We start from the raw sequence: 57525 nt of genomic DNA, 5'->3' as shown, positions 1-57525 counted from the left end.
GAGCCGCCGCTCCACACCGCGGTGTTCAGCGCCGAGAACTTGTTGTCCCCGGCCGGGATCACGGTGCCGAAGTACTCCTGGAAGATCTCGGGGTGTTCGCGCAGACCGGTGTCGGTGTCGAGGAAGATGACGCCCTGCGCTTCGAGGTCCTCGCGGATCTGGTGGTAGACCACCTCGGACTCATACTGGGCCGCGACGCCGGCCACCAGGCGCTGCTTCTCGGCCTCCGGGATGCCCAGCCGGTCATAGGTGTTGCGGATGTCCTCCGGCAGGTCTTCCCAACTGGCGGCCTGCTTTTCGGTGGAGCGCACGAAGTACTTGATGTTGTCGAAGTCGATGCCGCCCAGGTTCGAGCCCCAGTTCGGCATCGGCTTGCGGTCGAAGATGCGCAGCGCCTTCAGCCGCGTCTGCAGCATCCACTCGGGCTCGTTCTTCTTCGCCGAGATGTCGCGGACGACCGCCTCGGACAGGCCGCGCTGGGCGCTGGCACCGGCGACGTCGGAGTCCGACCAGCCGTAGCCGTACCGCCCCAGGGAGGCGATCGCCTCCTCCTGGGTCAGCGGCGCGGTAGCCGTCTTGCTGGCCTCGGGTGTGAGTGTCATCGAGACGCTCCTTTGATGCTCGTGGTGTCGGTCATATGGCGCCGCTCCTCCTCATCGCTACGCTCTGCATCGTCGCCGGCGCGGCGCGGGCTGGGCGCCTGAGTCAGGGGTACGTGCGTGGTGCAGGCGCAGTCGCCGTTGACGATGGTCGCCAACCGCTGGACGTGGGTCCCAAGAACCTCGGCCATGGCCTGCTGCTCGGCCTCGCACAGCTCGGGGAATTCCTCGGCCACGTGCGACACCGGGCAGTGATGCTGGCAGATCTGCACGCCGTGGATCGGCCCGCCGACTTGCGTGGTGGTGGTGACGTAGCCGGCCTTGGTCAGGGCCGTGGCGATTCGGTCGGCCGCCGCCTCGACGTCGGTGTCCGCCGCGCTGTCGGCTGCGGCAACGTCGGCCAGGATGGTGTCGATGCGCTGCCGGGCGAACGCCTGCACCGCCTCTTCACCGCCGATCTCGCGGAGCTGCCGCATGGCCGCCGCCGCCAGGTCGTCGTAGGCGTGGTCGAGCTTGGCCCGCCCGGCCGGGGTCAACCGGTAGCGCTTGGCGGGACGCCCCCGTCCCACCTGCTGCCACGCCGCGGCCGCCGTGGACTCGGCATCGCCGGCCTCGATCAGGGCGTCGAGGTGGCGTCGCACGCCGGCGGCCGCCAGACCCAGCCGGTCACCGATCTCGCCCGCGGTGATCGATCCGGACTCAAGCAGCAGGCGCACGATCGCGCGGCGGGTGTGACCATCCGGCACCGGCGCGCCGACGTCCGCCAGGCCGGGAGCGACGTCGCCCCGCCCGGTGGCCCCATCGAGGCTCGTTCGGATTTTCACAACACCAGTGTGACGCAATTCCGGGGATCGGTCTAGCAAGGGTCCCCTGTCCTGGCGTTGCGATGGTCACACTAACGGCGACGCAATGACCCGTTGCATCCGGCGGTTACGCTGCTCTGATGGCAGCCCGCCACCACACGCTGAGCTCATCGATCGCGAGTCTGCACGGCGACGAGCAAGCAGTGGGCTCGCCGCTGAACAATACCGAGCTCACCGCGCTGCGCCGCACCCGGCTCTTCGGCGCGACCGGCACGGTGGTGATGGCGATCGGCGCGCTCGGCGCCGGCGCCCGGCCCGTCGTCCAGGACCCCACGTTCGGCGTCCGGCTGCTCAACCTGCCGTCGCGGATCCAGACCGTGTCGTTGACCATGACGACCACCGGCGCGGTGATGATGGCCCTGGCCTGGTTGATGCTCGGCCGGTTCGCGCTGGGGAACCGGCGGATGTCGCGCGGCGACCTGGACCGCACCCTGCTGCTGTGGGTGCTGCCGCTGTTGATCGCCCCACCGATGTACAGCAAGGACGTCTACTCCTATCTGGCGCAGAGCCAGATCTCCTTGGAAGGCCTGGACCCGTACCGGGTGGGCCCGGCCTCGGGGCTCGGCCTGTCCCACATCTTCACGCTCTCGGTGCCGACGCTGTGGCGCGAGACGCCAGCACCGTACGGCCCGCTGTTCTTGTGGATCGGGCGCGGCATCTCGGCGATCACCGGGGAGAACATCGTCGCCGCCGTGCTGTGTCACCGGCTGGTCGAGCTGCTGGGGGTGGGGCTGATCGTCTGGGCGACGCCACGGCTGGCCCGGCGCTGCGGCGTCGCGGAGGTCAGCGCGCTGTGGCTGGGGGCGGCCAATCCGCTGCTGATCATGCATCTGGTGGCCGGCGTGCACAACGAGGCGCTGATGCTGGGCCTGATGCTGGCCGGGGCCGAATTCGCGTTGCGCGGCGTCGATGCCCCGCGGTTGCTGCCCGTGTCGTGGTCGCGGCCGGGCCCGGACTGGGAGCCGCTGGGGATGCTGGTCGCCGGCGCCGTGCTGATCGTGTTGTCGTCGCAGGTGAAGCTGCCGTCGCTGCTGGCGCTGGGCTTCGTCACGATGGCGCTGGCCTACCGCTGCGGCGGAACCGTGCGCGCGCTGCTGCTGACAGGCGGCGGCATGGCGGCGCTGTCGCTGGCGGTGATGGCACTGGTGGGCTGGGCCAGCGGCCTCGGATTCGGCTGGATCTACACGCTGGGCACGGCCAACGTGGTGCGCAGCTGGATGTCACCGCCGACGCTGCTGGCGCTCGGCACCGGCCAGGTGGGCATCCTGCTGGGCCTGGGTGATCACACGACGGCGGTGCTGGGCCTGACCCGTGCGATCGGCGTGCTGATCATCACCGTGATGGTGGCCTGGTTGCTGCTGGCCGTCTTCCGCGGCCGGCTGCACCCGATCGGCGGGCTGGGCGTCGCACTGGGCATCACGGTGCTGTTGTTCCCCGTCGTGCAGCCCTGGTACCTGCTGTGGGCGATCATCCCGCTGGCCGCCTGGGCGACGCGCACCGGCTTCCGGGTGGCGGCCATCGTCATCAGCCTCGTCGTCGGGATCTTCGGCCCGACCGCCAACGGCGACCGGTTCGCGCTGTTTCAGATCATCGACGCCACCCTGGCCAGCACGGTGATCGTCGTCGCGCTCATCGGGTTGACCTACACCCGCCTGCCGTGGCGCCGCCCACCGGCCCAGGGCGCCGGGGCCGGCGGCCAACCCGGCATCGACACGGCGGCGACGCCGCCCACACCGTCGCCCCCTCAGCCGGCGCCGGCGCACGACGCCTACGCTGATTCCACGTGAGCCGCGCCGACGACGATGCAGAGCGAAGCGATGAGGAGGAGCGGCGCTCGTGAGCTCGGCCCTTCCAGAATCGCGCGAATCCCCTGACGTCGTGGTGCGGCTGCGCGGGGTCACCAAGACATACGGATCCGGCGCGACGGCTGTCGAGGCCGTCTGCAACCTCGATCTCGAGGTGCACGCCGCCGAGGTGCTGGCCCTGCTCGGCCCCAACGGCGCCGGGAAGACCACGACGGTCGAGATGTGCGAGGGATTCGTGCGCCCGGACGCCGGCACCATCGAGGTGCTCGGCCTGGACCCGATCGCCGACAACGCGCGGCTGCGGGCCCGCATCGGGGTCATGCTGCAGGGCGGCGGCGGCTACCCCGCGGCCCGCGCGGGCGAGATGCTGAACCTGGTGGCGGCCTACGCCGCCGACCCGCTGGACCCGGCGTGGCTCCTGGACACGCTGGGGCTCACCGACGCCGCCCGCACCACCTACCGGCGGCTCTCCGGCGGCCAGCAGCAGCGGCTGGCGCTGGCGTGCGCCCTGGTCGGCCGCCCCGAACTGGTGTTTCTCGACGAGCCCACCGCGGGCATGGACGCGCACGCTCGGTTGCTGGTCTGGGAGCTGATCGACGCCCTGCGCCGCGACGGCGTGACGGTGGTGCTGACCACACACCAGCTCAAGGAGGCCGAGGAGCTCGCCGACCGGCTGGTGATCATCGATCACGGCGCCACGGTGGCCTCCGGTACGCCCGCGGAGCTGATGCGCAGCGGGGCCAAGGACCAGTTGCGATTCAGCGCGCCGCCGCGCCTCGATCTGTCGTTGCTGTCGTCCGCGCTGCCGGAGGACTACAAGGCAACCGAGGTGACGCCGGGCGAGTACCTGGTCGAGGGGCACGTCGACCCCCAAGTGCTGGCGACCGTCACCGCGTGGTGCGCGCGGATCGACGTTCTGGCCACCGACATGCGCGTCGAGCAACGCAGCCTCGAGGATGTCTTCCTCGACCTCACCGGCAGGAAGTTACGGCCTTGACGGACAACGAGACTGGATCGAGCGTGTTCGCCGTGGGCACCTTCGCCCCCGACCCGCGGCCCAACGCGGTGCCGAAAATGCTTGCGGCGCAATTCAATCTGGAACTCAAGCTGCTGCTGCGCAACGGCGAGCAGCTGCTGCTGACCATGTTCATCCCGATCACGCTGCTGGTCGGGCTCACGCTGCTGCCGCTGGGCTCGTTCGGCCAGCACCGCGCGGCGACCTTCACCCCGGTCATCATGGCGCTGGCGGTGATCTCGACGGCGTTCACCGGTCAGGCGATCGCGGTCGCGTTCGATCGTCGCTACGGCGCTTTGAAACGGCTTGGCGCCACGCCACTTCCGGTGTGGGGCATCATCGCGGGCAAGTCTCTCGCAGTGGTCACCGTGGTGTTCCTGCAGGCAATCCTGTTGGGCGCCATCGGTTTTGCGCTGGGCTGGCGACCCGCGCCGGCGGCCCTGGCGTTGGGCGCGGCGGTCATCGCGCTGGGCACCGCGGTCTTCGCGGCGCTGGGTTTGCTGCTCGGGGGGACGCTGCGCGCCGAGATCGTGCTCGCGGTCGCCAACCTGATGTGGTTCGTCTTCGCGGGCCTCGGCGCGCTGACCCTGGAAACCGGGATAACGCCCACGGCAGTCAAGCTGGCCGCCCGGCTGACTCCGTCCGGCGCGCTGACCGAGGCGCTCTCCCAGGCGATGACCATGTCGGTGGACTGGTTCGGAGTGATCGTCCTGGTGGCGTGGGGAGCGGTGGGCGCGCTGAGCGCGCTGCGCTGGTTCCGCTTCACCTGACGTCCGGGGTTGCCGTGGAGGGCCGCCGCGGTGACACGACACTTAAACCACGCACACGACACGCCGAGACCCGGATGCGTGGTTTAAGTCTCGCGAGCGGCCGGGCTTACTACGGACTGTAGTTCTTGTTCGCATACCATCGGGCAATGCTTGGACGGATGCTGTTGCGCTTGGTGGACCTGCTCCCCAACCCCAGCCCGGGCGTGCAGCGCCTGATCGCCGCGCTGGTCATCCTCACCCAGGGCGGCATCGCGATCACCGGCGCGATCGTCCGCGTCACCGCCTCCGGCCTGGGCTGCCCCACGTGGCCGCAGTGCTTTCCGGGCAGCTTCGTGCCGGTGGCACACGCCGAGGTGCCGCGCATCCATCAGGCCGTCGAATTCGGCAATCGGATGGTCACCTTCGCCGTGGTGATCACGGCGGCGCTGGCCGTGCTGGCCGTGACCCGCGCGCGGCGGCGGCGCGAGGTGCTGGTCTATGCCTGGCTGATGCCGGTGTCCACGGTCGTGCAGGCGGTCATCGGCGGTATCACCGTGCGCACCGGGCTGCTGTGGTGGACGGTAGCGATCCACCTGCTGACGTCGATGACGATGGTGTGGCTGGCCGTGCTGCTGTACGTGAAAGTCGGCGAACCGGACGACGGAGAGCTGCGCGAGCGAGTGGTCAGGCCGCTGCGCGGGCTGACCGCGCTGTCCGGCCTGAACCTGGCCGCCGTGCTGGTCACCGGCACGCTGGTGACGGCCGCGGGCCCGCACGCGGGCGATCGCAGCCCCACCCGCACGGTCCCACGGCTGAAAGTCGAGGTCGACACCCTGGTGCACCTGCACTCGTCGCTGCTGATCGCCTACCTGTCGCTACTGGTCGGACTCGGCTTCGGGCTGCTGGCGGTGCGTGCCGCCCGTCCCGTGCTGCTGCGCCTCGGGGTGCTGGTGGCATTGGTGTTCGCCCAAGCCGCGGTCGGCACCGCGCAGTACTACACCGGAGTTCCGGCCGTGCTCGTCGCCCTGCACGTGGCCGGCGCTGCGGCCTGCACGGCGGCCACCGCGGCGCTATGGGCTTCGATGCGAGAGCGGGCCCAGCCCGAGCCGCTCGCAAGCTGACTCCAACGCCAGCGCGAATCGGCGCTGGGCGAGTTCGCGGGCCGCGGTGTCCAGCCGGCGCCAGCCCAACGAAGGCGCGACGAGGTCGAGCCCGACGAGCCGTTCACCGGCCACGTCGGCACGCGCGTAGAGCAGCTCGCGCGCCGTGATGCCGGCGCGCCCGACGGCCGCGGCCAGCGCGGCGTAGCCGACGTCCCACGACTCGAAGTCCGGCTCGACCGGCCAGGCGTGCGACTGCTCGCCCCCCAGAAAGATCAGCGCCGCCTCGGGGGCCGCGTCCGGCCCGGTCGTCGGCACCCCGTCGTCCTCGAGGTCGCGCAAATACCGCTCATCGAGGTTCCAAGCCACCGCGCGGGCCGGGTTGAGCAGGTGGCGCACGCGCCGCGCCCAGGACAGGAATTCGTCGCGGCGATCCGGGCTGCCCGGGGCCGCTCGCAGTACCACCAGATCTGCGCTGGCGGTTTCCGGATCGTCCCAGGGCAGCCGGCGCGCGTGCAGCCCACGCCGCCGTAGCGCGGTTACCAGACCGGCGTCGTCGGCCGTCCTGTCCGCGTCGTCGCCCGGCCCCGCCAGCACGATGCGGGGATGGAAGACGTCCGGGCGAGCGAGTTTCATGCCCGGGCATGATAAGCAGATGCACGCAATCGAAGTCAGCGAGACCGGCGGCCCCGAGGTGCTGAGCTACGTCGATGCGCCCACGCCCACGCCGGCACCGGGTGAGGTGCTGATCAAGGCGGAGGCCATCGGCGTCAACTACATCGACACCTATTTCCGCTCCGGGCAGTACCCGCGGGAGCTGCCGTTCATCCTCGGCTCGGAATTGGCGGGCACCGTCGAAGCCCTGGGCGACGGCGTCGACGGGTTCGACGTCGGCGACCGCGTGGTCAGTGCGGCGGCGTCCGGAGGGTACGCCGAATACGCAACGGCCCCAGCACATTTGACCGCCGGGCTGCCGGACGGCGTGACCGCCGAGGTGGCGGCCTCGGCCCTGCTGAAGGGGCTGACCGCGCATTATCTACTGAGGTCGGTGTATCCGGTGCAGGCGGGCGACACGGTGCTGGTGCACGCCGGAGCGGGCGGCGTCGGCCTGATCCTGACGCAGTGGGCTCACCTGCTCGGTGTGCGGGTGATCACCACGGTCTCGACCCCGGAGAAGGAGCGGCTGTCCCGCCGGGCCGGTGCCGACGAGGTGCTCCCCTACCCCGACGATCCCGCGGCGTTCGGCGACCGGATCCGCTCGCTGACCGACGGCGCCGGAGTGGCCGCGGTGTACGACGGCGTGGGGGCCAGCACCTTCGACGCCAGCCTGGCCAGCCTCGCCATCCGGGGCACCCTGGCGCTGTTCGGAGCGGCCAGCGGACCCGTTCCCCCGTTCGACCCGCAACGCCTCAACGCGGCGGGCTCGGTGTTCTTGACCCGGCCGTCGCTGGCGCATTTCGTGCGCACCGGCCAGGAGTTCAGTTGGCGGGCAGAGGAACTGTTCGCCGCGATCGCCGGCGGCGACATCACCGTCGAGGTCGGGGGGCGCTACCCGCTGGCCGAGGCGGCGCGCGCCCACCAGGATCTGCAGGGCCGCAAGACCGCGGGCTCGATCGTGCTGCTGCCCTAGGTAATTCGAGCTTGCTATGCGTGCGGGCAGAATATTCCGAGAATCTGCTGGCAATTGTCCCTGTTGATGAGGCCCGGCGGCGGTGGTGGCGGCGGCGCCGGCGGGTTGTCGCCGTCCCAGATGTTCTGCGCGACATTGCCCTGCCCGAACCAGACGTAGTAGTAGGTGTGGCAGATGTTGTTGTCCCAGACGACGGGGTTGGTGACGTGGTTGCCGGTCGGCGGCAACGGTTGACCGGGGCACCAACGGCACGGCCCCTGCGGGTGATCGTTGGGACAGCCGGGCCAGGCGTCCAGCGGCATCGGCCCGGGGTGAGCCTCGGCGATACCCGTGGTGATGCCCACGTCGCAGCAGGACAGTCCGGCCGAGAGCAGCGCCCCGGCGATCAACGTCCTGACGATGCGGTGATTTGCCATGCCTGAAGTGTGATCCCGTGGGCCGGCTACCGATCCCATATCCGAAACACTTCTCGAAGTCGCAGGGCGACACTTTCGGCGCCGCCGCGGTTGAGGCGAGTCGGCGACCGGCTCAGAACAGGTGCGGCAGCCCGATGGCCGAGTCGACGGCCAGCGCGCAGAACACCACGGCCAGGTAGTTGTTCGATTGCAGGAACAACCGCAACGGCTTGACCGGCTCGCCGGCGCGGACCCCGGCGTACAGCTGGTGGGCCATCGCCAGGAACCACACCCCGGCCACCACGGCGACCGCCGCATACAGCCAGCCCGTCGCCAGCGCCAGCGCCAGCGTGGCCAGCACCGTGAGCCAGGTATAGATGAGGATCTGCTTGGTCACCTGGCGCTCGGTCGCCACGGCCGGCAGCATCGGCACACCCGCCGCTTTGTAATCGTCTTTGTAGCGCATCGCCAGCGCCCAGGTGTGTGGCGGCGTCCAGAAGAAGATGATCGCGAACATCACCAGCGCGGGCCATCCAATGGTGCCGGTGACGGCCGACCAGCCGATCATCACCGGCATGCAGCCGGCCGCGCCGCCCCACACCACGTTCTGCGATGTGCGGCGCTTGAGCAGCAGCGTGTAGACGAACACATAGAACGCGATCGTCGCCAGGGCCAGCAGCCCGGACAGCAGGTTCGTCGTCCACCACAGCCAAAAGAACGAGGCCACCGTTAGTACCAGGCCGAGCACCAGGGCGTTGCGGGTGGGCACCGCGGCACGGGCCAGCGGCCGGCGGGCCGTACGCTTCATCACCTTGTCGATGTCCGCGTCGGCCACGCAGTTAAGGGTGTTCGCGCCCCCGGCGGCCAGCATGCCACCGATCAGGGTGTTGACGATCAGCAGCGGGTTCACGGTGCCGCGCTGGGCCAACAGCATCGCCGGGATCGCGGTGACGAGCAGCAATTCGATGACCCGCGGCTTGGTCAGCGCCAGATAGGCCAGCACCGTGCCTTGGATCCGGCTTGGCAATCGGCTCGGCGCGACGCGCCCGCGAACGCTCACGCAATAACTCCTCGGGGTCGCAGCGGCGCGCAGCATCTACTACACACGATGGTAGACCGCGTTGTGGCGATGGCCCGCCCGCGGGTCCATTCCGCAGATTTTTCCCAGATTTCCGAACTGAATGTTAAACGCTTTCCACGGCCGCGTAATTTTCACATCTGCCGGCCGTGGGTACCCGATTCCTGCGCTGCAAGAGCCGGCCCTCCCGCACTAGGGTGGAATTTGATCAGCTCGATGACCCAAGGACAGAGTCTGTGACGACACTCGAAGAGATCTCCACGCTGACCCAACCGCACCTGCCCGACGACTGGACCGAGCTCGACTCGGCCGCCGTCGACACCATTCGGGTGCTGGCCGCCGATGCGGTCCAAAAGGTCGGCAACGGCCATCCCGGGACCGCGATGAGCCTGGCGCCCCTGGCCTACACCTTGTTCCAGCGGGCGATGCGCCACGACCCCAGCGACACCTACTGGCTGGGCCGCGACCGGTTCGTCCTGTCCTGCGGGCATAGCAGCCTGACGCTGTATCTGCAGCTGTACCTGGGTGGTTTCGGGCTGGAGCTGTCCGACATCGAGTCGCTGCGCACCTGGGGATCCAAGACGCCCGGGCACCCGGAGTTCCGGCACACCAAGGGAGTTGAGATCACCACCGGCCCGCTCGGGCAGGGTCTCGCCTCGGCGGTCGGCATGGCGATGGCCGCCCGCTACGAGCGCGGCCTGTTCGATCCCGACGCCGCCCCGGGCACCAGCCCGTTCGACCATTTCATCTACGTGATCGCCTCCGACGGCGACATCGAGGAGGGCGTCACCTCGGAAGCCTCGTCGCTGGCGGCCGTGCAGCAACTGGGCAACCTCATCGTCTTCTACGACCACAACGAGATTTCGATCGAGGACGACACCAACATCGCGCTGTGTGAGGACACCGCCGCCCGGTACCGGGCCTACGGCTGGCACGTGCAGGAGATCGAGGGCGGCGAGAACGTCGTCGCGATCGAGGAGGCCATCGCCAACGCCAAGGCGGCCACCGACCGGCCATCGTTCATCTCGCTGCGAACCATCATCGGCTATCCCGCGCCCAAGTTGATGAACACCGGCAAGGCGCACGGCGCCGCCCTGGGCGACGAGGAAGTGGCCGCCGTCAAAAAGATCCTCGGCTTCGACCCGGACAAGAAGTTCGAGGTGCGCGACGAGGTGATCGCCCACACCCGCAAGCTGGTGGATCGGGGCAAGGAAGCGCACGAGAAGTGGCAGGCGGATTTCGACGCCTGGGCGGAGGGCCAACCCGAACGTAAGGCACTGCTGGACCGGCTGACGGCCGAGGAACTGCCGGACGGCTGGGACGCCGACCTGCCGAACTGGGAGCCCGGCTCCGACCCGATCGCCACCCGCAAGGCCTCCAACGAGGTGCTCAACGCGGTGGGACCGAAACTGCCGGAGCTGTGGGGCGGTTCGGCCGACCTGGCGGGCAGCAACAACACCACCATCAAGGGCGCCGATTCCTTTGGCCCGCCGTCCATTTCGACCAAGGACTACACGGCGCACTGGTACGGTCGCACGCTGCACTTCGGGGTTCGCGAACACGCGATGGGTGCCATCCTGTCCGGCATCGTGCTGCACGGCCCGACCCGGGCGTACGGTGGCACTTTCCTGCAGTTCTCCGACTACATGCGGCCCGCGGTGCGGCTGGCCTCGCTGATGGACATCGACACCATCTACGTGTGGACCCACGACTCCATCGGGCTCGGTGAGGACGGCCCGACCCATCAGCCGATCGAGCACCTCGCGGCGCTGCGGGCCATCCCGAACCTGTCGGTGGTGCGCCCGGCGGACGCGAACGAGACGGCCTACGCCTGGCGGACTGTCCTGGCCCGCGGCAACGGCAGCGGCCCCGTCGGACTGATGCTGACCCGCCAAAATGTGCCGATCCTGCAGGGCACCAGCGCCGACGGCGTCGCCCGGGGCGGCTACATCCTGGGTTCGGACGGCGAGGACGCCGGCCAAGACCCCGACGTGGTGCTGATCGCGACCGGCTCGGAGGTCCAGCTCGCGGTCGAGGCGCAGAAGTTGTTGGCGGACAAGGACATCGTGGCGCGGGTGGTCTCCATGCCGTGCGTCGAATGGTTCGAGTCTCAGCCCGCCGACTACCGCGACAGCGTGCTGCCGCCGACCGTGTCGGCCAGGGTGGCCGTCGAGGCCGGCGTCGCGCAGAGCTGGCACAAGCTGGTCGGCGACACCGGCAAGATCGTCTCGATCGAGCACTACGGCGAATCCGCCGACTACGAAACCTTATTCCGTGAGTTCGGCTTCACGGCCGAAGCCGTCGCGGCTGCCGCGGAAGAAGTAGTGGACAACTGAGGAAAGGGTAATTCACATGACCGCTCAGAACCCGAATCTGGCGGCGCTGTCCGCCGCGGGCGTATCCGTCTGGCTTGACGACCTGTCGCGGCAGCGGCTGCAGTCGGGCAACCTGCAAGAGCTGATCGACACCAAAAGCGTTGTCGGCGTGACCACCAACCCGTCGATCTTCCAGAAAGCGTTGGCGGAGGGCGATTCCTACGACGGCCAGATCGCCGAGCTCGCCGAGCGCGGCGCCGACGTCGACGCCACCATCCGCACGGTCACCACCGACGACGTCCGCAACGCCTGCGATGTCTTGAAGCGTGAGTGGGAGGCGTCCGACGGCGTGGACGGCCGGGTGTCCATCGAGGTCGACCCGCGCCTGGCGGCCGAGACGGAGAAGACCGTGGCTCAGGCCGTCGAGCTGTGGAAGATCGTCGACCGCCCGAACCTGTTCATCAAGATCCCGGCCACCAAGGCCGGCATCCCGGCCATCACCGCCGTTCTGGCCGAGGGGATTTCGGTTAACGTGACGCTCATCTTCTCCGTCGAGCGGCACCGCCAGGTGATGGACGCCTACCTGGCCGGCCTGGAGAAGGCCCGCGAGGCCGGCCACGACCTGTCCAAGATCCACTCCGTCGCTTCGTTCTTCGTGTCGAGGGTGGACACCGAGGTCGACAAGCGACTGGAGAAGATCGGCTCGGAGGACGCGAAGGCGCTGGCGGGCCAGGCCGGTGTGGCCAACGCCCGACTGGCGTACGCGGCCTACCAGGAGGTGTTCGAGGGCGGTGATCGCTTCGAGGCGCTCAAGGGCGACGGGGCCCGGGTTCAGCGTCCGCTGTGGGCGTCGACGGGCGTCAAGAACCCCGACTACTCCGACACCCTCTACGTCACCGAGCTGGTGGCGCCGAACACGGTGAACACCATGCCGGAGAAGACGATTGACGCGGTCGCCGAGCACGGCGAAATCAAGGGTGACACGGTCACCGGCACCGCCGACGCCGCCCAGGAGGTGTTCGACAAGCTTTCGGAGGTCGGCATCGACCTCACCGACGTGTTCAAGGTGCTGGAGAACGAGGGCGTGGAGAAGTTCGTGGATTCCTGGACCGAGCTGCTGGACGAGACGCAGAAGCAGCTGGATTCCACCTCCAAATGAGCCCAGCCCGCACCGCGCGACAATGGCATAACCCGTTACGGGACAGGCGAGATAAGCGGCTACCGCGCATCGCGGGGCCGTGCGGGATGGTGATCTTCGGGGTCACCGGCGACCTGGCCCGCAAGAAGGTCATGCCGGCGATTTACGACTTGGCCAACCGTGGCCTGCTGCCGCCCAGCTTCTCCCTGGTGGGCTTCGCCCGCCGGGATTGGAGCACCCAGGATTTCGGCAAGGTGGTGCACGAGGCCGTCAAGGAACACTGCCGCACGCCCTTCCGGCAGGAGAACTGGGATCGGCTGGCCGAGGGATTCCGTTTCGTGCCAGGCGCTTTCGACGACGACGAGGCGTTCGGCCGGCTGGCCGAGACCTTGGACAAGCTGGACGCCGAGCGCGGCACCGGCGGCAACCATGCCTTCTATCTGGCCATTCCGCCCAAGTCCTTCCCGGTGGTGTGCGAGCAGTTGCACAAGTCGGGTTTGGCGCGCCCGCAGGGTGAGCGGTGGAGCCGGGTGGTCATCGAGAAACCGTTCGGTCACGACCTGGAAAGCGCGCAGGCGCTGAACAAGTCCGTCAACGCGGTCTTTCCCGAGGAGTCGGTTTTCCGGATCGACCACTACCTGGGTAAGGAGACCGTCCGCAACATCTTGGCGCTGCGGTTCGCCAATCAGTTGTTCGACCCGATCTGGAACGCGCACTACGTCGACCACGTGCAGATCACCATGGCCGAGGACATCGGTCTGGGCGGCCGGGCCGGCTACTACGACGGCATCGGCGCCGCGCGCGACGTGATCCAGAACCATTTGATGCAGCTGCTGGCGCTCACCGCGATGGAGGAGCCGGTCAGCTTCAGCCCGTCGGCGCTGCAAGCCGAGAAGATCAAGGTGCTCTCGGCCACCCACCTCGCCGAGCCCCTCGACGAGACCACCAGCCGCGGCCAGTACGCCGCGGGCTGGCAGGGCGGCGAGAAGGTCGTCGGGCTGCTCGACGAGGAGGGATTCGCCAAAGACTCGACCACCGAGACGTTCGCCGCCATCACGCTCGAGGTGGACACCCGCCGCTGGGCCGGTGTCCCCTTCTACCTGCGCACCGGAAAACGCCTGGGCCGCAGGGTCACTGAAATCGCGCTGATCTTCAAGCGTGCGCCGCATCTGCCGTTCGACGCGACCATGACCGACGAGCTGGGCACCAACGCCATGGTGATCCGGGTGCAGCCCGACGAGGGTGTCACGCTGCGGTTCGGGTCCAAGGTCCCGGGCACCGCGATGGAAGTCCGCGACGTCAACATGGACTTCTCCTACGGCTCGGCGTTCGCCGAGGAATCGCCGGAAGCCTACGAACAGCTGATCCTTGACGTGCTGCTGGGCGAGCCGTCCCTGTTTCCGGTCAACGAAGAGGTCGAATTGGCTTGGGAGATACTCGATCCCGTCCTCAACAACTGGGCGGCCAGCGGTAAACCCGAACCGTACGAGTCGGGCACCTGGGGCCCGGACTCCGCCTTCGAGATGCTGCGCCGCACCGGCCGCGAATGGCGGCGGCCCTGATGATCCGCGTCACGACGATGCAGTGGGGGCACCCCCAGCCGCGCAGCGGCGAGGGGGACGCAGCGATGAGGTGGGGGCACCTCCCGCGTGCGGGGGAGAGTGGCGCAATTTGATCATCGATATGGAAGACACCACCACCACGGCGGTCAACAAGAAGCTCGACGAATTGCGTGAAAAGGTCGGCGCCGTCGCGATGGGCCGGGTGCTGACCTTGATCATCGCGCCGGACAGCGACGAGATCTTGGAGGCGTCGCTGGCAGCCGCCAACGACGCCAGCCATGAGCACCCCAGCCGGATCATCGTGACGATGAGGGGCAATCCGTATGCGGACAAACCGCGCCTGGACGCGCAGCTGCGCGCCGGTGGCGACACCGGCGCCAGCGAAGTCGTGGTGCTTTCGCTGTCCGGGCCACTGTCCGGCCACGCCGCCAGCGTGGTCACCCCCTTCCTGCTGCCTGACATCCCGGTGGTGGTCTGGTGGCCCGACGTCGCGCCGGCGGTCCCCGCGCAAGATCCGTTGGGGCGGTTGGCCATTCGACGCATCACCGACGCGACCAACGGCGTCGACCCGCTGGCGGCCATCAAGAGCCGGCTGCCCGGATACACCGCGGGCGACACCGACCTCGCCTGGGCCCGCATCACCTACTGGCGCGCGCTGCTCACCTCGGCCGTGGACCTGACGCCGCACGAACCGATCGAGTCGGCGCTGGTGTCGGGCCTGGCAACCGAGCCCGCCCTGGACGTCCTGGCGGGGTGGCTGGCCAGCCGGATCGACGGCCCGGTGCGCCGGGCAGTCGGCGAGCTCAAGATCGAGCTGGTGCGCAAGAGCGAGACCATCGTCTTGAGCCGGCCGCAGGAAGGAAGGACGGCCACGTTGAGCCGGACGGCCCGACCCGACGCCCTACTCCCCCTGGCGCGCAGGGAAACCGGTGAGTGCCTCGCCGAAGACCTGCGTCGTCTGGATCCCGACGAGATATACCAATCAGCACTCGAAGGCATTGAGAAAGTGCAGTACGCGTGAGCACCAGCATCGAAATTTTCCCGGACAGCCAGACCATGGTCGACGCCGCCGCCGCGCGCCTGACCGATACCATCGCGAACGCCGTGGCGGCGCGGGGGCGAGCGCTCATCGTGCTCACCGGCGGCGGCAACGGCATCGGACTGCTGCAGTCGTTGGTGGGACGAGAGATCGACTGGGCGTCCGTGCACCTGTTCTGGGGCGACGAACGCTACGTCCCCGAGGACGACGACGAGCGCAACGACAAGCAGGCCCGGGCCGCGCTGCTCTCCCACGTCGACATCCCGTCCAGCCAGGTGCATCCGATGCCGGCCAGCGATGGGGAATTCGGCAATGACCTCGCCGCGGCGGCGCTGGCCTACGAGCAGCTGCTGGCGGCCAACGCCGCGCCCGGCGAGCCGGTTCCGAACTTCGACGTGCACCTGCTGGGGATGGGCCCCGAGGGGCACATCAACTCGCTGTTTCCGGACACCCCGGCCGTGCTCGAAACCACCCGCATGGTGGTCTCGGTCGACGACTCCCCCAAACCGCCGCCGCAGCGAATCACCTTGACGCTGCCCGCCGTTGCCCATTCCCGCGAAGTCTGGCTGATGGTCTCCGGCGGCGGCAAGGCCGACGCGGTGGCCGCCGCGATCGGCGGGGCCGCACCAGTGTCGGTGCCGGCGGCCGGCGCGGTCGGTCAGGACACCACGCTGTGGCTGCTCGACGAGGCCGCCGCGGCCAAGCTGCCCCGCTAGACGCCGGCGCCGCGCGTCACGCTGGCGTGACGTTCGGCGTTGGAGGTCACGCTGGCGTGACGCTCGTGGCGCATAATGACCCACATGGCAGACAGAACCGTGCGCGGGGGGCAAGAGCGAAGCCGGATCAAAACGCTCACCCAGGCCGCGCTGAACGCCGACAAGACCGTGGAGCAGGTCGAGGACGTCCTCGACGGTTTGAGCACCACGATGAAGGAGCTCAGCAGTTCCCTGTCCAGCCTGAACGCCACCGTGGAACGGCTGGAAACCGGCCTGGATCACTTGGACGGCACGATGGCCAGCCTCGACGACCTGGCCAAGCGGTTGATCGCGCTGGTCGAACCGGTGGAGGCCATCGTCGCGCGGGTCGACGACATGGTGCGGGTGGGCGAGACCATGATTTCTCCGCTGGCGATCACCGAGCACGCGGTACGCGGCTTCGTGGACAGGCTGCGCAACCGGAGCGTGCAGTAGCCGAACAAATAAGGATTTTCGATGGCCACGTTGCTGCTGCACCACTCCGCCTTCGCCGCCCATCGGACCGCCCCCGGCCACCCGGAACGGCCGGACCGCTACCGTGCGGTGGAGGCTGCGCTGAGCCGGCCGCAGTTCGACGCCCTGGTGCGCGAGGAGGCCGAGCCCGCCGACCTCGCGACGACGCGCTACGTGCACTCCAATCGCTACGTCGACGCTCTGGAAGCCGCGCGACCCGACGACGGGTACGTCTACCTCGACGGCGGCGACACCATGATGGAGCCCTCGTCGTGGGAGACGGCGCTGCGCGGCGTGGGCGCCACGCTGCAGGCCGTGGACAGGGTGCTGGCCGGCGACGCGCAGAACGCGTTCGTCGCCAGCCGCCCGCCGGGCCACCATGCCGAGACCGAGCGCGCCATGGGCTTCTGCCTGTTCAACAACATCAGCATCGGCGCGCGTCATGCACAGCTCAAGCATGGGCTGGCGCGGGTCGCGATCGTCGATTTCGACGTTCATCACGGCAACGGCACGCAGCAGATCTTCTACTCCGACCCGAGTGTGCTCTATGCGTCCACGCATCAGATGCCGCTGTTCCCCGGGACGGGTGCGGTGCGGGAAACCGGCGTCGGCAACATCTTCAATTCGCCGCTGGCGCCGGGTGATGGCGGAGCCGAACTGCGCGCGGCGTTTCAGGATCGAATCCTGCCTGCGCTGCAGGCGTTTTCGCCCGAGCTGATCATCGTGTCGGCCGGCTTTGACGCCCACGCACGTGACCCGCTCGGCTCACTGACCATGACGGCCGCCGACTTCGCCTGGGTCACAAGGGAATTGATGGCATCAGCCGAAACTCTGTGCGACGGCCGGTTGGTGGCGGTGCTCGAAGGCGGCTATGACCTGCAAGGCCTCACCGATTCGGTCACCGCGCACGTCGGCGAGCTGCTGAAGGGCTGAGGTAGCTCGCGAAGGCCCGCAACGTCGACGCTCAGCGCGGGAAGTAGCGGCTGTCGTTGTCGACCGAATCGAAGATGTCCAAGGCGTGCTGAAACGGCCCGGACGTAATCCGTTGATCGGTCGCATACGAGTGGTCGAGCTGGAACACGACGCACAGCAGCAGACCCAGCAGAACCGCAACGGTCCCCGACACGATCACGTGACCGACCGTGCTGCCGATCCGCAGCAGACCCGTAAACGCAACCAGCACAACCGCTCCGAAGATGAGGCCCGCCCACATCAGGGCGGGTATCCGGGGCTTGGTGCCCACGATCCGCTCGTTACGGTCGGACGCCAGCTCGCTGAGCTGGTTGAGAAATTGCTGATTGATCGGCTTGGCCGCGACGTTGGGCTGCTGGCGGCCGACGGTGCGATACATCCGGGTGATCGCGGCGCGCGCGCCGTCGTTGCGCTGTTTGTTCCACTCCGGGCCGGCCACCGCGCCGGCGTACTTGCGCAACAGCTGCTGAACTTCGGTGCGCTCGGGTTCGGGCATCGCGACGGTTTGCCGATACATCGTCGTCAGCGCCGACGCCTCGCCGGAAACGACGACCTGCGTCGACGAGAAGTGTTCCCAGGTGGCCACCACGGTGAAGCCCAGCAGGGCACCGTAGATGAATCCGACGACGGTGAGGAACGAGGCGATCGGCGGATTCGGCTGCTGCCCGTACCGCCGCGTCGGCAGGATGCGATTTCCCAGCCAGACGGTGCCAACCGCGATGGCAATCGCGACCGCGACAACCGAAACCAGAAGTAGCCACAGGGGTAGTCCGGATCCGCTCACTGGTCTCCTTGGTCGGCGTCGCGTCGATCCAGGGTATTCGTGAGCGGCCCGGCCCGATGACCGAATCGCGGGTAATCAGCCGCTGTTTCGCAGCGCGCTGGCCAGCCCGTTCATCGTCAGCAAGATGCCGCGCTGCACCAACTCGTCGTCATCGCCGGACCGGTAGCGGCGAAGCAGCTCCACCTGCAGGTGATTGAGCGGCTCGAGGTACGGGAAGCGGTTGAACACCGAACGTGCCAGCGCCGGGTTGTCGGCGAGCAGGTTGTCCTGGCGGGTGATGAGCTTGTGCATGGCGATGGTTCGCCGGTGCTCGTCGGCGATCTTGTCAAAGACGCGGTGCCGCAATTCCTCGTCGTCCACCAGTTCGGCGTAGCGCGCCGCCAGCCCGAGGTCGCTCTTGGCCAGCACCTGGGCCAGGTTCGACAGCACACTGCGGAAAAACGGCCAGCGCTGGTACAAGTCGTGCAGGATGTCCACCCGCTCGCTCTCGCCTTCCGGGCCCGCCGCGATCCACTGCTCGAACGCCGACCCGGTGCCGTACCAGCCGGGCAACATGACGCGTGACTGGCTCCAGGCGAGCACCCACGGGATCGCGCGCAGGTCCGAGATGGACTCGGTGGGTTTGCGCGAGGTGGGCCGGCTGCCGATGTTCAGCGACCCGATCTCGCTGACCGGCGTGGACGCCATGAAGTAGTCGACGAAACCCGGTGTCTCGTGCACCAATTCGGCATAGGCGCGCTGCGCGAGCCCGGCCACCTCGTCGAGCACCGCATACGCCGGTTCGGCGGCATCTCCCAATCCCTCCACGTCCAGCAGCGTGGACTCCAGAGTGGCGGCCAGCAAAGTCTCCAGATTGCGTTGCGCCGCTTGCGGTTCGGCGTATTTCGCGGCGATCACCTCGCCCTGTTCGGTGAGCCGCAGCGAACCGTTCACCGCCCCGGGGGGCTGGGCCAGGATGGCTTCGTAGCTCGGCCCGCCACCGCGGCCGACGGTGCCGCCGCGACCGTGAAAGAGGCGCAACCGGATTCCGGTCTTGCGCGCCACCTCGACCAGGGCCAGCTCGGCTCGGTACACCGCCCAGCTGGAGGCCAGATACCCGCCGTCCTTGTTGGAGTCGGAATAGCCCAGCATCACTTCCTGGCTGTCGTCGCGCGCGGCAACCAGCGCGCGATAGATCGGGAGCTCGAGCATCTCGTGCAGGATCGTGGCGCCGTTGCGCAGATCGTCGATCGTCTCGAAGAGCGGCGAGATGCCCACCGGGCAGTACGGCGCGTCCCCGGAGGTGTCGATCAGGCCGGCCTCCTTGAGCAGGATCGCGGCTTCCAGGACGTCGGAGACCGACCGGCACATGGAGATCACGTAGTTCGGCACGGCGGGCGGCCCGTAGCGCGCGATCGCGTGGGCGGCCGCGCGGACCACGCCCAGCTCTTTGTCGGCCAGCTCGGACAGTCCCCCGCAAGCGGGCGGTACCCCCACCCCGCGGTCGCCGACCAGCGGACGGCGGGTGGCCAGCTCCGCGGCCAACAGCTCGACCCGGTCGCCTTCGGACAACGAACGGTAGTCGGCATGCACGCCAGCCCAGGCCAGCAGCTCCGCGACCACCTCCTCGTGCACGTCGGAGTTTTGCCGCATGTCCAGGCCGCACAGATGAAAACCGAAGACCCGCACGCCTTCTCGCAACAGCGTCAGGCGATCGTCGGCCAGCAGGGCGCTCCCGTGCGCGCGCAGCGACGCATCGATGGTGTCCAGATCGGCCTGCAACTCCCCCGGGGCGGCGTAAGGCGGCAACCCCAGGTCCAGCCCGTGCTGCGGTCGCCGGTCCAGGATCTCGGCGCCCGTCGCGGTGAGCCGGGCGCGGATCACCCGCACCGCGCGCCGGTAGGGCTCATCGGCGCGGGCTTTCTCCTCGCAGCCCTGCGCCAGCTCGCTCAATGCGGGGGTGACCGCCACCAGGCGCGCCGACATCGACAGCTCCTGTTCCAGGGCGGTCAGCTCGGCCAGGTAGTGCGCCAGCGCGGTGAACGCGGCGTTGCCGGTGGCCTGGCGCACCACGTCGGCCGTCACGTTCGGATTGCCGTCGCGGTCACCGCCGATCCAGGACCCGGGCTGCACGATCGGCTGGTTCAGTAGGTCGGCGCCGGGCCAGCGGGCCCGCAGCGCGTCGCGCACCTGCGCGTTGACCTGCGGGACCACGCGGAAGAACGCGGCGGCGTAATAGCGCAGCCCCACCTCGATCTCGTCGGTGATCTGCAGCCGCGACAACCGGATCAGCGCGGTCTGCCACAGCGTGAGGACTTGGCGGCGCAGCTCGAGTTCGATGTTGCGGCCCTCGTCGGTCTCCGTGTGGCCCTCGGCCCGCAACCGCATCAGTTCGGTGATCCGGTGCTGGGTGACGAAGACGGTGCGCCGGCGGGTCTCGGTGGGGTGCGCGGTGATGACCGGGGCCACCACCGCGCCCTTCAATGCACCGGCGACCGTGGCCGAATCCAGTTGCGCCCGGTCGAGTTTGGCGTAGGTGGCGGCCAGGCTGCTGTCCTGCGGCGCTTCGCCGGCGGCGACGTGGATCGCCCGGCGGCGCTCGCGGTGGATGTCCTCGGCGACATTGGCGAGCAACGCAAAGTGGCTGAACGCCCGGACGACCGGGATCGCCTGGTGGATGTCGATGCGAAAGAACATCCGCGCCAGCTCGGCGCGGTCGATCTCGGAGCGGCGCACCCGGAACGATTCCACCCGGGCCCGCTCGACGAGCTCGAACACCTCGTCCCCGTTCTGCTCGCGGACCGTGTCGCCCAGGATGGCGCCCAGCAACCTGATGTCGGCCCGCATGGGCTCCGTCGCCTCACGGCCCACCGGGGTGCGCTGCACTGCGCCGATCGGTTCCAGCGTGCCCTCGGATGCGTCAACCATGTGACCAAGTATCGATGCGGACGTCGGCGTCCGCCCGTCGGGGATCACCCGCAGCCGCGAATCACCATGGCGCCCAGCAGCTCAGATCACGGTGATTCGGCAGGAATGACCGGCCGATCGACCGTGTTGGTTGCGGACATGTCCACCGGAATCATTCTCATGGCCCGTCCCGATGCCCCCAACCTGGTCGACGACGTCATCGCCCAAGCCCAACGAGCCCACGAGCTCGGGGTCGGGCAAGTGTGGCTGCCGCAGCAGCAGAATTACGACGCCATCGCGCTCGCCGCGCTCGTCGGGGCCGCCGTGCCGGGGCTGGGCGTGGGCACCTCGGTGGTGCCGATCAACCCTCGTCACCCGCTGATCGTCGCGTCGTTGGCGCAAACGGCGCAGGCCGCCGCGCACGGCACCTTCAGCCTGGGGCTGGGACTGGGCGCCCGCCAGGTGGAGCGCTCGGCCTTCGGCACCGACTTCCCCAACACCATCACCCGACTGCGCGAGCACCTGACGATCCTGGCCTCGGTGTTCCACACCGGCGGCGTGGACTTTCACGGCAGCGAACTGCACGCCAGCCCCACCTGGCCGGTGCAGGTGCCCGGAGGCAGCCCGATCCCGGTGTATGTGGCGGCGATGGGCCCCAAGGCGTTGCGGGTCACCGGCGAGTTGGCCGACGGGACGCTGCCCTACCTGGCCGGGCCCCGCACACTGGGAGAATTCATTGTCCCGGAAATCACCAAGGCGGCGGCCGAGGCGGGCCGGCCGGCGCCGCGCGTCATCGCCGCGGTGCCCGTGCTGTTGTCCGATGACGTCGAGGGCGCCCGCGCCACCGCCGCCCAACAGCTCAGCTTTTACGAGGCCATCCCGTCATACCGCAACGTGATCGCCCGAGAAGGTCTCACCAGCGTCGTCGACCTCGCCGCGGTCGGGCCCGAGGAGTCTGTGGCGCGCCAGTTGCGCGGCTACCGTGACGCCGGAGCCACCGATATCGTGCTCAGCCCGCTGGACCGGTCCGCCTCGGCAGACCGCGAAGCCCTGTGGAGGCTCGCCGCCGCGCTGTGACCGCGCGGGATCGCCGCAGTCAGCGGTACTTGATCATCAGCTCCATGCCGACGATGCACACCAGCCAGATGGCGGTGATGAAATACGTCAGCCGGTCCAGGTTCTTTTCCACCACCGTGGAGCCGGACAGGCTGGACTGCACGCCGCCACCGAACAGCGTGGACAGGCCGCCACCCTTGGCGCGGTGCAGCAGCACCAACAGCACCACCAGGATGCTGGTGACGACCAGGGTGATCTGCAAAGCCAACTGCATGACGGCCAGCCTACCGGGGCGGAGTCGTTCTCAGGGCAGCGGCCCACCGGCGGCGATCGCCGCCAGCGTCGCGAACTGCTCGCCGTCCAGGGACGCGCCCCCGACCAGACCGCCGTCGATGTCGTCGCGGCCGATCAGTTCGCCGATGTTCTTGGCGTTCACGGATCCGCCGTAAAGCACCCGCACGCCGTCGGCGATCTCTGGCGACGCGAGGGACGCCAACTGCTTGCGGATCGCCGCGCACACCTCCTGGGCGTCGGCGGCGCTGGCCACCCGCCCGGTGCCGATGGCCCACACCGGTTCGTAGGCGATGACGACCTTGCCGATCTGCTCAGCGGACAGCCCGGCCAGCGAGCCGCGCAGCTGCTCCTCGCAGTGGCCGACGTGATCTCCCGCCTCGCGGACCTCGAGGTGTTCGCCGATGCACACGATCGGGGTCAATTCGTGCTTGAGCGCCGCGGCGGCCTTGGCGGCCACCACCGCGTCGTCCTCGTGGTGGTAGGTCCGCCGCTCCGAGTGCCCGACGACGACGAACGTGCAACCCAGCTTGGCCAGGAAGGCGCCGCTGACGTCGCCGGTGTAGGCGCCCGAGTCGTGCTGGGACAGGTCCTGCCCGCCGTAGGTCAACCGCAGCTTGTCGCCGTCGACCAGGGTCTGCACGCTGCGCAGATCCGTGAACGGCGGCAGGACCGTGACGTCGACCTTGTCGTAATACTTGTCCGGCAGCGCGAAGGCGATCTTCTGCACCAGCGCGATCGCCTCGAAGTGGTTGAGGTTCATCTTCCAGTTGCCGGCGATCAGTGGCTTGCGGCTCACGCGTCTCCTTCGCTTGGCTGGGGCCGGCTCAGCACCTCGATGCCCGGCAGCGTCTTGCCCTCAAGGTATTCCAGCGACGCGCCGCCCCCGGTGGAGATGTGGGAGAAATCGCCCTCCGGGATGCGCAGGGCGCGCACCGCGGCCGCGGAGTCGCCACCGCCGACCACGCTGAACGCGCCCTTGCCGGTCGCCTCCGCGATGGCCTCGGCGACACCCTTCGTGCCGGCGGCGAAGGCGGGAAACTCGAACACGCCCATCGGGCCGTTCCAGAACAGGGTTCTGGCGTTGCACAACAGCGCCGTAAACCGTTTGACCGAATCCGGCCCGATGTCCAGGCCGATCATGTCGTCCGGGATGGCGTCGGCCGACACGGTTTGCGGCGGTGAGTCGGCCGCGAACTTCTCCGCCACCACGATGTCCCTGGGCAGGCGCAGCACGTCGACGTAGGTGTCGAGGAGGTTCCGGCAGGTCTCCACCATGTCTTCTTCCAGCAGCGACTTGCCCACCGAAAACCCTTGCGCGGCAAGGAAAGTGAAGCACATACCGCCGCCGATGACGATGCTGTCGGCCTTGGTCGCCAGCGACTCGATGACGCCGAGCTTGTCGGAGACCTTGGACCCGCCGAGCACCACGGCGTAGGGCCGCTCCGTCGAGCTCGTCAACTGCTCCAGCACCTGGATCTCCTGGGTCACCAGCGTGCCGGCGTAGTGCGGCAGCAGGGTGGCTATGTCGTACACGGAGGCCTGCTTGCGGTGCACCACGCCGAAGCCGTCGGAGACGAAAGCGCCTGTCGGCCCGACCAATTCGGCCAGCTGTCGGGCCAGTGCCAGCCGTTCGCCGTCGTCCTTGCTGGTTTCCCGGGCGTCGAAGCGGATGTTCTCCAGCAGCAGGATGTCGCCGCCGGTCAGCCCCTCGGCGCGCGCGAGCGCGTCGGTGCCCACGACATCGCCGGCCAGCTGCACGTGCCGGCCGAGCTGCTCACCGAGCGCCGCGGCGACAGGCGCCAGTGACAGCTTCAGGTCGGCCGCACCCTTGGGCCGCCCCAGATGCGCGGTGACCACCACCTTGGCGCCGGCGTCGACCAACGCCCTCAGTGTCGGCACCGAGGCGGTGATGCGGCCGGCATCGGTGATCTTGCCGTCATCGAGCGGCACGTTCAGATCGGAGCGCACCAGCACGCCGCGCCCCGAAACCCCTTCGGCGAGCAGGTCTTTCAGATCGTGGACGGCCACGGTTTACAGCGACTTGCCGACCAGGGCGACCAGGTCGACGAGGCGGTTGGAGTAGCCCCATTCGTTGTCGTACCAGGACACCACCTTGGCCTGGTCGTCGATCACCTTGGTCAGGCCGGAGTCGAAGATCGAGCTGTGCGGGTCGGTGACGATGTCGCTGGACACGATCGGCGCGTCGTAGTACTTCAGGATGCCCTTCATGGGCCCCTCGGCGGCGGCCTTCATCGCGGCGTTGATCTCGTCGGCGGTGGCCGACTTGCGCAGCTCGGCGGTGAGGTCGGTGACCGAGCCGGTGGGGATCGGCACCCGCAGCGCGTACCCGTCCAGCTTGCCCTTCAGCTCCGGCAGCACCAGGCCGATGGCCTTGGCGGCGCCGGTGGAGGTCGGCACGATGTTCAGCGCGGCGGCACGCGCCCGGCGCAGGTCCTTGTGCGGGCCGTCCTGCAGGTTCTGGTCCTGGGTGTAGGCGTGGATGGTGGTCATCAGGCCCTTGACGATGCCGAACTCGTCGTTGAGGACCTTGGCGATCGGGCCGAGGCAGTTCGTGGTGCACGAAGCGTTGGAGATAATGTTCTGGCTGCCGTCGTACTTGTCGTCGTTGACGCCCAGCACGATGGTGATGTCCTCATCGGTGGCCGGCGCGGAGATGATCACCTTCTTGGCGCCCGCGTCCAGGTGGCCCTTGGCCTTGGCGGCGTTGGTGAAGATGCCGGTGGACTCGACGACGACGTCGACGCCCAGGTCGCCCCAGGGCAGCGCCGCCGGGCCTTCCTTGACCTCGAGCGCCTTGATCTTCTTGCTGCCGACGACGATGGTGTCGTCACCCTCGAGGCCGACGTCGTGGGGCAGGCGGCCCAGGATGGAGTCGAATTTCAGCAGGTGCGCCAGGCTGGCGTTGTCGGTGAGGTCGTTGACCGCGACCACCTCGATGTCAGCGGTGCCTTGCTCCTGTTGAGCCAATAAGGCCCGGTAGAAGTTCCGCCCGATTCGACCGAAGCCGTTGATACCTACTCGGACCGTCACTTGATTTCTCCCTGTCTTTCCTGAGTCGTCTTCGCTGTGCCTTCAGCATGTCCGCTGCGCAATGCCTCTGGTCAGCCTAGATCAGTAGCAACAACGCTCCTTGGGCCGGTAACAGTCCTGGGTCGTCGCCCTGCGCCGCCCGACCCGCGACGCGCTGTCGACGAGCGGCAAAACCCCAGTTGCCGGCCCCGGCCATCGGCGACTTCCCCGCAGCAATGCCACACTTGCGGCTGAGGTTTTGATAATTTGCCGCAATGGCATCGGCTTTTGTACCGATGAGAACGTTCGGTCAGGACCTGATGAGGGCGCCGGCGTGGGGTGCTGCCCGCTGGCAGCGAGTCCTTTCGGCGGCCATCGCCTCGTTCATTCTCTGGCCCCAATCGTCGGTAGACGCCGGCATCGGGCTAGATCAGTCGTGGGAAGCCGGCCTGGCCTTGGCCCGGATGCACCATCTCGCTTGGGGCCCCCAAATCGTGTACACGTACGGACCCCTTGGGTTTCTGCAGAGCACGGCCTACTACTCGTTCGATCAGTCGCTGCTCGCCTCCATCTACCAGCCACTCGTGCTCGCCGCCCTGTTCCTCGGCATCACAGCAGCGCTCCGCCAGCGCCACGCGCCGATGACGTCGCTCTTGGGCGCGTTCTTCACGACCGGCGTGACCGCCGTCCTCTACATCGAGTTCTGGCTGAATCCGGGACTGAAGTATCCAGAATTGCTCGTTCTCGCGGCATTCGTATGGGCGGCCGTGCCAATGCTGCAGCATGGCCCTACGCGTTCGACGGTGTTCACCACCTGCTGCGCGCTCGGCGCTGTGGCAGGGCTTCAGCTGCTCGTGAAGGTCAACACCGGCATCGCCATCGTGGCCATCGCGCTGGCCGCTTCGCTGTTACTCGGGTGGAAGGAGATCGGCCGCCACTGCGCAACGCTGGCCGCGTTCGCGATGTCCACCCTCGTCTGGTGGGTGCTCGCCGGCCAACGGCCGCAGGACCTGCCGACCTGGCTGAGGTATGGGGCGGCCATAGTGTCGGGCTACAGCGACGGGATGGCGCTGCCTCTCAGCGCATTCACCATCATCGCCGTGGTGATGAGCCTCGCGTGGATAGCGGCGCTGTGGGTGATGTACGCCCGCGCGCAAGCCGGGATTTCCCGCAGTTTCGTGGTGCTCGTGACGCTGGTGACGTTGATCACCGACCGCAGCGCCGTCGGGCGCCCAGCGCATCTTTTCCTCCTGCTTGGCCTCATCGTCGTCGGGATAGCGATCACCCCACTCTCCAAAATTGCTCGCCGCGTCTTCGTAGTCCTCGCGGTAGCGGTAGTCGTCGTAGCGCTCGGCGCAGAACGCGCCGTCCTGTCCGCGACAGGGGATCACGCTCATGACCGGATCGTCGCCGCAGTCCAAGCGCCCGGGCAAGCGGTCGACCGGCTGCTCACGCTCGCCACTCCTGGCAAGTTCGGCAAGCGCATCGATCAGGCCAAAGCACGCCAGCGGGCCCTCTATGCCGTGCCGGAACGGTTCGTCAAAACCATCGGGTCGGAAACGGTCCACATTGACCCTGACGAGGCCTCGGCCGCGTGGGCTTATGGCATGGCATGGCGCCCAGCACCCATATTCCAGGCCCACCAGGCCTACATGCCCAGCCTCGACGACCTGAACAGCCAAACAATGGCCGCCGGACCCCGGTTCATCTTGTCCTGGCGATCGCCGACGTCCCCCGCGACCGGCACCATTGACGGCCGTCTCGGGGTGCAGCAGTCTCCCCGATATTCACGCGCGTTGCTGTGCGACTACACGGTGAAAGACAACGAGAACCGCTGGGCACTCTTCGCCCACACGGGCTCGCGCTGTGCGCCACCCGCTCCCGTGTCCCAGGTGTCCATCCGCGGGAACGAGGCGGTCACTATTCCTGCGCCGAGCGGACCGGACATGGCTGTGCTGGTGGGGATCGATCTGGCGCCGACAGTCATCGACCGGCTCTTCCAAGGAACCGTTGCTCCCCTGACCGTTCCCACCGTCGTGCTCGATGGGGTCGCCTACCGCCTCATCGCCGCCAACGCCGCCGAACCTTTTCTCGTCAATGTCCCTGCGTCGGTGGACAACACGAATTTGCAGATCCACGCGCACACCCTCGGTATCGGCCGTGCTCCAGCGCTGGGTCAGGCCGACGTTGTTGCGCGACTGCGTTTTTACGAGATGCGCGTCCAACCCTAAGCGGCGATTGCGCCCAAGCAGTTCGGTGCGGAAAATGGCCGCGAAAGCTTAGTCCTGCGCATTGTCTGAGCGGCCTTCCGCTTTGCGGCAAAAGCCGCCGACAGCTGCTCGGGCCATTTACAATTCCCACGCATGAAGCGCCTCGCATTCACCGCTTCCGCGATACTGCTTGCGGGGTGCGGAAATGCCACGCACACCACGGCCTCGACCGCGATCACCAGCAGCCCGGCGAAGCCCGCCATCACTCAATCGGTGGTTCGCACACCGCCGACATCGCCGGCCACCAAGACCGTTATCGGCGCTAATGGCACAAATTGGGCAGTCATCGACAATGACGGCACATACCTTGTCTGGGTCGATATCCCGGTGGGCAAGTATCACAACGCTGGTGGGACCGAGTGTTATTGGGCGCGGCTGCGCAGCCCTGATACGAGCGACGTTATCGATAGCAACAAGACCAGAAATCCGCAGGAAGTCACAATTCGGGCGAGTGACACCGCCTTCTTGACGCGGAATTGCGGGACCTGGCAAATGATTTCGCCCTTCTGAAGCCGAACGGCGACTTGAAGCCCATCACCGGGTGAGACGCGGCCGCCTCAGGGCCTTCAGCGCCGCCTCGGCGGCGTAGTACCCGCACAAGCCGTGAATGCCCGCCCCCGGCGGCGTGGATTGCGAACACAGGTAGACGCCCGGCACACCGGTCGCATACGGGTTCACGGAGATGCGCGGCCGCAGGATGACCTGCAGCCCGTCGTTGGCGCCGCCGATGATGTCGCCGCCGATGAAGTTGGGGTTGTAGGCCTCTAGATCCGCGGTGCCCTTGCTGACGGTTGCCACGACGCGGTCGCGGAATCCCGGGGCGAAGCGCTCGATCTGGTCGACGACGGCGGCGGTGGCGTCGCCGGTGTAGCCGAACGGCACGTGCGCATAGGCCCAGATCGGGTTGATACCGCCCGTCGACCGGGAGGGGTCGGCCAGGTATTGCTGCCCGACGAGCACAAAGGGCCGCCGCACCATCTTGCCTTGCGCGCGTTGGCGTTCGGTGTCTGCGACCTCGGCGAACGTACCGCCCAGATGGACGGTGCCGGCGCGACCACAGTCGGGATTTTTCCACGGGATGTGGCCCTCGACGGCGAAGTCGACCTTGAACGCCGAGGAGCCCTGGCGGTAGCGCTCATAAGAGCGTTTTACGCGCCCCGGCATGGCGTCCCCATAGATTTTCAGCGCCGCGGCCGGAGTCAGGTCGAGCATGACGATGTCGGCGTCGGGGATGTCATTGCGGCGGGTCACCGTCACTCCGGTGGTCACGGCGCCGCCGTGCTCCTGGAGGGCGACGGTGAGCGCCTTGGTGATCGAACCCGATCCCCCCTCGGCGACCGGCCACCCGTATCGGTGGCCGCTGGCGAGAATCATCAGCCCGAGCGACGCGGTGAGGGGGCGGTCCAGGCGCGTATAGACGTGCGCGGCCGATCCGCCGAACAGCGCGCGCACCTGTTCGGTACGAAACCACCGGGCCATCGCGGTGGCCGGCAGCACCGCGCGCGGCCCGAAGGCGGCGAGGCGAACCGGGTGACGCGGAAGGTTGAGCACGGGGCGCAGCAGGTCTTCGGCCAGGGCGTCGAATCCGGCCGCAAGGTCCCCGACCGCACGGCGCCACCGGGCGGCGTCGGGTCCCATGCCTGCCGTCGTCGCGTCGAGCGACTGGTACAGCACCCCGGCGGTCCCGTCGTCGAGTGGGTGGGCGCAATCGATCTCCGGCCACTTCCAGGCGAGCCCATAGCGCTGCAGGTCCAGCTGCTTCCAGAACGGCGAACCGATGCCCAGCGGATGAAACGCCGAGCAGTGGTCGTGGATGACGCCGGGCACCGTCAGCTCACCGGATCGCGCTCCGCCGCCGACGGTCTCGCGCGCCTCCAGCACGTGGACGTCGACGCCGTCGCGGGCCAGCCGGATCGCCGCGGCCAGACCGTTGGGTCCGGCACCGACGACCACCGCGGTCGTCACGACTCTCCGTGAAGGATCGGTTGCGTGGTGAGGTGAACCGGAAATTCGTCACCCGGCTCGGGCCACGGCTGACGCGACGCCATGTCCTCGATGGTCACGTAGCCCGCCTCGATCAATCCGGTCTTGGCGTCGAGGATGCGGTACCACTGCTTTTGGATATGGATCGGCTGACCCTCGAGGACGATCACGCGAAGGTCGCCGTCGGCGAAGTTGCAGCGCCGCTGTACCGCCTCGAGCAGCTGCTCGTTGTGCAAATGGCCTTCACCGAAGTTCCACCCGACCAGGGGCCCGGCCACCACCTCGCCCTCGCGCACCTTGTAGTCGGCCTCGTTGCCGATCGCCCGCGGCAACAGGCCATTGAGTGCCCGGCCGTGAATATGCATCGCGCGGAACGCCGCCACCTTGTCCGCCATGACTTCGGCGGTCTCCGGGCCGTAGAGCCGGGCCAGCTGATTGACCACGAGCGCGGAGCTTTTGACGACGTCGGCGTCGACCTTCTCCTCGGCACCCGCCCGGAAGCACCACAGGCTGGTGGCCCAGTTGCCCGCGTAGTAGCGCATGGCCGGCAGGAACGAAATCTTTTCGGGGAACATGTTTCCCGCGATCACGATGGCCACCAGGACCAGCACGAGCGCCAGCAGCACCGGCGAGGAAAGATCGGTGGCGCGAATCCCGCCGTAGTGCCCGAACAGGTAGAACAGCGAGAAGATGAAGAACACGTTCCACTCCAACGGCACTCCCATCGGGAGGTTGGAGATGATGTTGAGGTGGAAGACCACCATGAATCCGATCAGGAACCAGCGCCACGGTTGATCGCCGGCGACGAACACCAGAACCGTGGGAACGATGAATTCCGCTGTCGTGCCGCCGACATGAGCCATCAGCTTCGGCAACCAGGTGGGCCGTAGGTCGTTGACGTGGTCGCGGTAGAGCAGGTGCTTGATCGGGGTGAACAGCTTGGGCCGCAGCAGCGCGTTGTTGCTCGTCATCACCGCAACCACGTACGGGAAATGGTGGTTGAGCTTGGAAGTCGCTGCGCCCCACCACAAGCAGAGCATGATGATCTTGAAGGCCGCGATCTGATCGGTGAACGGGAAAAAGAAGACCAACAGCTTCAGCCAATAATGTTCGCCGCGGGCGGCCAAGAAGGTCGTTTTGTCGCGCAGTCCCAACAGCGCCAGGGCGACGATCGTCGGGATGACCCGGACGGGGTCGATCAGGCCGACGTCGCCGGCGGCGGTCACCGGCCCGCCGTGACCGGGCGCCAGCAGCGCCCACACCCCGCCGATCAGAACGATCGCATACAGCGCGACGTCGACGACGGTGCGGTTGTCGCCACGGGTGAACGGAACCCTGCCGGGCCAGGCCGGTAGGCGAATCGTGTTGGGCCGCAACCAGTAAAGGATGCCTCCGATCGGTGGCATGAACCGCCCGGTCAGCGGCCCGGATCCGCAGCCGAGGCCCACGACCTCGAACAGCAGCGTGAAGACGACGACCTTCTGGTAGACGATGGGCTGCGTCCACCAGTCGCCGATGTGGCCCAGGCCGCCGAGCCCGGGCGTAACCGAGATGACCGCGGCCGGCACGACGATGTACAGGGCTATCTTGAGCAGGTACAGCAGATACACCGCGTACGGTGTCCCGAAGCCGTGCTCCGCCCAATGCCGCGTCACCACTTGCAGTCGGGTGGCCCGGGGCAAGGTCGGCCAGGTCGTGTGGTCGACGTCCGGAAGTTCCGGTGACATGAATCCCATGGGCGGCCTCGTTCCTGTCTAGAAACCAGCTGGCCCATCGAATGTATCGGCACCACCGGGCGGACGGGCCGCGCATGCCCGGGGTGTCCCGGCGGACCACCGGTCGCGCCTCGGCCGGTGTCGGGCGGACGAATCGCCGGCGAAGCTTGTCGATCAGGACGTCCAGGGTGTCCCGATCCTGGTCGGCGATGCGCACAGGGCGCCGTAACGACAGCGGCCGTGCCCGGCCGACGCCACGGCTCCGGATCTGCGAAGTCGCAAACACCATGACGGCGGCCGCGTGGAGGTCGCTACCATCGATTCGGCTCGGCGAAGCGGCCCCGCGCGAGCGTCAAGGGAGGAACGTGACCGACAACGGCAAACCCGACGGCGGGGACATCGGTAAATTCGACCCCGGCTTGACCCAGCGACTGATGGCGGTCATGCGCCCGGTCCTGAAGACCTACTTCCGGTCCGAGGTGCACGGCCTGGACACGTTCCCGCCCGGCGGGGCGCTGGTGGTCGGCAACCATTCCGGCGGCATGTTCCCCATGGACGTCCCGATCTTCAGCGTCCACTTCTACGACAAACTCGGCTACGACCGCCCGGTCTACACGCTGAGCCACGACATCCTCATGACCGGGCCCACCGGAGACCTTTTCCGGCGCACCGGATACATCCGCGCCAACCGGGAGAACGCGGCGCAGGCATTGCGATCCGGGGGCGTGGTGATCGTGTTTCCCGGCGGTGACTACGACGCCTACCGGCCGACCCTGTCGGAGAACGTCATCGACTTCAACGGCCGCAAGGGATACATCCGCACGGCGATCGAGGCCGGCGTCCCGATCGTGCCGGCGGTGTCGATCGGCGGGCAGGAGACCCAGCTCTATCTGACCCGGGGCACCTGGTTGGCCGAGCGGCTGGGCATCAAACGCTTGCTGCGCAGCGCGATTCTGCCGTTGTCGTTCGGCTTCCCCTTCGGCCTGAGCGCGGTGATCCCGCCGAACCTGCCGCTGCCCACCAAGATCGTGACTCAGGTACTGAAGCCCATCGACATCACCAAGCAGTTCGGCGACGACCCCGACGTCGACGAAGTCGACGAGTACGTGCGGTCGGTGATGCAGGAGGCCCTGACCGAGCTGGCCGCCAAGCGTCGCTTCCCGATCCTGGGCTGAGCGATGCCGAATCCGTTGAGTGAGACCCTCGGGCTGATCGCCACGCTGCGCCGCGCCCGCATGATCGCCCCGATGCGGCCCGACCGCTACCTCAAGATGGCCGCGGCCATGCGCCGCGAGGGCATGGGCATGACGGTCGGATTCGCCGGTGCGGCGCAGCGCTGCCCCGACCGTGCCGGGCTGATCGACGAACTCGGCACGCTGACCTGGCGGGAGCTCGACGAACGGATCAACGCCTTCGGCGCCGCGCTACAGCACCTGCCCGGCGGGCAGCCGAAGGTCGTGGGCATCATGTGCCGCAACCACCGCGGCTTCGTCGAGGCGGTGGTGGCCGTCAACCGGATCGGCTCCGACGTCGTGCTGCTCAACACCTCGTTCGCCGGGCCCGCGCTGGCCGAGGTGGTCAACCGCGAGGGCGTGGACGCCGTGGTGTACGACGAGGAGTTCGCCCCGACGGTGGACCGCGCGCTGGCCGACAAGCCAGACGCCAGCCGCATCGTGGCGTGGACGGACGGGCACCACGATCTCACCGTCGAGACGATGATCGCCGAGCACGCCGGGCAACAGCCGCGGCGCTCCGGCCGCAAGGGCAGGATGATCCTGCTCACCTCCGGTACCACCGGAACACCCAAGGGCGCCAACCAAACCGGCGGCAACGCCGGAATCGGCACGCTCAAGGCGATTCTGGATCGCACGCCGTGGCGGGCCGAGGAGAACATCGTGATCGTCGCGCCCATGTTCCACGCCTGGGGTTTCTCCCAGCTGATCTTCGCCGCGTCCATGGCCTGCACCGTGGTCACCCGGCGCAAGTTCGACCCCGAGGCCACGCTGGATCTCATCGATCGCCACCAGGCCACCGGGCTTGCCGTGGTCCCGGTGATGTTCGACCGCATCATGGAGTTGCCCGCCGAGGTGCTACGCCGCTATAGCGGCCGGTCCCTGAGATTCGCGGCGGCATCGGGATCGCGGATGCGACCCGACGTGGTCATCGCATTTATGGACGCGTTCGGCGACGTGATCTACAACAACTACAACGCCACCGAGGCGGGCATGATCGCCACCGCCACCCCGGCCGACCTGCGGGCCGCACCCGATACCGCGGGCCGGCCCGCGGGGGGAACCGAAATCCGGATCCTGGACCCGGATTTCAACGAGCTGCCCACCGGGGAGGTCGGCAGCATCTACGTGCGCAACAACACCCAGTTCGACGGTTATACCTCGGGTAGCACCAAGGACTTTCACGCCGGCTTCATGTCATCGGGCGACGTGGGTTATCTGGACGAGGCGGGTCGCCTGTTCGTCGTCGGCCGCGACGACGAGATGATCGTGTCCGGCGGCGAGAACGTGTACCCCATCGAGGTGGAGAAGACCCTGGCGGCACACCCCGACGTGGCGGAGGCATCGGTGATCGGCGTGGACGACGAACAGTACGGGCAGCGGCTGGCGGCGTTCGTGGTGCTGGAGCCCGGCGCCACGCTCGAAGCGGCCGCCGCTCCCGAGGCGCTCAAATCGCACGTGCGGGAGAACCTCGCCAACTACAAAACCCCTCGCGACATCACCGTGCTCGACGAGCTGCCCCGCAGCAGCACCGGCAAGATCCTGCGCGCCGATTTGCAAGCGCGGGTCAACGGCTGATGCGGCTGGCTCGGACCCTTCGCAAACCGCGGCCACTCGCGCGGGCCTTGGTCGAGTTGGCCAACGCCGCCAACGGATTACGCCCGCTGGCCCGCAAGGGCTACAGCACCGTGCTGGTCTTCTGGTTCGGCTGGCCGGCCTCCGAGGTGCCCGGCGTGTACTTCTCCGCCTCGCTGCTCGACGCGCTGCGGCGGGCGCGGCGCGGCGACTTCGCGGGGCGGCGCGGCAAGGCCGCCGCGGCCGTGACGGTGGCGTCCTGGGCCATCTTGGCCGTGATCAAGTATCGCGGCATCACCACGCCCGGCCCGGTGCTGGAGGCGGGGCTGCGCGACCAACTGGGCGACGACTACGAAGACGCGCTGAGCAAGCTGCCCCAGACGGAACCGAGGCGCAGCGGACGGCGCACCCTGCCGCTGGGAAACACCATCGCGCGCCGCCGCTACGTCGAGAAGACCAACGTGGTGTCCTACGGTCCGCACGGGCGTGCGAATCTCGCCGACATCTGGCGCCGCCACGATCTGCCGCGCGACGGTAAGGCGCCGGTGCTGCTGCAGGTGCCAGGCGGCGCCTGGGTGATCGGGATGCGCCGCCCCCAGGCCTATCCGCTGATGAGCCACCTGGCCGCCCGCGGCTGGGTGTGCGTGTCGATCGGCTACCGGGTGTCGCCGCGGCACACCTGGCCCGACCACATCGTCGACGTCAAACGCGCGCTGGCCTGGGTCAAGGAGAACATCTCCCGCTATGGCGGGGATCCGAATTTCGTAGCGATCACCGGCGGATCCGCAGGCGGCCACTTGTGTTCGCTCGCGGCGCTGACGCCCAACGACCCGAAATTCCAGCCCGGTTTCGAGGACGCCGACACCTCGGTGGTCGCCGCGGTGCCGGTGTACGGGCGCTACGACTGGTTCTCCACCGAGGGCGAAGGCCGTCGCGAATTCGTGGACCTACTCCAAAAGTTCGTTGTCAAAAAGAAATTCGCCACGCACCGCGACGTCTACGTCGACGCCTCGCCGATCCGGCGGCTGCGCGCCGACGCGCCGCCCTTCTTCGTCCTGCACGGCCACGACGATTCGCTCATCCCGGTCGGCGAGGCCGAAGAGTTCGTCAGGGAACTGCGCGGGGTGTCCAAGAACCCGGTCGCATACGCCGAATTACCGCACGCCCAACACGCTTTCGACATCTTCAGTTCCCCGCGGGCGCATCGGTCCGCGGAGGCCGTGGCTCGATTCCTGTCGTGGGTGTACGCGACGAATCCGCCCGAGCGCGACTAGCGGCGACCCGATCCTACTTAGCTTCTGTAACCCCTTGTGTCACTTTGGTTTCGGTGGCCACAGAGCGGCCGATTTTGTCGGTGGGTGCGGTTAGTTTGACGGTGTGAGTTCAAGTGGCCAGCAGGATGTCGAGGCGGTATTCGACGCGCTCGATGCCGCCTGGGATCGAGCCTGCGCGCTGAACCTCGACGCGCTCGACCCGCAGCAACAGCTGGCGGTATTACAGCGCTGCGAAAAGCAGCGCCGGCGCATCCCGGCCGTCGAGCATCCACTGATCAATTCCCTTGCCCGCCAAGCCCCCTCCCTCGAACTCGGCGGCACAGTGGTCCAAGCCATCGCCGAGGCCACACTGATCAGCCGCACCGAAGCCTCCCGGCGCATCAAAGAGGCACGCGACCTAGGCCCGCGCCACGGCCTGACCGGCGAACCGATCCCACCCGCCCTGGCCGCCACCGCGGCCGCCCAACGCGACGGCACGCTGGGCGCCGGTCAGGTCGCGGTGATCCGCAAGTTCTACCACCAGCTCCCCGGCTGGGTGGACCTCACAACCCGCGAGCAGGCTGAGGCGCGGTTGGCCAAGGAGGGCAGCCGGTTTCGCCCCGAACAACTGGCCGGGCTGGCCAACGCGCTCGCCGACTGCCTCAATCCCGATGGCACCTTCACCGACGAGGACCGGGCGCGTCAGCGCGGCCTGACGCTGGGTAACCAACAGGCCGACGGCATGTCGGCGCTGCGCGGCTGGCTCACGCCCGAAGCGCGCGCCACGCTGGAAGCCGTCTTGGCCAAACTCGCCGCCCCCGGCATGTGCAACCCCCTCGACGACAGGCCCTGTGTGGATGACGCACCCACCCAGGACGCCATCGAGCACGATCCGCGGTCAGCGGGCCAGCGAAACCACGACGCACTCAACACCGCCCTGCGGGCTCTGCTCGCCTCCGGAGAACTGGGTCGGCACAACGGGTTACCGGCATCCATCGTGGTCACCACCACGCTGGCCGAGCTGGAATCCGCCGCCGGGCGCGGCCTGACCGGCGCGGGCACCATCCTGCCGATGAGCGACGTCATCCGTCTGGCCCGCCACGCCCATCACTATCTGGCGATCTTCGACAAAGGCAAGGCGCTGGCGCTCTATCACACCAAGCGCCTGGCCTCACCCGGCCAGCGAATTGTCTTGTACGCCAAGGACCGTGGTTGTAGCGCCCCGGGCTGCACCGTGCGCGGCTATTACTGCGAAGTTCACCACATCACCGACTACGCCAAGTGCCACACCACCGACGTCAACAACCTCACCTTCGCCTGCGGACCCCACCACCGCCTGCTACGCGCCGGCGGCTGGACCACCCGCAAGAACGCCCGGGGTCATAACGAATGGATCCCGCCACCGCGCCTGGACACAGGCCGCCCCCGCACCAATATCTTCCACCACCCGGAAAGATTGCTCCGCGGCGAGGACGACGACGAACCCGATTGACGCCTAGCCATTCTCCCGCGCGGCGGCCTTCTCGAGGTCGGTCAGCGCCGGCTCGATGCGATCGGCCATGTCGTCGATGTCGTTGGCCACCTCGGGCGTCGTCACGAAACCGAAGTCCAGGTAGTCGGTGTAGGAGAAGCAGGTGATGTTCAGCGCAACGTCCATCACCGGCGGCCCGAGCGGCACCAGCGAATCGAGTTTGGCGCCGGCCATATACAGCGGGAACGGCGGGCCGGGGACGTTTGAGACGACCAGGTTGATGGGAGCCAGGTTTCGCGACAGGCCGCTGGCCGTGTAGGCCCGGGCGGCCAGCCCCAACAATCCGGGCGGGGTGGTCTCGGTCAGTCCCATGATCTGGTGCGCCGACAACGCCTTGGCCATCAGCTTGGCGCTCTGGGTGCTTTCGTGGATGGCCCGCAGCCGCTCCCCCGGGTCGTCGACATCGGTGGCCAACGAGACGGTCATCGAGCTGACCTTGTTGCCGACGTCGTCCTTGTCGTCGTCGGTGCGTGTCGAGACCGGGATCTGGGCGATGAGCGGTTTGGCCGGCAGCTCACCGCGCTTCTGTAGGTAGTCGCGCACGGCGCCTGCCACCAGTGCGAGAACGACGTCGTTGAGCTTGACGCCGTAGGCGTCCTTGATGACTTTGGCGCGGGCCAGCTCGACGCGGCAGCCGGTGATGCGCCGGTGCGGCGAGACCGGTGCATTGAAGCGGGTTTTGGGCGCCTCGAAATATCGCGGCGGCCTGCTGCGCACACCCAGGGTCGCGACCTGCTGGCGCACGGTCTGCTCCATCAGCCGCGCGATGCGGAACGGCGTCTTCACGCCAACGTTGATGAGCGCTCCGACGGCGCGCCGCTCCAATCCTGGCAGTTTGAAACCCACCAGCGAACCGACCGTTTCCTGTTGCGGCGCAAGCGGTTCCGGCGTGACGTCCAACAGAATCTCACCCAGACCGGCGCCCGAGACCCCGTCGACGATCGCGTGGTGCATCTTGGTCAGCGTGGCGATCCGGCCGCCCTCGACGCCCTCGATCACCCACATCTCCCACAGCGGCCGGGAGCGGTCCAGCTTGTAGGACATCAACCGACCCACGAGCTCCTCGACCTCGCGACGACCGCCCGGCGCGGGAACGCCGATGCGGCGGACGTGGAAGTCCACGTCCAGGTCTTCGTCTTCGACGAACCAGGGCCGGTCCAGGCCCAGCGGCGCGCCGGTGACCCGCCACCGCAATTGAGGCACCTCGGGCAGGCGCTCGATCAGCAATTGACGCAGGCGCTGAAAGCTGTACTCAGAGCACTCCCTCGGGTCGCAAATCGCCAACGCCCCCACGTGCATGTGCCAGCCGGCGGTTTCTGCCGACCAAAAAGCCGCATCGACACTCGAAAGCCGTTTCATCACCCGACCGTAGCCCCCCGAAGCCCGTCCTCACCAGCAAATGCCCAACAATGACGCGATCAGGCGTCCTCAAGCAAATCCGGCGTGACGGCCGACTCGGTGTCGGGAATACCCTCGACCTTCGCCTTGCGATCGGCCATCGACAACAGCCGCCGAATACGGCCCGCCACAGCATCTTTCGTCATCGGCGGGTCGGCGAGCCGGCCGAGCTCTTCCAGCGATGCCTGCCGGTGCTCGACGCGCAGCTTCCCGGCCGAGGCCAGATGGTCCGGAACGGTGTCGCCCAGGATCTCCAGCGCCCGCTCCACCCGCGCCGCCGCCGCCACGGCCGCCCGCGCCGATCGGCGCAGGTTGGCGTCGTCGAAGTTGGCTAGCCGGTTGGCGGTGGCCCGAACCTCGCGCCGCATCCGGCGCTCCTCCCACACCAGCCGGGTGTCCTGGGCGCCCATCCGGGTCAGCAGCGCCCCGATCGCCTCACCGTCGCGCACCACCACCCGGTCGGCGCCACGCACCTCGCGGGCCTTCGCGCTGACACCGAGCCGCCGCGCGGCGCCCACCAGTGCCAGCGCCGCCTCCGGGCCGGGGCAGCTGACTTCCAGCGCCGACGAACGTCCCGGCTCGGTCAGGGAACCATGCGCCAGGAAGGCTCCTCGCCATGCGGCTTCGGCATCGCCGACGCTGCCGCCCACCACCTGCGCCGGCAGGCCGCGAACCGGGCGGCCGCGATTGTCGAGCAGGCCGGTCTGGCGGGCGAGTGCCTCACCGTCATTGGCCACCCGCAAGACGTATCGGGTGCTCTTGCGAATCCCGCTGGCCGACAACACATGCACGACGGCGTTGTATCCGTAGAGCTCGAAGATGTCTTTGCGCAACCGCCGCGCGACGTTGCCCAGGTCTACCTCGGCCTCGACCACGACGCGACCGCCGACGATGTGCAGCCCGCCGGCGAACCTCAGCAGAGAGGTGACTTCCGCCCGGCGGGCGCTGACCGATTTCACGATGAGGCGGCTCAGTTCGTCCTTGACTTCGGTCGTCATCGCCACGCGTCGTCACCCCTTGGTCCACTGCCGGCCGGCCCGCCCCCGGCTTGTGGGCTTGCACCGTCCACCCGAATATCCGCGGTGGCCGTGACCGGAGACGCTCCCGGCGCTTTACGGGCCGCCCGGACCCCGTCCAGGGCCGCCGCGAGCTTGCCTGGATCATGTAAAGGTGTACCAGGTCTGGCCACGTCGGCGAAGTGGACCTCGGCCGAAAGCAGTGTGGCGGTGCGGCGCAGTTGATCGCGTTCGCGCTCACTGGGCACCCGTTCGGCGTCGATGATGATGTCGTGCACGCTGAATTCCGGTGCGTGCTGGGCGAGCACGTGCAGATGACGCTCGACGGAGAAGCCGGCCGTCTCCCCCGGCTCGGCCACCAAATTGAGCACCAGGGCCCGCCGCGCGGTGGACGCCCGTAACGCCGCCGCCAGTTCGGGCACCAGCACGTGCGGGATCACGCTGGTGAACCACGAGCCCGGGCCCAGCACCACCAGATCGGCGGCCATGATGGCGTCGACGGCCTGCCGTGTCGCCGGCGGGTTGTCGGGCAGCAGCCGCACGCGGCGCACTTTGCCCGGGGTGGTCGCGATCGCCACCTGGCCGCGGATCAGCCGGAACATCCGCGGGTCGCTTTCCAGGCCCGAAACGTCGGCCTCGATCTGCAGCGCGATCGGGCACATCGGCAACACCCGCCCCTTGACGCCGAGGATGCGCCCCAGCTCGTCGAGGGCGGCCACCGGATCGGCCAGCACCTCGGACAGGCCGGCCAGCAACAGGTTGCCGATCGGATGCCCGGCCAGGGCGCCGCTGCCGCCGAACCGGTGCTGCAGAATCGTCGCCCACAGCCGTCCGTGGGGGCTGTCAGATGCCAAGGCGGCCAACGCCATTCGCAGATCGCCCGGGGGTACGACGTCCAGTTCGCTGCGCAGCCGGCCGGAGGAACCACCATCGTCGGCGACGGTGACGACCGCGGTGACATGGGGAGTCAGCCGGCGGGCCGCCGACAGCGTGGCGTACAGGCCGTGTCCGCCGCCCATCGCGACGATGCCCCGGTTCATCGGCTCGGTCATTCGCGGCCCAGATCCCGGTGCAGCACCCGCACCGACAGTTGGGCCTCCCCCTTCTGGGCGTTCAGCAACTGCATCAAAGCCTCGGCGATCGCGACGCTGCGATGCTTGCCGCCGGTACAGCCGATGGCGACCGTCATATAGCGCTTGCCCTCCCGGCGGTAGCCGTCGACGACCAGAGATAGCAATCGATGGTAGGCGTCGAGGAACTCGGCCGCGCCGGGCTGGCTCAATACGTAATCGCGCACCGCCGGGTCCTGGCCGGTGCGTGGCCGCAATTCGTCGACCCAGTGCGGGTTGGGCAGGAACCGCACGTCCATCACCATGTCGGCGTCCATCGGCAGGCCGTACTTGAAGCCGAAGGACTCGACCGTGACGCTGGTGGTCGCGCTGGCGGCACCGCCGAATGCCCGCTCGATGGTCTCGCGCAAGCCGCGTACCGACAGCGTCGAGGTGTCGATGATCAGGTCGGCGGTGGCGCGAACCGATGCCAGCATCCGGCGCTCGGCGGCGATCCCCTCGGCCAGGGTCTGATCGCCCTGCAGCGGGTGGCTGCGACGATTCTGTTCGTAGCGGCGCACCAACATGTCGTCGGATGCTTCCATGAACACGACGCGCGGGGCGATGTTTCGGGTGGCGAGCTCGGTGCGCACCGAGTCCAGATCGCCGGTGAAGCCACGCGATCGCACGTCCATCACCACCGCCAGCTGCGTGATCCGCGAGCCGGCGGCCAGACCGAAATCGACCATCCGGGTGATCAGCTGCGGGGGCAGGTTATCGGCCACATACCAGCCGAGGTCTTCGAGCACCTTGGCTGCGGTACCTCGACCCGCCCCGGACAATCCGGTCACCAGAACGACGTCGATACCGGGCGGGGCGTCCACCGAGTGGCCGCCCGCGAACTCGCCCGGGCCCGTCATTGCGCCGCCTCGGACTGATCGGGTCGCAGCGCCTCCAGGACGGCCGTGGCGGTTGCCACACCGATGCCGGGAACGGCGGTGATCTGGTCGACGGTGGCCTCCTTGAGGCGGGCTATCGATCCGAAATGGCTTACCAACGCCTTACGGCGATGTTCTCCCAATCCTGGCACCGAATCCAGCACCGACGCCGTCATTCGCTTGGATCGCTTGCTGCGATGGTAGGTGATCGCGAACCGGTGCGCCTCGTCCCGGACGCGCTGCAGCAGATACAGCCCCTCGCTGTTGCGCGGCATGATGACCGGGTCGGGCTCCGAGGGCACCCACACCTCTTCCAGCCGCTTGGCCAGGCCGATCACCGCGACGTCGGTGATGCCGAGTTCCTCGAGCACCGCGCTGGCCGCGTTGACCTGTGGCGCACCGCCGTCGACGACATACAGATTCGGCGGGTAGGCGAAGCGGCGAGACTTTCCTTCCGGCGAAAGCATATTCGGGTCGTTTTGTTCACTCAGGTGCCGCGCGAAGCGCCGGCGGGTCACCTCGGCGATCGAGGCGACGTCGTCGGAGCGCCCCTGCCCGGCGGCTTCCCGGATGCCGAAGTGCCGGTAGTCCGATTTGCGCGGCAGACCGTCCTCGAACACCACCAGCGAGCCCACCACGTCGGTGCCCTGCACATGGCTGATGTCCACACATTCGATGCGCAGCGGCGCGTCGGACAAGCCGAGGGCCTCCTGGATGTTCTGCAGCGCAGCGGATCTGGCGGTGAAATCGCCCGCCCGCCTCAGCTTGTGTTGTTGCAGCGCATCTTTGGCGTTGCGCTGCACCGTTTCGGCCAGCGCTCGTTTGTCGCCGCGCTGCGGCACCCGCAGCGCCACCCGGGATCCACGCAAACCGGACAGCCAGCTCGTCAGCTCGTCGGCGTTGGACGGCAGGCAGGGCACCAGCACCTCGCGCGGCACCGGGTTCGCCGATTCGTCTGCGGCACCGCCCAATTCGGCCTGCTCGCCGTAGAACTGGGTGAGGAACTGCTCGACCAGCTGTTCCTCACCGGAATCGCCGGGGTCGGCGGACTTTTCGACGATCCAGCCGCGCTGACCGCGGACCCGGCCGCCGCGGACGTGGAACACCTGCACCGCGGCCTCGAGCTCGTCGTCGGCGAACGCCACCACGTCGGCGTCGGTGCCGTCGCCCAGCACGACGGCCTGCTTTTCCATCGCCCGCTTCACCGCGCCCAGGTCGTCGCGCAGCCGGGCGGCCCGCTCGAAATCCAGCTGCTCGGCCGCGGCGTTCATCTGTTGTTCCAGCTCCCGCGCGAACCGGTCGGTCTTGCCGGACAGGAAGTCGCAGAAGTCGTCCACGATCTGGCGGTGCTGCTCCGCGCTGACCCTGCCGATGCACGGCGCCGAGCACTTGTCGATGTAGCCGAGCAGGCAAGGACGGTCGATCTGCTTGTGCCGCTTGAACACTCCCGCGGAGCAGGTGCGAGCCGGAAACACCCGGGTGAGCAGATCCAGCGTTTCCCGGATGGCCCACGCGTGCGAGTACGGCCCGAAATATCGCACCCCTTTGCGGCGGGGACCGCGATAGACCATCAGCCGCGGGAATTCCTCGTTGAGGGTCACCGCCAGCACCGGATAGGTCTTGTCGTCGCGATAGCGGACGTTGAAACGTGGGTCGAACTCTTTGATCCAGTTGTATTCGAGCTGCAGCGCCTCGACTTCGGTGTTGACCACCGTCCACTCGACCTTGGCCGCGGTGGTCACCATCTGCCGGGTTCGCGGGTGCAGGCTGGAGATGTCGGCGAAGTATGACGTCAGCCGGCTGCGCAGGCTCTTGGCCTTGCCGACGTAGATGACTCGCCCGTGCAGATCCCGGAATCGGTAGACGCCGGGCTCGACCGGGATGGACCCGGGCGCGGGGCGGTAGGTGGCGGGATCGGGCACAGATCCAGGCTAGTAGCCGCCGGTGCGGTGCCCAGAAAGGCGGGGAGCGTGCGGCGCCGGTCTACTGTGGTGCGTACCGGTCGCCACGATGTCTGGGGGGATTACCGTCGATTCCTCGCTAGCCTGGTTGCTGCAGCCCGTCGACGTCGACACCTTCCTCGACGAGATCTGGGCGGTAAGGCACCACCACATCAAGCGATGCCTTCCGGGCTACTTCGACCCGTTGCTGCCCGGCCCTTCGGCGGTCGGCGAGCTCCTCGAACGGGTGCAGCCGGAACCGTCTGCCGTGCGGCTCGTCAAGGGCGGCGAGGACAGGGATCCGGCGACCTACCGCCGCGCCGACGGCGGCTTGGACCCGGTTCTGGTACGCGACGGCCTGGCCGACGGCTACACCATCGTCTTCAACGGGCTCGAGCGGTACTCGCGCACGATCGCGTCGTTGTCGCACTCCATCGAGGTCGAGCTGAACTTCCCGACGCGAGTCAACGCCTATGTCACGCCACCGGAATCGACCGGCTTTGTCCCGCACTACGACCCACACGACGTGCTGGTCCTGCAGATCGAGGGATCCAAGACGTGGCATGTGTCCGACACCGCCGCCGTGCCGCCGCACGAGATCCAGCGGCGCAAGGGGGTGGGGGCGGGCGGACTCGCGTCGTCGACCGACATGCGCATGCAACCGGGCGACGTGCTGTATTTGCCGCGCGGCCAGGTGCATTCGGCCGAGACGCACTCCGAGCCGTCGGTCCATCTGACGATCGGTCTTCATGCGCCCACCGTCCTCACGCTCATCACCCACGCGTTGTACGCGCTGAGTTTGCGTGACCCACGCGTGCACGCGCGCCTGTCGCCGCGACACCTGAATGACGCAACCGCCCGTGCCGGCCTGGGCGGCATCGTGCGGGACAGCCTGCGAGCCGTCGACAATGCCGAGATCCTCAACGAAAGCCTCGACGCGCTGGCCGACGTCTTGGTCCGGCGCGGCCGATGCCCACCGGTCGGGCGGGTCAGCGACACAGTCGGTATCGACGGGCAAACGCTGGTCGCAAAGTATGAACCGCTCTATGCGCGGGTGGCGCGCGTCGATGACCGCGTCGTGCTGCAGTTCGCTCAGCTGTCAGTGGGCGCCGGCGCCGACCATGAAGCGGCGATGCTGTTCTTGGCCGGCAGTAGCGGGCCGTTCCGGGTCGGGGACCTACCCGGGCTGACCGCGGCGCAGCAGGCGGGGCTGGCGCGGACGCTGATCCTGAACGGCTTCCTGGTCCGGCTGACCGATGACTGACAATCTGCTTAGCATCTCCGGTGAAATCCACCATTTATATCCGTATTTGCGGATAATTTCAGCGTAAGATTTGGTAATTGCGGATCGCTATCCGCGCGGTCGCAGTGTTCAGCCGGCCCGTCGCATCAGGTGGACGCGCCGGTTGATCCGCGGGCGCGCTGGCGATGGCGAGCCGCCGCGTAGACCGCCACGCCGCATCGCCGATAACGGTGAAAAGCACTGGGAGCCGGATGAAGCGGCTCGCGCGGCCGGTTCGTCGGGAGGAGCTCAACATGGCAACACGGGCGCAGGTCGGTGATGCCACGTGACCATGCCGATCTGGGCCGCCTTCCCACCCGAAGTGCATTCGGCGGCGCTGTCCAGCGGCCCGGGGCCTGGATCGCTGCTCGCGGCAGAACAGGCGTGGCAGGCCTTGAGCGCCGAATACGACACGGCGGCCGCCGAACTCAGCGACTTGCTGGCCGAGGTGCAGGCGGGGACGTGGCAGGGGCCGACCGCGGAGAAATTCGTGGCCGCGCACGTGCCGTACCTGGCATGGCTCTTGCAGAACAGCGCCGACAGCTCGGCGGCCGCCTTGGGAGCCGACACCGTTGCCGCGGCCTATACCGCCGCGTTGTCGGCCATGCCGACACTGGAGGAGCTGGAGGCCAACCACGCCGCTTTCGCGCAGTTGGTTGCGACGAATTTTCTTGGCGTGAACACGATTCCGATCGCGCTCAACGAAATGGACTATCTGCGGATGTGGCTGCAGGCGGCCACCACCATGGCGATCTATGAAGCGGTGTCCGAAACCGCGCAAACGTGGGTCCCGCCGACCGCCCCGCCCCCGCCGATCCAGCTGGCGAACCCGCCCAACCAAGATGCGGGCGGGGGCGCAGATCAACTGAGCTGGTGGGTCACCCGGGTGCAAGAAGTCGCCCAAGAACTCGACGGGGACCTGAGCCAATCTGGATCCAACCCGTCCACCGTGCTCAACACTCTGATGGGCGACCCGCTGCTCGCCGCCAAGGTCCCGCACTGGGCGGGCGAGGCGCTCTACACGTTCCTTCCCCAGGTGCCGAATTTGATGCAACTCTCATTCGGTCTGATCGCCCCCTCCATCCCCGTCGCGGGTGCCGCGGGTTTGACGGGGTTGGCCGGGCTGGCGGGCGCGCCACAACCGGCCCCCACCCTGCCGGGTGCGGTGGCCGCGCCCGCGCCGGCTCCCTCCCACACCGGAGCGCCCGTCGCGATGGCCCCCGGCCTCGGCGCGCCGGCTTCGACCCCGCCGACCGCCCCGATGCATGCGCCCACCCCGGCGACGGCTTCGGCGTCCGCCGCGGCGCCGGCGCCGCCCGCCCCCGGGGTCCCGGCCGTCAGCTACCCCTACGTGGTCGGCCCTCCGGGCCTCGGGGCCGGCACGAACATGAGTGTCGGGACGCGCGCCGGGCAGAAGTCGCCCGAGCCCGACGCCGTCGCGGCGCCGGCCGTCGCGGCCGCCCGGGATCAGGCCCGGCGCCGCCGGCGCACCAGGCCGGGCCTGATCGACCCCGGTCACCGCTACGAATATCTCGACGACGGGTCCGGGGCACAATTCGCCGACCGTTCGGCGACGGCTTCGGATCGGGGCGCGGGGCGCATGGGGTTCGCGGGCACCGTAAGCGAGGCCGGCGCCACTCCGGTGGGTTTGACCACGCTTGCCGGCGCGTCATTGGATGACAACCCGAGGCTGCCGCTGTTGCCGAGCAGCTGGAGCCCCGACACCGACGAAGGAACGGCAGGTAGTTAGAAGCCCCGCCGGCGTGGACGGCTTTGAATTCCGCCTACCGAGCTTGTGGCTCGACGTTAAAATGAGGCCCCGAGCGAGGAGTCCGATAGATGATGGAGCGCTGGCTAATCGACGTGGCCGCCACCATCGGTGGTCTGGCGCTGGCGTCGACGGCGGGGGCCGGGATCGCATCGGCCGACCCTGATTACGGTCCGATGATCAACACCACCTGTAGTTACGACCAGGCGATGCGGGCCGTGCACGCGGAAAACCCCAGCGCCGCTGAGTACCTCGAGCAGTCGCCGCCGAATCAGCAGTTCTTGCAGCAGTACCTGGCCTCGTCGCCCGACCAGCGGCTGGACCTGCTGCATGCGATCGAGCACAGTCGAGGGGCCGCGCAGGCCATGCCGGTGCTGCGGCAAATGTTGACCGACTGCGTTCGGTACTGAGCGGCTTCCCCCGCCGTAGCCCGCCCCGGTTTCTAGGCGGTGCGCCCGCTGATCTGCGCGAGGCGCTTCGACGTCCAGTCCGCCATGGGGAACCCGGGCTTGTCGTCACAAGCCGACAGCAGCAGGACCGCGCGCGGCAAGGCCGCCAGCCCGTAGTCACAGGTCCAGCCCTGCTGGGTCATGGTCCACACCACCGCGGCGGGCGACGAGGTATCGACGTTGCTGAGGTGCATCGACGACGACTTTCCGTCTCGGGTCACCCCGACGGCTTCGCGGCGGCACTGGGCGATGGCGATGAAACCGTCGACCATCACGTGCCGGACGTCCAGCGGGTCGACATAGATGTCGACCGACTCGCCGTAGGTTGCCGCACCGGCGAAGCGGTAGGCGGACTCGGCGTGCTCGGACGCGCCGGGCGGCCGCAGGGGCGAGTTCTCGAACAGCACCGCCGCCTCGCAATCCGCGGGCTGGGCCATGGTGAAGTAGTTGTCGCCCAACGGAATCGCGGTCGCCGGCCCGAAAGGCGTGTCGTCCCCGGTCTGGAGCAGCAGGTCTTGCGCCCGGGCCATCGGGTGTTTCACGGGCGCAGACGGCGCTTCCTTCGACGGACCGGACGCCCCGACCGCCCGTCCCCCCACCACTACGTTGCACCCACTGAGCGCCAGCATGGCGACGACGGCGAGCGCGGCCGCCCGTGCCTGAAGTGCCATCGGCCGATGGTACAGCGCTCAGTGCGTCTTCAGGTCTGGTCGATAGCGAGCCACCAGCGAACGCACCGTATCCATGGCGTCCACGGCGCGGCCCTTGTCGACGGCCTGGATGGCCATCACCGGTATGTACTCGTCGTCGGGTAAGTCGATCCGCGCCCACCGGTGGCCCACCGGGAACGACACGCCGCCGACATCCGGCCATTCGATCAGCTTGTCCCCCAACAGGTTTCGCACAGAAACACCGGCCGGTCCCACTCGCAGCCGTGGCCGCGCGAACAACAGCACGACGCCGGCGATGACCAGGCCCAGCGCCGCGATCGCCACCTGATCGGAGGTCTGAAAGACCACCCCGGTGGAGCCCACCTTGAGCAGCAGGCCCACCACGATGTGCGCAGCGGCGATGAGGAAGGCCGCCCCGTAAGCGAATAACGGGGTGCGGTGGGGACGCAACACCGCGTCCCAGGTCTCGCGGTCCGGCGGCGACGTCACGACCGAGCGCGCAACTCACGCAGGGTGAGGGCGGCGGACAGGGCCGCCCCGGCCGCCTGGGCCCCCTTGTCCTCGGCCGACGCCGGAAGCCCGGCACGATCCAGCGCCTGCTGCTCGTTGTCGGTGGTCAGCACGCCGTTGGCGACCGGGGTCGAGGCGTCCAGCGAGACCCGGGTCAGTCCCTGGGTTACCGCATCACAGACATATTCGAAATGTGGTGTCTGCCCGCGGATCACGACGCCCAGCGCGACGACGGCATCGTGGTTGCGGGCGAGTTCCTGTGCCACCACCGGAATTTCGATCGCGCCGAGCACGCGGACCACCGTGGGGTCGTCGACACCCGAGTCGGCGGCGACTTTGCGTGCGCCGTCGAGCAGCGCGTCGCAGATCTCGCTGTGCCAGGTGCTTGCCACGATGCCGAGCCGCACACCGGCGGCGTCAAGCGCCGGCATCTCCGGCACGCCCGCGCCACCACTCACAAAGCACCGCCGAATTCACCTGGCAGATGGACGGATTCGTGAAAGTCGTCCAGTCCGGCCAGATCGTGGCCCATCTTGTCCCGCTTCGTCATCAGGTAACGGATGTTCTCCGCGTTGGCGCGCACCGGTAGCGGCACGCGCTCGATGATGTGCAGGCCGTACCCGTCCAGCCCGACCCGCTTGGCCGGGTTGTTGGTCAGCAGCCGCATCGAGCGCACCCCGAGGTCGACCAGTATCTGCGCACCGATACCGTAATCCCTTGCATCAGCGGGCAATCCGAGCTTGAGGTTGGCGTCGACGGTGTCTTCACCGGCATCCTGCAATTGGTAGGCCTGCAGCTTGTGCATCAGCCCGATGCCGCGGCCCTCGTGGCCGCGCATGTACAGCACGATGCCGCGTCCCTCGCGAGCGACCATCGCCATCGCCGCGTCCAGTTGGGGCCCGCAATCGCAGCGGCGTGAACCGAACACGTCACCGGTCAGGCATTCGGAGTGCACGCGCACCAGCACGTCGTCGCCCTCGGAGTTGGGCCCGGCGATGTCGCCGCGCACCAGCGCGACGTGCTCTACCTCTTCGTAGATGCTGGCGTAGCCGATGGCGCGAAATTCCCCGTGCCGCGTCGGAATCCGGGCCTCGGCGATCCGCGCGATGTGCTTCTCGTGCTTGCGTCGCCACTCGATCAGGTCGGCGATGGTGATCATCGCGAGGTCGTGTTCGTCGGCGAACACCCGCAGTTCGTCGGTCTGCGCCATCGCGCCCTCGTCCTTTTGGCTGACGATCTCGCAGATGGCGCCAGCGGGCTGCAGTCCGGCCAGCCGGGCGAGGTCGACGGCCGCCTCGGTGTGACCGGGGCGGCGCAAGACGCCACCGTCCTTGGCGCGCAACGGAACCACGTGACCGGGCCGGGTGAAGTCGTCGGCGACGCTGGCGGGATCGGCCAGCAGGCGCATCGTGGTTGCCCGGTCCGACGCGGAGATCCCGGTGCCCACGCCGCGTCGTGCGTCGACCGTGACGGTGTAGGCGGTGCCGTGCTTGTCCTGGTTGACCGCGTACATCGGCAACAGACCCAGCCGGTCGCAGATGGCACCGTCCAGCGGCACACACAGGTATCCCGAGGTGTAGCGCACCATGAAGGCCACCATCTCCGGGGTCGCCTTTTCGGCGGCGAAGATCAGATCGCCCTCGTTCTCGCGGTCCTCGTCGTCGATGACGATGACGGCCTTGCCGGCCGCAATGTCGGCAACCGCCCTCTCGACGGAGTCCAACCTCGTCATCTTTTGCTACCTCGCCGTTCCCGCTGTCCGGCGGGAACACTGTCGAAACGGCTCACACGAGAAGCCCACGTGTTGCATTCAGTATGAACCACGGGGACGCCCCCGTTATTGCCGCGGCTCGAACAGCGGGACGTCCGCGAAGGCGTTGCGCAGCCGAGTGGGTTGGCAGCGCCGGACGTCGCGACTAGCGGTCCGATTGCATCAACCGCTCGACGTACTTGGCGATGACATCGACTTCGAGGTTCACCGGCGTCCCGACTGCAGCGCGGCCCAAGGTGGTCAATTCGCGGGTGGTGGGTATCAACGAGACTTCGAACCAGTCCCCCGGCTGGCCGCCCAGCCCGGACACCGTCAACGAAATCCCGTCGACGGTGATCGATCCCTTCTCCACGACGTAGCGGGCCACCTCGGCGGGCATCTCGATTCGCACCACTTCCCAGTGCTCGGACGGGGTCCGGGCCATGATGCGCCCCGTCCCGTCGACGTGCCCCTGCACGATGTGGCCGCCCAGCCGGCTGTTCACGGCCGCGGCGCGCTCCAGGTTGACTCGGCTGCCGACCTGCAATTCGCCCAAGTTGGACCGGTTGAGCGATTCGGCCATCACGTCGGCGGTGAACTGACCACCGGGCAACAGCTCGGCGACGGTCAGACACACGCCGTTGACGGCGATCGAATCGCCGTGGCCCGCGTCGGCCGTCACGACGGCGCCGCGAATGGTCAGCCGCGCCGCCTCGGAAAGGACCTCACGAGCAGTCACCTCGCCGAGTTCCTCGACAATGCCGGTAAACATCCTCTCAGGCTAATTGGGCCTCAGGCAGACTGATGAGCAGGGCAAAGACCGCGACCCGGGCGACACCGGCCCCCCGCGTTCACCAGAGCAGTCACCGGCACCCTCTACGATGCACAATATGCAGACCCGCCGCCGTCTATCGGCCGTCATCGCATCCCTTACCCTCGCCACCGCCTTGATCGCCGGCTGTTCGTCGGGCTCCAAGCAGAGCGGCGCGCCGCTTCCCGACGCCACGACCTTGGTCAAGCAGTCGGCGGCCGCCACCAAGAACGTGAAGAGCGCGCACCTCGTGCTGAGCGTTCAGGGCAAGATTCAGGGGCTACCGCTCAAGACGCTGACCGGTGACCTCACCACGGCGCCTGCCACCGCCGCCTCGGGCAACGCGACGATCACTTTGGGTGGTTCCGACATCGACGCCAACTTCGTGGTGGTCGACGGAACCCTGTATGCCGCCCTCACCCCGAACAAGTGGAGCGACTTCGGCAAGGCGTCCGACATCTACGACGTCTCGGTGCTGCTGAACCCCGACACCGGGCTGGGCAACGTGCTGGCGAACTTCAGCAACGCCAAGGCCGAGGGCCGCGACAACATCAACGGCCAGAACACGGTCCGGATCAGCGGAAACGTCTCCGCGGACGCGGTGAACAAGATCGTGCCGCAGTTCAACGCGACGCAGCCGGTACCCAGCACGGTGTGGATCCAAGAGAGCGGTGACCACCAGCTGGTCCAGGCCAATCTGCAGAAGAGCTCGGGCAACACCGCCCAGATCACCCTGTCCAACTGGGGCGAGCCGGTTCAGGTCAGCAAGCCCCCGGTGAGCCAGTGACCGCGGACACCGAGGCCCAACCCGGTCACCAGACCGGGCGCCGCGTAGCGATCAGCGCGGGCAGCCTCGCGGTCCTGCTGGGCGCCCTGGACGCCTACGTCGTCGTGACGATCATGCGCGACATCATGACCGACGTTCACATCCCGATCAACCAGCTGCAGCGCATCACCTGGATCATCACGATGTACCTGCTGGGCTACATCGCCGCCATGCCGCTGTTGGGCCGCGCCTCGGACCGATTCGGCCGCAAGCTGGTGTTGCAGGTCAGCCTGGCGCTGTTCATCGTGGGCTCGGTGGTCACCGCGTTAGCCGGTCACTGGGGCGATTTCCACCTGCTGGTCGGTGGCCGCACCATCCAGGGTGTGGCCAGCGGCGCGCTGTTGCCGGTCACCCTCGCGCTGGGCGCCGATCTCTGGGCGCAGCGCAACCGCGCCGGTGTGCTGGGCGGCATCGGCGCCGCGCAGGAGCTCGGCAGCGTGCTGGGCCCCCTGTACGGGATTTTCATCGTCTTCCTGACCCACGACTGGCGCTACGTGTTCTGGATCAACGTCCCGCTGACGCTCATCGCGATGGTGATGATCCAGTTCAGCCTGCCGTCGCACCAACGGGTCGAGCAGCCCGAAAAGGTCGACCTGGTCGGTGGTGTGCTGCTGGCGGCCGCCCTGGGCCTCGCCGTGATCGGTCTGTACAACCCGCAGCCGGACGGCAAGCAGATTCTGCCGAGCTACGGGTTACCGCTGGTCATCGGGGCGGTCGTGGTGGCGGTGCTGTTTTTGCTCTGGGAACGCTTCGCGCGCACCCGGCTGATCGAACCGGCGGGCGTGCACTTCCGCCCGTTCCTGGCCGCGCTGGGCGCCTCACTGTTCGCCGGTGCCGCGCTGATGGTGACGCTGGTCGACGTGGAGCTGTTCGGCCAGGGCGTGCTGGGCCAGGACCAGGCCCAGGCCGCCGGGCTGTTGCTGTGGTTCCTGATCGCCCTGCCGATCGGGGCGGTGCTGGGCGGCTGGATCGCCACCCGGATCGGTGACCGGATCATGACCTTCGTCGGACTGCTGATCGCCGCCTACGGGTACTGGCTGATCCACTTCTGGCGCCAGGACGTGATGAACCAGAAGCACAACATCTTCGGCGTGTTCAGCGTGCCCGTGCTGCACGCCGACCTGCTGGTGGCCGGCATCGGCCTCGGCCTGGTGATCGGGCCGCTCACCTCCGCCGCGCTGCGCGTGGTGCCATCCGCCCAACACGGCATCGCCTCGGCGGCGGTGGTGGTGGCCCGGATGACCGGGATGCTGATCGGCGTTGCCGCGCTCAGCGCGTGGGGCCTTTACCGGTTCAACCAGATCGTGGCGAACCTGACGGCCGAGATCCCGCCCAACGCCACCCTGTTGGAGCGCATCGCCGCGCAGGGCACGCTGTACCTCAAGGCCTTCGCCCAGATGTACGGCGACATCTTCTTGGCCACCGTCGTGATCTGCATCGCGGGCGCGCTGTTGGGCCTGTTGCTCGGTGGACGCAAAGAGCACGCCGAAGAGCCGGAAATCGCCGAGCCGCAAGCGGTCTCGCTGAGCGAGCGCTAGCCGCTGCGCGGCACCAGGCTGAGCACCACGTCGGGTCCCACCCGGTCGATGCCGTCGAACTGCCAGCGCAGCGCCCGCGCGATCGTGGTGACCCCGACGTCGTCGACCGCGGTGAAAGGGCCGCCCAGCAGGGTCGGCGCGACGTAAGCCAGTATCCGGTTGACCACCCCGGCCCGCAGGAAGGCGCCGGCCAGGGTGGGGCCGCCCTCCAGCAGCACATCGGTGCGGTCCGACACGGCCTTGAGCACCTCTAGCGGGTCGTGCGTGCGGATCAGCATGGTCCGCGAATCGTCGTTGAGAACCTTTGCTTCCGAGGGTATTTCACGCTTCCCGACGACGACTCGCAGCGGTTGCCGGCCGGCCAGTGAGCCGTCCGGCAGCCGGGCGGTCAACGCCGGGTCGTCGGCGAGCACAGTGCCGGTCCCCACCACGATCGCGTCGGCGGCCGCGCGGCGACGATGCAGATCGAGCCGCGAGGCCTCGCTGGAAATCCACTGGCTGGAGCCGTCCGCGGCCGCGCTGCGGCCATCGACGCTGCTGGCGTACTTCCAGGTCAGGTGCGGAAGCCCGGTCCGTTGCTTGTGCAGCCACTCGCGCAGCGGGCCGCCGGTCACCTCGTCGGCCAGCACGCCGGAGTGCACGGGTACGCCGGCTTCCTCGAGGCGGGCCGCTCCACCGGCGGCTTCCGGGTTCGGGTCGGCGACGGCGTACACCACGGTGCCCACCTTCGCGTTCAGCAGGGCGTTGACGCACGGCGGGGTTCTGCCGTAGTGGTTGCACGGCTCGAGGGTGACCACGACGGTGCCGCCGGCCGCCAGTTCACCGGCCCGCCGCAGCGCCAGGATCTCGGCGTGATCGCCGCCGGCCGGTTCGGTGGCGCCGACACCGACCACCTCGCCACCGGCGTCCAAGACGACCGCCCCCACCGGTGGGTTCGGATACGTGGTCCCCTTGACGTGATTGGACTGGTCGATCGCCAGGCGCATCGCGGCGTCAAGGCTGTCGCCCGGCGGAACGGTCATCGACGCAGGTGCGGGGACGCGTCGGCGGCCTGTCGGCGCAACGCGTCGATCGCGGCCCCCGGGTCGTCGGCGCCGTAGACGGCCGACCCGGCGACGAAGCAGTCGACGCCGGCCTCGGCGGCCTGCTCGATGGTGTCCTCGTTGATGCCGCCGTCGATTTCGACCAGGATCGTCAACTCGCCGGCCTCGATGAGCTTGCGCGCGGTGCGCACCTTGCTCAGCACCTCGGGGATGAAGCTCTGGCCGCCGAACCCGGGCTCCACCGACATGATCAGCAGGGTGTCGAATTGCGGCAGGATTTCCAGGTAGGGCTCCAGCGGGGTCCCCGGCTTGACGCTGATGCCCGCTTTGGCGCCGGCGGCGCGGATGTCGCGGGCCACCGCGATCGGATTCTGGGTGGCCTCGGCGTGGAAGGTGACGTTGTACGCCCCCGCCTCGGCGTACGGGGGCGCCCAGCGGTCCGGGTCCTCGATCATCAGATGGCAGTCCATCGGAATGGTGGTGGCGGCCAGCAGGCTCTCCACCACCGGCAGCCCGAGGGTCAGGTTCGGCACGAAGTGGTTGTCCATCACATCGACGTGCAACCAGTCGGCGCCGGTCACGGCGGCGGCTTCGTCGGCGAGCCGGGAGAAGTCAGCGGAAAGGATCGACGGCGCGATCAGAGGCCCCTTCAACGGTTCCGTAGTGCGAGGCATGAGCGCCAGACTACTGAGCCGCGCGGCCCGCTTCACATCCGGCGCGCCCCCACTACCCCGCCTCACGGCGCAGCGCGGCCGCGAACATCGCGTCGGTGCCGTGCCGATGTGGCCAGAGCTGCACGTGCGGCCCGTCGCCCAGGTCGGAGACGGGCTCGAACATCGGCCGGGTGTCCAGCGCGCTCACCGGGTGGCGGCGCAGCGCGTCGGCGACCACGCCGACGGTTTCGGCCAGGTGCGGCGAGCAGGTCGCGTAGAGCACCACGCCGCCGGGACGGGTCAGCGCGATCGCGGCGCCCAGCAACTCGCGTTGCAGCTTGGTCAGCGTGGGCACATCGGCGGGTTGGCGCCGCCACCGGGCCTCCGGCCGGCGGCGCAGCGCCCCCAGCCCGGTGCAGGGCGCGTCGACGAGCACCCGGTCGAACGTCGGTTCCAGACCGGTGTGTCGCCCGTCGGTGCGCAGCACGTCGACCGGCAACCCACGAGTGTTCTCGGCCACCAACTCGGCGCGGCGCGGCGCCGGCTCCACCGCCGTGAGCCGGAACCCGGACCCCGGGTGGTGCTGCACGCCCAGCGAGGCCAGCAGCGCCGTCTTGCCACCCGGCCCGGCGCACAGGTCCAGCCACCGGCCCTCGTCACCGTCGACCGGCGCCAGGGTAAGCGCCCGGGCCACCAGCTGGCTGCCCTCGTCCTGGACCAGCGCCATGCCGTCGCGCACCGGCGCCAGCCGCCCGGGATCACCGCCAGTCAGGTACACCGCGTACGGCGAATAGCGGCCGACCGTCCCGCCAACCGCGTCGGCCAGCTCGGCGGCGGTCAGTGCGCCTGCGCGGGCGGCCAGATGCACCTGAGGCCGTTCGTCGTCGCTGGCCAGTATCGCGTCGAGTTCGGTGGCGGCGGCGCCCAGCGCATCGGCGAAGGCCTGGGCGATCCACCGGGGGTGGGCATGCACGAACGCCGCATGCCCGATCGGATCCTGCGCCGGGTTCGGGGCCAGCTCGGCGACCCAGGACCGCTCGTCGCGCAAGGAAATGGCGCGAAGCACTCCGTTGACGAAACCCGCTCGCGCCGAGTCGAATTCGATTCCGGCCTGCTCGACGGTGGTGGACACCGCGGCGTGCGCGTCGACCCGGGTACGCAGCAGCTGATACGCGCCGAGCCGCAGCAGGTCGAGCAGCACCGGGTCGATGGCTTGCGGCGGGCGCCCGGCCGCCGCGCCGATGACGGCGTCGAGCAGGCCCCGGGTGCGGCAGGTGCCGTAGGTGAGCTCGGTGGCGAACGCCGCGTCGCGGCCCGTGATGTCGCGTTCGCGCAGCAGCGCGGGCAGCGCGAGGTTCGCGTAGGCATCGCGTTCGCTGACCGCCCGGAGCACGTCGAACGCGGCGGCGCGGGCCGGGTCCAGCGGCCGGCGTGATGGTCGGCGGTCCCGTTGCCGGGGCCGGCGGTCGCGCTGCGGCGGCGTGCGTTCCGCCCGGCCGCGCTGCGCTCTGTCGCGCCCGGTGCTCACGTCGCCCGCATCGCGGGGTCGAGCCGAGCCCCGCGCGCCCAGTCGACGGCGTTCATGAATCGCTTTCCAGGCGGCTGAATTTGGCCCAGCCGCACCGGATCGGAACCCGTGCCGATCCAGACACTCTTGCGATCGACATGAATGGCGCCGGGCGGCAAGGGTTCTGAAGGCCCGGGCAGTGCGGGGTCGCGGGAAACGTGCACCGGCCCCAGTTTGATGCGCAGATCGCCGATCAGCGTCCAGGCGCCGGGATTGGGCGTGACGGAGCGGATGCGGCGATCGACGGCCGGCGCAGGCTGGTCCCAGCGCACCCGAGCCTGCTCGACGGTGACCTTGGGCGCGAGGCTGACCCCGTCGGCGGGTTGCGGCACCGGCGTCAGCGTCCTGTCGGCGATGCCGTCCAGCGTGGTGGACAACAGCGCCGCGCCCGAAACAGCCAGTCGGTCAAGCAGTTCCCCGGCGGTGTCGGTCGGCCGGATCGTCTCGGTCACGACGCCGTAGATCGGGCCCGAGTCCAGGCTCGGCTCGATCTGAAACGTCGAGGCGCCGGTGATGCTGTCGCCCGCGGCGATGGCCGCCTGCACCGGGGCGGCGCCGCGCCAGGCGGGCAGCAGCGAGAAGTGCAGGTTGATCCAGCCCCGCGGCGGCACCGCCAGCAGGCCGTCGCGCAGCAGCGCGCCGTAGGCCACGACGGCGCAGCAGTCGGGCGCCAGCCGCGACAGCTCCCCGACGAATTCGTCCGAGTTGGGCCGCGATGGCCGCAGCACCGGAATGCCGCGGTCGAGTGCCTCGCGGGCCACCGGTGACGGCTCCGGCTTACCGCGCCGTCCGGCCGCGGCGTCGGGCCGGGTCAGCACCGCGATCACCTCGTGCCGCGGTGAGTCGATGAGACGCCGCAGCGCGGGCAGCGCGGGTTCGGGAGTTCCGGCGAAGACGAGACGCACCGACCCAGTCTAGGAAGCGGCATGCGCAAGCCGGACCCGCCCAAACCCGCGAATATGCGTGAGTACACTGTTTCTTATGGCTATTATTTCTGGTAGCCATTAACTGCGCGGGTCAGAACCTACCGCGAACTCACGTCGACAACGAGGTCCAGACGCCACCCCCCTAAGGAGGTCTGCATGACCCTCGACGCTCCGATCAACGAAGCATCAGTGGCCGCCACGCATCGCACGGTATGGGCCCTGGGCGACTACGCGCTGATGGCCGAGGAGGTGATGGCCCCCCTCGGTCCCGCCCTGGTCGAAGCCGCCGGCATCCGTCCGGGCCTGCGGGTCC

51 protein-coding genes and 1 pseudogene (1 of these 52 only partly in view) are annotated in these 57525 nt (G+C 68.4%); 25 read left to right on the top strand and 27 right to left on the bottom strand.

All coding sequences use genetic code 11. From position 1 onward, the window contains the following. A protein-coding gene (gene sufB, locus AC5Y4T_RS14100) for a Fe-S cluster assembly protein SufB (protein WP_499919762.1) crosses the window boundary here: on the bottom strand, window positions 1-602 show its 5' portion. Its footprint begins 847 nt before the window's first position; 602 of the gene's 1449 nt are visible here — the first part of the coding sequence; the start codon lies at window positions 600-602; its stop codon lies off the left edge, out of view. Continuing rightward, entirely contained in the window at window positions 599-1462 is an 864-nt protein-coding gene (locus AC5Y4T_RS14095; RefSeq protein WP_499919761.1) for a helix-turn-helix transcriptional regulator, read from the bottom strand. Before AC5Y4T_RS14095 ends, sufB begins: the two co-directional genes overlap by 4 nt. 80 nt (window positions 1463-1542) lie before the next feature. Here AC5Y4T_RS14095 and mptB point away from each other — a divergent pair, with 80 nt between their 5' ends. The 4 genes from mptB (at window position 1543) to AC5Y4T_RS14075 (ending at window position 6152) form a co-directional block, all read left to right on the top strand. After that, entirely contained in the window at window positions 1543-3249 is a 1707-nt protein-coding gene (gene mptB, locus AC5Y4T_RS14090) for a polyprenol phosphomannose-dependent alpha 1,6 mannosyltransferase MptB (protein WP_499953839.1), read from the top strand. A 49-nt stretch (window positions 3250-3298) separates the two neighbouring features. Then, window positions 3299-4264, top strand: coding sequence for an ABC transporter ATP-binding protein (locus AC5Y4T_RS14085; protein WP_499919759.1), 966 nt, complete (start codon window positions 3299-3301; stop codon window positions 4262-4264). Window positions 4265-4341: 77 nt separating this feature from the next. Then, on the top strand, window positions 4342-5052 hold the full coding sequence (locus AC5Y4T_RS14080) for an ABC transporter permease (protein ID WP_499953945.1): 711 nt from the start codon (window positions 4342-4344) through the stop codon (window positions 5050-5052). Window positions 5053-5198: 146 nt separating this feature from the next. Further along, the gene (locus tag AC5Y4T_RS14075) at window positions 5199-6152 is read left to right on the top strand and encodes a COX15/CtaA family protein (RefSeq protein ID WP_499919758.1); all 954 of its coding nucleotides are present in this window, start codon (window positions 5199-5201) and stop codon (window positions 6150-6152) included. Here the strand turns inward: AC5Y4T_RS14075 and AC5Y4T_RS14070 are convergent. Next, window positions 6102-6767 carry a DcsG N-terminal domain-containing protein gene (locus AC5Y4T_RS14070; protein ID WP_499953835.1) on the bottom strand — a complete coding sequence of 222 codons (666 nt, stop codon included), beginning with the start codon at window positions 6765-6767 and terminating at the stop codon, window positions 6102-6104. The genes AC5Y4T_RS14075 and AC5Y4T_RS14070 overlap by 51 nt on opposite strands. Window positions 6768-6786: 19 nt before the next feature. Between AC5Y4T_RS14070 and AC5Y4T_RS14065 the strand changes: the two genes are divergently transcribed. Then, on the top strand, window positions 6787-7761 hold the full coding sequence (locus tag AC5Y4T_RS14065) for a quinone oxidoreductase family protein (RefSeq protein WP_499953831.1): 975 nt from the start codon (window positions 6787-6789) through the stop codon (window positions 7759-7761). A 14-nt stretch (window positions 7762-7775) separates the two neighbouring features. On the opposite strand, the gene AC5Y4T_RS14060 is transcribed toward AC5Y4T_RS14065, so the two are convergent. After that, window positions 7776-8177, bottom strand: coding sequence for a hypothetical protein (locus AC5Y4T_RS14060; RefSeq protein WP_499953828.1), 402 nt, complete (start codon window positions 8175-8177; stop codon window positions 7776-7778). A 112-nt stretch (window positions 8178-8289) separates the two neighbouring features. After that, window positions 8290-9216: a heme o synthase gene (locus AC5Y4T_RS14055; RefSeq protein ID WP_499919754.1), complete on the bottom strand. Its 927-nt coding sequence runs from the start codon at window positions 9214-9216 to the stop codon at window positions 8290-8292. A 254-nt stretch (window positions 9217-9470) separates the two neighbouring features. Here AC5Y4T_RS14055 and tkt point away from each other — a divergent pair, with 254 nt between their 5' ends. The 7 genes from tkt (at window position 9471) to AC5Y4T_RS14020 (ending at window position 17429) form a co-directional block, all read left to right on the top strand. After that, complete coding sequence (gene tkt / locus AC5Y4T_RS14050) at window positions 9471-11570, top strand: transketolase (protein ID WP_499953826.1); 2100 nt, start codon at window positions 9471-9473, stop codon at window positions 11568-11570. A gap of 16 nt (window positions 11571-11586) precedes the next feature. Continuing rightward, a complete protein-coding gene (gene tal / locus AC5Y4T_RS14045) occupies window positions 11587-12708 on the top strand; it encodes a transaldolase (RefSeq protein WP_499919752.1) in 1122 nt (373 codons plus the stop codon). Next, the gene (gene zwf / locus AC5Y4T_RS14040; protein ID WP_499919751.1) at window positions 12705-14249 is read left to right on the top strand and encodes a glucose-6-phosphate dehydrogenase; all 1545 of its coding nucleotides are present in this window, start codon (window positions 12705-12707) and stop codon (window positions 14247-14249) included. The genes tal and zwf overlap by 4 nt, the downstream gene beginning before the upstream one ends. A 109-nt stretch (window positions 14250-14358) precedes the next feature. Then, window positions 14359-15270, top strand: a complete 912-nt coding sequence (opcA, locus tag AC5Y4T_RS14035) for a glucose-6-phosphate dehydrogenase assembly protein OpcA (protein WP_499919843.1) — start codon at window positions 14359-14361, stop codon at window positions 15268-15270. After that, window positions 15267-16004: a 6-phosphogluconolactonase gene (gene pgl, locus AC5Y4T_RS14030; protein WP_499948871.1), complete on the top strand. Its 738-nt coding sequence runs from the start codon at window positions 15267-15269 to the stop codon at window positions 16002-16004. Before opcA ends, pgl begins: the two co-directional genes overlap by 4 nt. A gap of 75 nt (window positions 16005-16079) precedes the next feature. Beyond that, on the top strand, window positions 16080-16478 hold the full coding sequence (locus AC5Y4T_RS14025; protein WP_499919749.1) for an ATPase: 399 nt from the start codon (window positions 16080-16082) through the stop codon (window positions 16476-16478). Window positions 16479-16499: 21 nt separating this feature from the next. Further along, window positions 16500-17429, top strand: coding sequence for a histone deacetylase family protein (locus tag AC5Y4T_RS14020; protein WP_499919748.1), 930 nt, complete (start codon window positions 16500-16502; stop codon window positions 17427-17429). A 31-nt stretch (window positions 17430-17460) separates the two neighbouring features. Here AC5Y4T_RS14020 and AC5Y4T_RS14015 read toward each other — a convergent pair whose 3' ends face one another. Further along, window positions 17461-18252 (bottom strand): bestrophin-like domain, encoded by a 792-nt coding sequence (locus AC5Y4T_RS14015; protein ID WP_499919747.1) that lies wholly within the window; start codon window positions 18250-18252, stop codon window positions 17461-17463. Between the two features lie 75 nt (window positions 18253-18327). Next, entirely contained in the window at window positions 18328-21159 is a 2832-nt protein-coding gene (gene ppc, locus AC5Y4T_RS14010) for a phosphoenolpyruvate carboxylase (protein ID WP_499953823.1), read from the bottom strand. A 138-nt stretch (window positions 21160-21297) separates the two neighbouring features. Here ppc and AC5Y4T_RS14005 point away from each other — a divergent pair, with 138 nt between their 5' ends. Continuing rightward, window positions 21298-22215 carry an LLM class F420-dependent oxidoreductase gene (locus AC5Y4T_RS14005; protein WP_499953943.1) on the top strand — a complete coding sequence of 306 codons (918 nt, stop codon included), beginning with the start codon at window positions 21298-21300 and terminating at the stop codon, window positions 22213-22215. A gap of 19 nt (window positions 22216-22234) precedes the next feature. Here the strand turns inward: AC5Y4T_RS14005 and secG are convergent, their stop codons facing one another. From secG to gap, 4 genes are read right to left on the bottom strand one after another with little or no spacing between them, the layout of a single operon-like run. Beyond that, complete coding sequence (secG, locus tag AC5Y4T_RS14000; protein ID WP_064879356.1) at window positions 22235-22468, bottom strand: preprotein translocase subunit SecG; 234 nt, start codon at window positions 22466-22468, stop codon at window positions 22235-22237. A gap of 30 nt (window positions 22469-22498) precedes the next feature. Then, on the bottom strand, window positions 22499-23284 hold the full coding sequence (tpiA, locus tag AC5Y4T_RS13995) for a triose-phosphate isomerase (protein WP_499919745.1): 786 nt from the start codon (window positions 23282-23284) through the stop codon (window positions 22499-22501). Beyond that, window positions 23281-24516 (bottom strand): phosphoglycerate kinase, encoded by a 1236-nt coding sequence (locus AC5Y4T_RS13990; RefSeq protein ID WP_499953818.1) that lies wholly within the window; start codon window positions 24514-24516, stop codon window positions 23281-23283. Before AC5Y4T_RS13990 ends, tpiA begins: the two co-directional genes overlap by 4 nt. Before the next feature lie 3 nt (window positions 24517-24519). Next, window positions 24520-25539: a type I glyceraldehyde-3-phosphate dehydrogenase gene (gene gap, locus AC5Y4T_RS13985; protein ID WP_499919743.1), complete on the bottom strand. Its 1020-nt coding sequence runs from the start codon at window positions 25537-25539 to the stop codon at window positions 24520-24522. 299 nt (window positions 25540-25838) lie between these two features. Here gap and AC5Y4T_RS13980 point away from each other — a divergent pair, with 299 nt between their 5' ends. Together AC5Y4T_RS13980 and AC5Y4T_RS13975 are read left to right on the top strand one after the other, a co-directional pair. After that, window positions 25839-27749 carry a hypothetical protein gene (locus tag AC5Y4T_RS13980; RefSeq protein ID WP_499953815.1) on the top strand — a complete coding sequence of 637 codons (1911 nt, stop codon included), beginning with the start codon at window positions 25839-25841 and terminating at the stop codon, window positions 27747-27749. Window positions 27750-27881: 132 nt separating this feature from the next. Beyond that, the gene (locus tag AC5Y4T_RS13975; protein ID WP_499953811.1) at window positions 27882-28298 is read left to right on the top strand and encodes an Rv1352/Rv1906c domain-containing protein; all 417 of its coding nucleotides are present in this window, start codon (window positions 27882-27884) and stop codon (window positions 28296-28298) included. Between the two features lie 24 nt (window positions 28299-28322). Here AC5Y4T_RS13975 and AC5Y4T_RS13970 read toward each other — a convergent pair whose 3' ends face one another. Beyond that, window positions 28323-29753: a phytoene desaturase family protein gene (locus AC5Y4T_RS13970; RefSeq protein ID WP_499953809.1), complete on the bottom strand. Its 1431-nt coding sequence runs from the start codon at window positions 29751-29753 to the stop codon at window positions 28323-28325. Beyond that, window positions 29750-31507, bottom strand: a complete 1758-nt coding sequence (locus AC5Y4T_RS13965) for a DUF3556 domain-containing protein (RefSeq protein ID WP_499953807.1) — start codon at window positions 31505-31507, stop codon at window positions 29750-29752. The genes AC5Y4T_RS13970 and AC5Y4T_RS13965 overlap by 4 nt, the downstream gene beginning before the upstream one ends. Before the next feature lie 413 nt (window positions 31508-31920). Here AC5Y4T_RS13965 and AC5Y4T_RS13960 point away from each other — a divergent pair, with 413 nt between their 5' ends. The 4 genes from AC5Y4T_RS13960 (at window position 31921) to AC5Y4T_RS13945 (ending at window position 37038) form a co-directional block, all read left to right on the top strand. Beyond that, the gene (locus tag AC5Y4T_RS13960; RefSeq protein ID WP_499953941.1) at window positions 31921-32661 is read left to right on the top strand and encodes a lysophospholipid acyltransferase family protein; all 741 of its coding nucleotides are present in this window, start codon (window positions 31921-31923) and stop codon (window positions 32659-32661) included. A 3-nt stretch (window positions 32662-32664) separates the two neighbouring features. Beyond that, window positions 32665-34296 (top strand): acyl-CoA ligase FadD12, encoded by a 1632-nt coding sequence (gene fadD12 / locus AC5Y4T_RS13955; RefSeq protein ID WP_499953803.1) that lies wholly within the window; start codon window positions 32665-32667, stop codon window positions 34294-34296. Next, complete coding sequence (locus tag AC5Y4T_RS13950) at window positions 34296-35567, top strand: alpha/beta hydrolase (RefSeq protein ID WP_499953801.1); 1272 nt, start codon at window positions 34296-34298, stop codon at window positions 35565-35567. The genes fadD12 and AC5Y4T_RS13950 overlap by 1 nt, the downstream gene beginning before the upstream one ends. A 103-nt stretch (window positions 35568-35670) precedes the next feature. Beyond that, entirely contained in the window at window positions 35671-37038 is a 1368-nt protein-coding gene (locus AC5Y4T_RS13945; RefSeq protein ID WP_499953798.1) for an HNH endonuclease signature motif containing protein, read from the top strand. A 3-nt stretch (window positions 37039-37041) separates the two neighbouring features. On the opposite strand, the gene AC5Y4T_RS13940 is transcribed toward AC5Y4T_RS13945, so the two are convergent. Genes AC5Y4T_RS13940 through uvrC form a run of 5 tightly spaced genes read right to left on the bottom strand, consistent with a single transcriptional unit; the run spans window position 37042 to window position 43400 of the window. Continuing rightward, window positions 37042-38436, bottom strand: a complete 1395-nt coding sequence (locus tag AC5Y4T_RS13940; RefSeq protein WP_499953796.1) for a WS/DGAT/MGAT family O-acyltransferase — start codon at window positions 38434-38436, stop codon at window positions 37042-37044. A 59-nt stretch (window positions 38437-38495) separates the two neighbouring features. After that, entirely contained in the window at window positions 38496-39473 is a 978-nt protein-coding gene (gene whiA / locus AC5Y4T_RS13935) for a DNA-binding protein WhiA (protein WP_040631623.1), read from the bottom strand. Next, entirely contained in the window at window positions 39470-40531 is a 1062-nt protein-coding gene (locus AC5Y4T_RS13930; RefSeq protein WP_499953939.1) for a YvcK family protein, read from the bottom strand. Before AC5Y4T_RS13930 ends, whiA begins: the two co-directional genes overlap by 4 nt. Window positions 40532-40539: 8 nt before the next feature. Continuing rightward, entirely contained in the window at window positions 40540-41460 is a 921-nt protein-coding gene (gene rapZ / locus AC5Y4T_RS13925; protein ID WP_499953794.1) for an RNase adapter RapZ, read from the bottom strand. Further along, window positions 41457-43400, bottom strand: a complete 1944-nt coding sequence (gene uvrC, locus AC5Y4T_RS13920) for an excinuclease ABC subunit UvrC (RefSeq protein ID WP_499953792.1) — start codon at window positions 43398-43400, stop codon at window positions 41457-41459. Before uvrC ends, rapZ begins: the two co-directional genes overlap by 4 nt. Before the next feature lie 100 nt (window positions 43401-43500). Here uvrC and AC5Y4T_RS13915 point away from each other — a divergent pair, with 100 nt between their 5' ends. The 3 genes from AC5Y4T_RS13915 to AC5Y4T_RS13905 all read left to right on the top strand — a co-directional run bounded on the left by AC5Y4T_RS13915 (window position 43501) and on the right by AC5Y4T_RS13905 (window position 46878). Continuing rightward, the gene (locus tag AC5Y4T_RS13915; RefSeq protein WP_499953937.1) at window positions 43501-44682 is read left to right on the top strand and encodes a cupin domain-containing protein; all 1182 of its coding nucleotides are present in this window, start codon (window positions 43501-43503) and stop codon (window positions 44680-44682) included. Window positions 44683-44986: 304 nt separating this feature from the next. Continuing rightward, window positions 44987-46450 (top strand): PPE family protein, encoded by a 1464-nt coding sequence (locus AC5Y4T_RS13910; protein ID WP_499953790.1) that lies wholly within the window; start codon window positions 44987-44989, stop codon window positions 46448-46450. 89 nt (window positions 46451-46539) lie between these two features. Next, window positions 46540-46878: a hemophore-related protein gene (locus AC5Y4T_RS13905; RefSeq protein ID WP_499953788.1), complete on the top strand. Its 339-nt coding sequence runs from the start codon at window positions 46540-46542 to the stop codon at window positions 46876-46878. A 32-nt stretch (window positions 46879-46910) separates the two neighbouring features. On the opposite strand, the gene AC5Y4T_RS13900 is transcribed toward AC5Y4T_RS13905, so the two are convergent. The 5 genes from AC5Y4T_RS13900 to AC5Y4T_RS13880 form a co-directional block, all read right to left on the bottom strand. Further along, window positions 46911-47588, bottom strand: coding sequence for a hypothetical protein (locus AC5Y4T_RS13900; protein WP_499953785.1), 678 nt, complete (start codon window positions 47586-47588; stop codon window positions 46911-46913). A gap of 18 nt (window positions 47589-47606) precedes the next feature. Continuing rightward, entirely contained in the window at window positions 47607-48077 is a 471-nt protein-coding gene (locus AC5Y4T_RS13895) for a PH domain-containing protein (protein ID WP_499953783.1), read from the bottom strand. Further along, entirely contained in the window at window positions 48074-48556 is a 483-nt protein-coding gene (gene ribH, locus AC5Y4T_RS13890) for a 6,7-dimethyl-8-ribityllumazine synthase (protein ID WP_499919728.1), read from the bottom strand. Before ribH ends, AC5Y4T_RS13895 begins: the two co-directional genes overlap by 4 nt. Further along, window positions 48553-49830 carry a bifunctional 3,4-dihydroxy-2-butanone-4-phosphate synthase/GTP cyclohydrolase II gene (locus AC5Y4T_RS13885; RefSeq protein ID WP_499919727.1) on the bottom strand — a complete coding sequence of 426 codons (1278 nt, stop codon included), beginning with the start codon at window positions 49828-49830 and terminating at the stop codon, window positions 48553-48555. The genes ribH and AC5Y4T_RS13885 overlap by 4 nt, the downstream gene beginning before the upstream one ends. Window positions 49831-50014: 184 nt before the next feature. Next, window positions 50015-50620 (bottom strand): riboflavin synthase, encoded by a 606-nt coding sequence (locus AC5Y4T_RS13880; protein ID WP_499953781.1) that lies wholly within the window; start codon window positions 50618-50620, stop codon window positions 50015-50017. A 118-nt stretch (window positions 50621-50738) separates the two neighbouring features. Between AC5Y4T_RS13880 and AC5Y4T_RS13875 the strand changes: the two genes are divergently transcribed. Continuing rightward, window positions 50739-51446, top strand: coding sequence for an LppX_LprAFG lipoprotein (locus AC5Y4T_RS13875; RefSeq protein ID WP_499919723.1), 708 nt, complete (start codon window positions 50739-50741; stop codon window positions 51444-51446). Continuing rightward, on the top strand, window positions 51443-53023 hold the full coding sequence (locus tag AC5Y4T_RS13870) for an MFS transporter (protein ID WP_499919720.1): 1581 nt from the start codon (window positions 51443-51445) through the stop codon (window positions 53021-53023). The genes AC5Y4T_RS13875 and AC5Y4T_RS13870 overlap by 4 nt, the downstream gene beginning before the upstream one ends. Here the strand turns inward: AC5Y4T_RS13870 and ribD are convergent. The 4 genes from ribD to fmt form a co-directional block, all read right to left on the bottom strand. After that, window positions 53020-54045 carry a bifunctional diaminohydroxyphosphoribosylaminopyrimidine deaminase/5-amino-6-(5-phosphoribosylamino)uracil reductase RibD gene (gene ribD / locus AC5Y4T_RS13865; RefSeq protein ID WP_499953779.1) on the bottom strand — a complete coding sequence of 342 codons (1026 nt, stop codon included), beginning with the start codon at window positions 54043-54045 and terminating at the stop codon, window positions 53020-53022. The genes AC5Y4T_RS13870 and ribD overlap by 4 nt on opposite strands. After that, window positions 54042-54740 carry a ribulose-phosphate 3-epimerase gene (gene rpe / locus AC5Y4T_RS13860; RefSeq protein WP_499948893.1) on the bottom strand — a complete coding sequence of 233 codons (699 nt, stop codon included), beginning with the start codon at window positions 54738-54740 and terminating at the stop codon, window positions 54042-54044. Before rpe ends, ribD begins: the two co-directional genes overlap by 4 nt. 52 nt (window positions 54741-54792) lie before the next feature. Then, window positions 54793-56142, bottom strand: a complete 1350-nt coding sequence (locus tag AC5Y4T_RS13855; protein WP_499953935.1) for an RsmB/NOP family class I SAM-dependent RNA methyltransferase — start codon at window positions 56140-56142, stop codon at window positions 54793-54795. Between the two features lie 101 nt (window positions 56143-56243). Beyond that, a complete protein-coding gene (gene fmt, locus AC5Y4T_RS13850) occupies window positions 56244-57191 on the bottom strand; it encodes a methionyl-tRNA formyltransferase (RefSeq protein WP_499953777.1) in 948 nt (315 codons plus the stop codon). 177 nt (window positions 57192-57368) lie between these two features. Between fmt and AC5Y4T_RS13845 the strand changes: the two are divergent. Then, window positions 57369-57525: pseudogene (locus AC5Y4T_RS13845) on the top strand (SAM-dependent methyltransferase); the annotation flags it as partial.

Source organism: Mycobacterium sp. NGS11, assembly GCF_059813315.1.
Note: the sequence above shows the minus strand (reverse complement) of the source record. Positions and strands in the feature narration are given on the sequence as shown.

What these genes read in the sequence shown, in the direction of transcription:
- AC5Y4T_RS13930 (WP_499953939.1), bottom strand. Translation starts at nt 40,531, where the DNA reads ATGAACCGGGGCATCGTCGCGATGGGCGGCGGACACGGCCTGTACGCC.
- whiA (WP_040631623.1), bottom strand. Translation starts at nt 39,473, where the DNA reads ATGACGACCGAAGTCAAGGACGAACTGAGCCGCCTCATCGTGAAATCG.
- AC5Y4T_RS14060 (WP_499953828.1), bottom strand. Translation starts at nt 8,177, where the DNA reads ATGGCAAATCACCGCATCGTCAGGACGTTGATCGCCGGGGCGCTGCTC.
- rapZ (WP_499953794.1), bottom strand. Translation starts at nt 41,460, where the DNA reads ATGACGGGCCCGGGCGAGTTCGCGGGCGGCCACTCGGTGGACGCCCCG.
- zwf (WP_499919751.1), top strand. Translation starts at nt 12,705, where the DNA reads ATGAGCCCAGCCCGCACCGCGCGACAATGGCATAACCCGTTACGGGAC.
- AC5Y4T_RS13940 (WP_499953796.1), bottom strand. Translation starts at nt 38,436, where the DNA reads ATGAAACGGCTTTCGAGTGTCGATGCGGCTTTTTGGTCGGCAGAAACC.
- AC5Y4T_RS13880 (WP_499953781.1), bottom strand. Translation starts at nt 50,620, where the DNA reads ATGTTTACCGGCATTGTCGAGGAACTCGGCGAGGTGACTGCTCGTGAG.
- AC5Y4T_RS13875 (WP_499919723.1), top strand. Translation starts at nt 50,739, where the DNA reads ATGCAGACCCGCCGCCGTCTATCGGCCGTCATCGCATCCCTTACCCTC.
- AC5Y4T_RS13965 (WP_499953807.1), bottom strand. Translation starts at nt 31,507, where the DNA reads ATGGGATTCATGTCACCGGAACTTCCGGACGTCGACCACACGACCTGG.
- rpe (WP_499948893.1), bottom strand. Translation starts at nt 54,740, where the DNA reads ATGCCTCGCACTACGGAACCGTTGAAGGGGCCTCTGATCGCGCCGTCG.
- AC5Y4T_RS14020 (WP_499919748.1), top strand. Translation starts at nt 16,500, where the DNA reads ATGGCCACGTTGCTGCTGCACCACTCCGCCTTCGCCGCCCATCGGACC.
- tal (WP_499919752.1), top strand. Translation starts at nt 11,587, where the DNA reads ATGACCGCTCAGAACCCGAATCTGGCGGCGCTGTCCGCCGCGGGCGTA.
- mptB (WP_499953839.1), top strand. Translation starts at nt 1,543, where the DNA reads ATGGCAGCCCGCCACCACACGCTGAGCTCATCGATCGCGAGTCTGCAC.
- ppc (WP_499953823.1), bottom strand. Translation starts at nt 21,159, where the DNA reads ATGGTTGACGCATCCGAGGGCACGCTGGAACCGATCGGCGCAGTGCAG.
- fadD12 (WP_499953803.1), top strand. Translation starts at nt 32,665, where the DNA reads ATGCCGAATCCGTTGAGTGAGACCCTCGGGCTGATCGCCACGCTGCGC.
- AC5Y4T_RS14065 (WP_499953831.1), top strand. Translation starts at nt 6,787, where the DNA reads ATGCACGCAATCGAAGTCAGCGAGACCGGCGGCCCCGAGGTGCTGAGC.
- ribD (WP_499953779.1), bottom strand. Translation starts at nt 54,045, where the DNA reads ATGACCGTTCCGCCGGGCGACAGCCTTGACGCCGCGATGCGCCTGGCG.
- AC5Y4T_RS13960 (WP_499953941.1), top strand. Translation starts at nt 31,921, where the DNA reads ATGGCGGTCATGCGCCCGGTCCTGAAGACCTACTTCCGGTCCGAGGTG.
- AC5Y4T_RS13905 (WP_499953788.1), top strand. Translation starts at nt 46,540, where the DNA reads ATGATGGAGCGCTGGCTAATCGACGTGGCCGCCACCATCGGTGGTCTG.
- AC5Y4T_RS14080 (WP_499953945.1), top strand. Translation starts at nt 4,342, where the DNA reads ATGCTTGCGGCGCAATTCAATCTGGAACTCAAGCTGCTGCTGCGCAAC.
- AC5Y4T_RS14070 (WP_499953835.1), bottom strand. Translation starts at nt 6,767, where the DNA reads ATGAAACTCGCTCGCCCGGACGTCTTCCATCCCCGCATCGTGCTGGCG.
- AC5Y4T_RS13900 (WP_499953785.1), bottom strand. Translation starts at nt 47,588, where the DNA reads ATGGCACTTCAGGCACGGGCGGCCGCGCTCGCCGTCGTCGCCATGCTG.
- AC5Y4T_RS13975 (WP_499953811.1), top strand. Translation starts at nt 27,882, where the DNA reads ATGAAGCGCCTCGCATTCACCGCTTCCGCGATACTGCTTGCGGGGTGC.
- secG (WP_064879356.1), bottom strand. Translation starts at nt 22,468, where the DNA reads ATGCAGTTGGCTTTGCAGATCACCCTGGTCGTCACCAGCATCCTGGTG.
- AC5Y4T_RS13950 (WP_499953801.1), top strand. Translation starts at nt 34,296, where the DNA reads ATGCGGCTGGCTCGGACCCTTCGCAAACCGCGGCCACTCGCGCGGGCC.
- AC5Y4T_RS13885 (WP_499919727.1), bottom strand. Translation starts at nt 49,830, where the DNA reads ATGACGAGGTTGGACTCCGTCGAGAGGGCGGTTGCCGACATTGCGGCC.
- AC5Y4T_RS14005 (WP_499953943.1), top strand. Translation starts at nt 21,298, where the DNA reads ATGTCCACCGGAATCATTCTCATGGCCCGTCCCGATGCCCCCAACCTG.
- AC5Y4T_RS14075 (WP_499919758.1), top strand. Translation starts at nt 5,199, where the DNA reads ATGCTTGGACGGATGCTGTTGCGCTTGGTGGACCTGCTCCCCAACCCC.
- AC5Y4T_RS13980 (WP_499953815.1), top strand. Translation starts at nt 25,839, where the DNA reads ATGAGGGCGCCGGCGTGGGGTGCTGCCCGCTGGCAGCGAGTCCTTTCG.
- AC5Y4T_RS14025 (WP_499919749.1), top strand. Translation starts at nt 16,080, where the DNA reads ATGACCCACATGGCAGACAGAACCGTGCGCGGGGGGCAAGAGCGAAGC.